Annotated in this window: 57 protein-coding genes and 1 tRNA gene (1 of these 58 only partly in view); 23 read left to right on the forward strand and 35 right to left on the reverse strand. The window is 63.5% G+C overall.

All coding sequences use genetic code 11. The annotated features are described in order from the left end of the window. Positions 1-127 precede the first annotated feature (127 nt). From clpB to HNQ95_RS21070, 6 genes are all read right to left on the reverse strand, one after another. On the reverse strand, positions 128-2,734 hold the full coding sequence (gene clpB / locus HNQ95_RS21045) for an ATP-dependent chaperone ClpB (RefSeq protein WP_067957806.1): 2,607 nt from the start codon (positions 2,732-2,734) through the stop codon (positions 128-130). A 313-nt stretch (positions 2,735-3,047) separates the two neighbouring features. After that, a complete protein-coding gene (locus HNQ95_RS21050; RefSeq protein WP_083948486.1) occupies positions 3,048-3,821 on the reverse strand; it encodes a DUF4167 domain-containing protein in 774 nt (257 codons plus the stop codon). 334 nt (positions 3,822-4,155) lie between these two features. Continuing rightward, positions 4,156-5,010, reverse strand: a complete 855-nt coding sequence (gene prmC, locus HNQ95_RS21055) for a peptide chain release factor N(5)-glutamine methyltransferase (RefSeq protein ID WP_182575200.1) — start codon at positions 5,008-5,010, stop codon at positions 4,156-4,158. Then, the gene (gene prfA, locus HNQ95_RS21060) at positions 5,003-6,082 is read right to left on the reverse strand and encodes a peptide chain release factor 1 (protein WP_154386163.1); all 1,080 of its coding nucleotides are present in this window, start codon (positions 6,080-6,082) and stop codon (positions 5,003-5,005) included. The genes prmC and prfA overlap by 8 nt, the downstream gene beginning before the upstream one ends. Next, complete coding sequence (gene ptsP, locus HNQ95_RS21065; protein ID WP_154386162.1) at positions 6,079-8,355, reverse strand: phosphoenolpyruvate--protein phosphotransferase; 2,277 nt, start codon at positions 8,353-8,355, stop codon at positions 6,079-6,081. Before ptsP ends, prfA begins: the two co-directional genes overlap by 4 nt. A 76-nt stretch (positions 8,356-8,431) precedes the next feature. Then, positions 8,432-9,706 carry an aspartate kinase gene (locus tag HNQ95_RS21070; protein ID WP_067957796.1) on the reverse strand — a complete coding sequence of 425 codons (1,275 nt, stop codon included), beginning with the start codon at positions 9,704-9,706 and terminating at the stop codon, positions 8,432-8,434. A 295-nt stretch (positions 9,707-10,001) separates the two neighbouring features. Between HNQ95_RS21070 and ubiG the strand changes: the two genes are divergently transcribed. Next, a complete protein-coding gene (ubiG, locus tag HNQ95_RS21075; protein ID WP_182575199.1) occupies positions 10,002-10,748 on the forward strand; it encodes a bifunctional 2-polyprenyl-6-hydroxyphenol methylase/3-demethylubiquinol 3-O-methyltransferase UbiG in 747 nt (248 codons plus the stop codon). A gap of 25 nt (positions 10,749-10,773) precedes the next feature. Here the strand turns inward: ubiG and HNQ95_RS21080 are convergent, their stop codons facing one another. Both HNQ95_RS21080 and HNQ95_RS21085 read right to left on the reverse strand, forming a co-directional pair. Next, complete coding sequence (locus HNQ95_RS21080; protein ID WP_182575198.1) at positions 10,774-11,229, reverse strand: flavin reductase family protein; 456 nt, start codon at positions 11,227-11,229, stop codon at positions 10,774-10,776. Between the two features lie 75 nt (positions 11,230-11,304). Continuing rightward, positions 11,305-12,429, reverse strand: a complete 1,125-nt coding sequence (locus HNQ95_RS21085) for an LLM class flavin-dependent oxidoreductase (protein WP_182575197.1) — start codon at positions 12,427-12,429, stop codon at positions 11,305-11,307. A gap of 113 nt (positions 12,430-12,542) precedes the next feature. Between HNQ95_RS21085 and HNQ95_RS21090 the strand changes: the two genes are divergently transcribed. From HNQ95_RS21090 to HNQ95_RS21100, 3 genes are all read left to right on the forward strand, one after another. Next, the gene (locus HNQ95_RS21090) at positions 12,543-13,121 is read left to right on the forward strand and encodes a winged helix DNA-binding protein (RefSeq protein ID WP_154386159.1); all 579 of its coding nucleotides are present in this window, start codon (positions 12,543-12,545) and stop codon (positions 13,119-13,121) included. A gap of 103 nt (positions 13,122-13,224) precedes the next feature. Beyond that, positions 13,225-13,566, forward strand: a complete 342-nt coding sequence (locus tag HNQ95_RS21095) for an MmcQ/YjbR family DNA-binding protein (RefSeq protein ID WP_154386158.1) — start codon at positions 13,225-13,227, stop codon at positions 13,564-13,566. A gap of 129 nt (positions 13,567-13,695) precedes the next feature. Further along, positions 13,696-14,073: a VOC family protein gene (locus HNQ95_RS21100; RefSeq protein ID WP_115730729.1), complete on the forward strand. Its 378-nt coding sequence runs from the start codon at positions 13,696-13,698 to the stop codon at positions 14,071-14,073. 53 nt (positions 14,074-14,126) lie between these two features. On the opposite strand, the gene HNQ95_RS21105 is transcribed toward HNQ95_RS21100, so the two are convergent. From HNQ95_RS21105 to HNQ95_RS21120, 4 genes are read right to left on the reverse strand one after another with little or no spacing between them, the layout of a single operon-like run. Next, positions 14,127-14,552, reverse strand: a complete 426-nt coding sequence (locus HNQ95_RS21105) for a DUF1178 family protein (protein WP_067957782.1) — start codon at positions 14,550-14,552, stop codon at positions 14,127-14,129. Continuing rightward, on the reverse strand, positions 14,549-15,412 hold the full coding sequence (locus tag HNQ95_RS21110) for a carbon-nitrogen hydrolase family protein (RefSeq protein ID WP_154386157.1): 864 nt from the start codon (positions 15,410-15,412) through the stop codon (positions 14,549-14,551). The genes HNQ95_RS21105 and HNQ95_RS21110 overlap by 4 nt, the downstream gene beginning before the upstream one ends. A gap of 15 nt (positions 15,413-15,427) precedes the next feature. Then, positions 15,428-15,691 carry a glutaredoxin 3 gene (gene grxC, locus HNQ95_RS21115; protein WP_067957776.1) on the reverse strand — a complete coding sequence of 88 codons (264 nt, stop codon included), beginning with the start codon at positions 15,689-15,691 and terminating at the stop codon, positions 15,428-15,430. A 26-nt stretch (positions 15,692-15,717) separates the two neighbouring features. After that, a complete protein-coding gene (locus HNQ95_RS21120; RefSeq protein ID WP_182575196.1) occupies positions 15,718-16,503 on the reverse strand; it encodes a ComF family protein in 786 nt (261 codons plus the stop codon). A 56-nt stretch (positions 16,504-16,559) separates the two neighbouring features. Between HNQ95_RS21120 and HNQ95_RS21125 the strand changes: the two genes are divergently transcribed. Next, a complete protein-coding gene (locus HNQ95_RS21125; RefSeq protein WP_182575195.1) occupies positions 16,560-17,432 on the forward strand; it encodes a methyltransferase domain-containing protein in 873 nt (290 codons plus the stop codon). Between the two features lie 101 nt (positions 17,433-17,533). Here the strand turns inward: HNQ95_RS21125 and HNQ95_RS21130 are convergent, their stop codons facing one another. The 6 genes from HNQ95_RS21130 to HNQ95_RS21155 form a co-directional block, all read right to left on the reverse strand. After that, complete coding sequence (locus HNQ95_RS21130; protein ID WP_083948485.1) at positions 17,534-17,695, reverse strand: Flp family type IVb pilin; 162 nt, start codon at positions 17,693-17,695, stop codon at positions 17,534-17,536. 102 nt (positions 17,696-17,797) lie between these two features. Continuing rightward, positions 17,798-18,112, reverse strand: a complete 315-nt coding sequence (locus tag HNQ95_RS21135) for a hypothetical protein (RefSeq protein ID WP_067957770.1) — start codon at positions 18,110-18,112, stop codon at positions 17,798-17,800. A 110-nt stretch (positions 18,113-18,222) separates the two neighbouring features. Then, the gene (locus HNQ95_RS21140) at positions 18,223-18,636 is read right to left on the reverse strand and encodes a (deoxy)nucleoside triphosphate pyrophosphohydrolase (RefSeq protein ID WP_182575194.1); all 414 of its coding nucleotides are present in this window, start codon (positions 18,634-18,636) and stop codon (positions 18,223-18,225) included. A gap of 1 nt (position 18,637) precedes the next feature. Continuing rightward, a complete protein-coding gene (locus HNQ95_RS21145; protein ID WP_067957768.1) occupies positions 18,638-19,444 on the reverse strand; it encodes a GNAT family N-acetyltransferase in 807 nt (268 codons plus the stop codon). Beyond that, positions 19,413-20,654 (reverse strand): bifunctional glutamate N-acetyltransferase/amino-acid acetyltransferase ArgJ, encoded by a 1,242-nt coding sequence (gene argJ / locus HNQ95_RS21150; RefSeq protein ID WP_154386153.1) that lies wholly within the window; start codon positions 20,652-20,654, stop codon positions 19,413-19,415. Before argJ ends, HNQ95_RS21145 begins: the two co-directional genes overlap by 32 nt. Positions 20,655-20,758: 104 nt before the next feature. Continuing rightward, entirely contained in the window at positions 20,759-20,992 is a 234-nt protein-coding gene (locus HNQ95_RS21155; RefSeq protein WP_246340917.1) for a putative antibiotic biosynthesis monooxygenase, read from the reverse strand. Positions 20,993-21,089: 97 nt separating this feature from the next. On the opposite strand from HNQ95_RS21155, the gene HNQ95_RS21160 reads away from it, so the two are divergent. Both HNQ95_RS21160 and HNQ95_RS21165 read left to right on the forward strand, forming a co-directional pair. After that, a complete protein-coding gene (locus HNQ95_RS21160; RefSeq protein ID WP_067957759.1) occupies positions 21,090-21,689 on the forward strand; it encodes a TetR/AcrR family transcriptional regulator in 600 nt (199 codons plus the stop codon). Between the two features lie 6 nt (positions 21,690-21,695). Further along, entirely contained in the window at positions 21,696-22,622 is a 927-nt protein-coding gene (locus tag HNQ95_RS21165; protein WP_182575193.1) for a glycosyltransferase family protein, read from the forward strand. Between the two features lie 86 nt (positions 22,623-22,708). Here HNQ95_RS21165 and HNQ95_RS21170 read toward each other — a convergent pair whose 3' ends face one another. Further along, a complete protein-coding gene (locus HNQ95_RS21170; RefSeq protein ID WP_067957756.1) occupies positions 22,709-23,623 on the reverse strand; it encodes a peptidylprolyl isomerase in 915 nt (304 codons plus the stop codon). Between the two features lie 240 nt (positions 23,624-23,863). Between HNQ95_RS21170 and secA the strand changes: the two genes are divergently transcribed. After that, positions 23,864-26,587, forward strand: a complete 2,724-nt coding sequence (gene secA / locus HNQ95_RS21175; RefSeq protein WP_067957754.1) for a preprotein translocase subunit SecA — start codon at positions 23,864-23,866, stop codon at positions 26,585-26,587. A 59-nt stretch (positions 26,588-26,646) separates the two neighbouring features. On the opposite strand, the gene mgtE is transcribed toward secA, so the two are convergent. Continuing rightward, entirely contained in the window at positions 26,647-28,035 is a 1,389-nt protein-coding gene (gene mgtE / locus HNQ95_RS21180) for a magnesium transporter (RefSeq protein WP_182575192.1), read from the reverse strand. A 229-nt stretch (positions 28,036-28,264) separates the two neighbouring features. Continuing rightward, the gene (locus HNQ95_RS21185) at positions 28,265-28,492 is read right to left on the reverse strand and encodes a helix-hairpin-helix domain-containing protein (protein WP_154386149.1); all 228 of its coding nucleotides are present in this window, start codon (positions 28,490-28,492) and stop codon (positions 28,265-28,267) included. A 288-nt stretch (positions 28,493-28,780) separates the two neighbouring features. Between HNQ95_RS21185 and HNQ95_RS21190 the strand changes: the two genes are divergently transcribed. Together HNQ95_RS21190 and HNQ95_RS21195 are read left to right on the forward strand one after the other, a co-directional pair. After that, positions 28,781-30,001 carry a lipopolysaccharide biosynthesis protein gene (locus tag HNQ95_RS21190; RefSeq protein WP_376769266.1) on the forward strand — a complete coding sequence of 407 codons (1,221 nt, stop codon included), beginning with the start codon at positions 28,781-28,783 and terminating at the stop codon, positions 29,999-30,001. Continuing rightward, positions 30,001-31,284: a GNAT family N-acetyltransferase gene (locus HNQ95_RS21195; protein WP_067957748.1), complete on the forward strand. Its 1,284-nt coding sequence runs from the start codon at positions 30,001-30,003 to the stop codon at positions 31,282-31,284. The genes HNQ95_RS21190 and HNQ95_RS21195 overlap by 1 nt, the downstream gene beginning before the upstream one ends. A gap of 17 nt (positions 31,285-31,301) precedes the next feature. Here the strand turns inward: HNQ95_RS21195 and HNQ95_RS21200 are convergent, their stop codons facing one another. Further along, positions 31,302-32,933, reverse strand: a complete 1,632-nt coding sequence (locus HNQ95_RS21200) for an AMP-binding protein (RefSeq protein WP_154386147.1) — start codon at positions 32,931-32,933, stop codon at positions 31,302-31,304. Positions 32,934-33,128: 195 nt separating this feature from the next. On the opposite strand from HNQ95_RS21200, the gene HNQ95_RS21205 reads away from it, so the two are divergent. After that, a complete protein-coding gene (locus tag HNQ95_RS21205; protein ID WP_182575191.1) occupies positions 33,129-34,214 on the forward strand; it encodes a rhamnan synthesis F family protein in 1,086 nt (361 codons plus the stop codon). Between the two features lie 28 nt (positions 34,215-34,242). Here HNQ95_RS21205 and HNQ95_RS21210 read toward each other — a convergent pair whose 3' ends face one another. The 3 genes from HNQ95_RS21210 to HNQ95_RS21220 form a co-directional block, all read right to left on the reverse strand. Then, a complete protein-coding gene (locus tag HNQ95_RS21210) occupies positions 34,243-35,097 on the reverse strand; it encodes a rhamnan synthesis F family protein (RefSeq protein ID WP_182575190.1) in 855 nt (284 codons plus the stop codon). Positions 35,098-35,315: 218 nt separating this feature from the next. Then, positions 35,316-35,400: transfer RNA gene (locus tag HNQ95_RS21215), tRNA-Leu, on the reverse strand. A gap of 130 nt (positions 35,401-35,530) precedes the next feature. Next, entirely contained in the window at positions 35,531-36,442 is a 912-nt protein-coding gene (locus tag HNQ95_RS21220) for a LysR family transcriptional regulator (RefSeq protein ID WP_182575189.1), read from the reverse strand. A 99-nt stretch (positions 36,443-36,541) separates the two neighbouring features. Here HNQ95_RS21220 and HNQ95_RS21225 point away from each other — a divergent pair, with 99 nt between their 5' ends. From HNQ95_RS21225 to HNQ95_RS21235, 3 genes are all read left to right on the forward strand, one after another. After that, positions 36,542-37,159 carry a DUF6506 family protein gene (locus HNQ95_RS21225; protein WP_182575188.1) on the forward strand — a complete coding sequence of 206 codons (618 nt, stop codon included), beginning with the start codon at positions 36,542-36,544 and terminating at the stop codon, positions 37,157-37,159. 203 nt (positions 37,160-37,362) lie between these two features. Further along, positions 37,363-37,950 (forward strand): YqaA family protein, encoded by a 588-nt coding sequence (locus HNQ95_RS21230; RefSeq protein ID WP_067957734.1) that lies wholly within the window; start codon positions 37,363-37,365, stop codon positions 37,948-37,950. A 37-nt stretch (positions 37,951-37,987) separates the two neighbouring features. Beyond that, entirely contained in the window at positions 37,988-38,503 is a 516-nt protein-coding gene (locus HNQ95_RS21235) for a disulfide bond formation protein B (RefSeq protein ID WP_182575187.1), read from the forward strand. A 75-nt stretch (positions 38,504-38,578) separates the two neighbouring features. Here the strand turns inward: HNQ95_RS21235 and HNQ95_RS21240 are convergent, their stop codons facing one another. After that, the gene (locus HNQ95_RS21240; protein WP_067966138.1) at positions 38,579-39,136 is read right to left on the reverse strand and encodes an HNH endonuclease; all 558 of its coding nucleotides are present in this window, start codon (positions 39,134-39,136) and stop codon (positions 38,579-38,581) included. Positions 39,137-39,254: 118 nt separating this feature from the next. Continuing rightward, positions 39,255-39,908, reverse strand: a complete 654-nt coding sequence (locus HNQ95_RS21245; protein WP_182575186.1) for a DNA-3-methyladenine glycosylase family protein — start codon at positions 39,906-39,908, stop codon at positions 39,255-39,257. A 75-nt stretch (positions 39,909-39,983) separates the two neighbouring features. On the opposite strand from HNQ95_RS21245, the gene gluQRS reads away from it, so the two are divergent. Continuing rightward, a complete protein-coding gene (gene gluQRS, locus HNQ95_RS21250) occupies positions 39,984-40,898 on the forward strand; it encodes a tRNA glutamyl-Q(34) synthetase GluQRS (RefSeq protein WP_182575185.1) in 915 nt (304 codons plus the stop codon). A gap of 66 nt (positions 40,899-40,964) precedes the next feature. Here gluQRS and HNQ95_RS21255 read toward each other — a convergent pair whose 3' ends face one another. Continuing rightward, positions 40,965-41,261 carry a hypothetical protein gene (locus HNQ95_RS21255; protein ID WP_067957722.1) on the reverse strand — a complete coding sequence of 99 codons (297 nt, stop codon included), beginning with the start codon at positions 41,259-41,261 and terminating at the stop codon, positions 40,965-40,967. Positions 41,262-41,459: 198 nt separating this feature from the next. On the opposite strand from HNQ95_RS21255, the gene HNQ95_RS21260 reads away from it, so the two are divergent. Beyond that, positions 41,460-42,353 carry a DMT family transporter gene (locus HNQ95_RS21260; RefSeq protein WP_182575184.1) on the forward strand — a complete coding sequence of 298 codons (894 nt, stop codon included), beginning with the start codon at positions 41,460-41,462 and terminating at the stop codon, positions 42,351-42,353. Here the strand turns inward: HNQ95_RS21260 and HNQ95_RS21265 are convergent. Continuing rightward, positions 42,320-43,171 carry a YihY/virulence factor BrkB family protein gene (locus tag HNQ95_RS21265; protein WP_182575183.1) on the reverse strand — a complete coding sequence of 284 codons (852 nt, stop codon included), beginning with the start codon at positions 43,169-43,171 and terminating at the stop codon, positions 42,320-42,322. The two genes, HNQ95_RS21260 and HNQ95_RS21265, sit on opposite strands and share 34 nt — an antisense overlap. A gap of 148 nt (positions 43,172-43,319) precedes the next feature. Between HNQ95_RS21265 and HNQ95_RS21270 the strand changes: the two genes are divergently transcribed. From HNQ95_RS21270 to HNQ95_RS21300, 7 genes are all read left to right on the forward strand, one after another. Next, positions 43,320-44,162, forward strand: coding sequence for an SDR family oxidoreductase (locus HNQ95_RS21270; protein ID WP_312870958.1), 843 nt, complete (start codon positions 43,320-43,322; stop codon positions 44,160-44,162). 27 nt (positions 44,163-44,189) lie between these two features. Further along, positions 44,190-44,384 carry a twin transmembrane helix small protein gene (locus HNQ95_RS21275; RefSeq protein WP_067957711.1) on the forward strand — a complete coding sequence of 65 codons (195 nt, stop codon included), beginning with the start codon at positions 44,190-44,192 and terminating at the stop codon, positions 44,382-44,384. 12 nt (positions 44,385-44,396) lie between these two features. After that, positions 44,397-44,978 carry a cob(I)yrinic acid a,c-diamide adenosyltransferase gene (locus HNQ95_RS21280; protein ID WP_182575182.1) on the forward strand — a complete coding sequence of 194 codons (582 nt, stop codon included), beginning with the start codon at positions 44,397-44,399 and terminating at the stop codon, positions 44,976-44,978. A 39-nt stretch (positions 44,979-45,017) separates the two neighbouring features. Next, the gene (locus HNQ95_RS21285) at positions 45,018-45,806 is read left to right on the forward strand and encodes a rhomboid family intramembrane serine protease (RefSeq protein ID WP_067957706.1); all 789 of its coding nucleotides are present in this window, start codon (positions 45,018-45,020) and stop codon (positions 45,804-45,806) included. A 221-nt stretch (positions 45,807-46,027) separates the two neighbouring features. Then, positions 46,028-46,777 (forward strand): electron transfer flavoprotein subunit beta/FixA family protein, encoded by a 750-nt coding sequence (locus HNQ95_RS21290; protein ID WP_182575181.1) that lies wholly within the window; start codon positions 46,028-46,030, stop codon positions 46,775-46,777. A 24-nt stretch (positions 46,778-46,801) separates the two neighbouring features. Further along, positions 46,802-47,731, forward strand: coding sequence for an electron transfer flavoprotein subunit alpha/FixB family protein (locus HNQ95_RS21295; RefSeq protein WP_067957700.1), 930 nt, complete (start codon positions 46,802-46,804; stop codon positions 47,729-47,731). A 111-nt stretch (positions 47,732-47,842) separates the two neighbouring features. After that, positions 47,843-48,724, forward strand: coding sequence for a 3-hydroxybutyryl-CoA dehydrogenase (locus tag HNQ95_RS21300; protein ID WP_067966133.1), 882 nt, complete (start codon positions 47,843-47,845; stop codon positions 48,722-48,724). A 43-nt stretch (positions 48,725-48,767) separates the two neighbouring features. Here the strand turns inward: HNQ95_RS21300 and HNQ95_RS21305 are convergent, their stop codons facing one another. The 6 genes from HNQ95_RS21305 to tlpA form a co-directional block, all read right to left on the reverse strand. Further along, positions 48,768-49,508 (reverse strand): GGDEF domain-containing protein, encoded by a 741-nt coding sequence (locus tag HNQ95_RS21305; protein ID WP_182575180.1) that lies wholly within the window; start codon positions 49,506-49,508, stop codon positions 48,768-48,770. 226 nt (positions 49,509-49,734) lie between these two features. After that, positions 49,735-50,781, reverse strand: a complete 1,047-nt coding sequence (ugpC, locus tag HNQ95_RS21310; protein ID WP_182575179.1) for a sn-glycerol-3-phosphate ABC transporter ATP-binding protein UgpC — start codon at positions 50,779-50,781, stop codon at positions 49,735-49,737. Further along, positions 50,781-51,629 (reverse strand): sn-glycerol-3-phosphate ABC transporter permease UgpE, encoded by an 849-nt coding sequence (gene ugpE / locus HNQ95_RS21315; protein ID WP_154386175.1) that lies wholly within the window; start codon positions 51,627-51,629, stop codon positions 50,781-50,783. The genes ugpC and ugpE overlap by 1 nt, the downstream gene beginning before the upstream one ends. Before the next feature lie 40 nt (positions 51,630-51,669). Continuing rightward, positions 51,670-52,554 (reverse strand): sn-glycerol-3-phosphate ABC transporter permease UgpA, encoded by an 885-nt coding sequence (gene ugpA, locus HNQ95_RS21320; RefSeq protein WP_067957693.1) that lies wholly within the window; start codon positions 52,552-52,554, stop codon positions 51,670-51,672. Positions 52,555-52,764: 210 nt separating this feature from the next. Further along, a complete protein-coding gene (gene ugpB, locus HNQ95_RS21325; protein WP_067957691.1) occupies positions 52,765-54,075 on the reverse strand; it encodes a sn-glycerol-3-phosphate ABC transporter substrate-binding protein UgpB in 1,311 nt (436 codons plus the stop codon). 357 nt (positions 54,076-54,432) lie between these two features. Beyond that, positions 54,433-54,678, reverse strand: partial view of a thiol:disulfide interchange protein TlpA gene (gene tlpA / locus HNQ95_RS21330; RefSeq protein ID WP_182575178.1) — the final stretch only. The gene runs 447 nt beyond the window's last position; 246 of the gene's 693 nt are visible here — the last part of the coding sequence; the start codon falls outside the window, past its right edge; it ends in the stop codon at positions 54,433-54,435.

The following is a 54,678-nucleotide window of genomic DNA, read 5'->3' on the forward strand; positions in this document are numbered from 1 at the left end:
CAAGTGCGGTTTGTTCAGGGCCGGCTCGCTTCAACATCACCCACTGAATCACAAACCCCCAACTCTCGCCAGGGGTTTGTCAGCAGTCTGAGCCCTCCCCAGGAAGGGGGAGGGCTTTTGTCGCTGCTCAGGCAGCCGCCTCTTCGCTCACCACCGTTGGCTTGGAGCGGAAGTTGAGCCGGTCCGAGCCCGAGGTGATCTTGACGGTCGAGCCGTCGAGAATGTCGCCCATCAGAATCTTCTCGGCGAGCGGGTCCTGCAGCTCCTTCTGGATGACGCGCTTGAGCGGGCGGGCGCCATAGGCCGGGTCGTACCCCTTGTTGGCGAGCCAGTCGATTGCGTCCTTGTCGAGCGACAGCGTGATCTTGCGATCGGACAGCAGCTTTTCGAGCCGCTTGAGCTGGATCTCGACGATCCGGCCCATGTCCTGGCGACGCAGGCGATGGAACAGGATGACCTCGTCGACACGATTCAGGAACTCCGGCCGGAACGACGCCTTGACCACGCCCATGACCTCGTCACGGACCTTGTCGACATCCTCGTCCTCGCCGAGCGCCACGAGATATTCGGCGCCGAGATTGGACGTCATGATGATCAGCGTGTTGCGGAAGTCGACGGTGCGGCCCTGACCATCGGTCAGGCGGCCATCGTCGAGCACCTGCAGGAGCACGTTGAAGACATCAGGATGCGCCTTTTCGATCTCGTCGAACAGCACGACCTGATAGGGCCTGCGCCGCACGGCCTCGGTCAGCGCCCCGCCCTCCTCGTAGCCGACATAGCCGGGAGGTGCGCCGATCAGCCGGGCAACGGAGTGCTTCTCCATGTACTCGGACATGTCGATACGCACCAGCGCATGCTCGTCGTCGAACAGATAGTCGGCGAGCGCTTTGGTGAGCTCGGTCTTGCCGACACCGGTCGGGCCCAAGAACATGAACGAGCCGATCGGCCGGTTCGGATCCTGCAGGCCGGCACGGGCACGGCGGACGGCCTTGGACACCGCCTGGACGGCTTCGCCCTGGCCGACGACGCGAACACCGATCTCGTCTTCCATCCGCAACAGCTTCTCGCGCTCGCCTTCGAGCATCTTGTCGACCGGGATGCCGGTCCAGCGCGAAACGACATGGCCGACATGGTCGGGCGTGACGGTCTCCTCGACCATCGTGCCGCGGCTTTCCTGCGCCTCGGCCTCGACGAGCTTCTTTTCGAGCTCGGGGATGCGGCCATAGGCAAGCTCGCCCGCCTTCTGGAACTCGCCCTTGCGCTGGGCGATGGCGAGTTCGTTGCGGGCTTCCTCGAGCTGGCCCTTGAGGTCGGCGGCGAGACCGAGTTTTTCCTTCTCGGCCATCCACTGGCTGGTCACCCTGGTCGACTCTTCCTCGAGCCCGGCCAGCTCCTTCTCGAGCCTTTCGAGCCGGTCGCGGGAGGCGTCGTCCTTTTCGAGCTTGAGCGCCTCGCGTTCGATCTTCAGCTGCATGATGCGGCGGTCGATCTCGTCGAGGGCTTCCGGCTTGGAATCGATCTGCATGCGCAGCCGCGAGCCGGCCTCGTCGACGAGGTCGATTGCCTTGTCGGGCAGGAAGCGGTCGGTGATGTAGCGGTTCGACAGCGTGGCAGCCGCGACCAGTGCCGAGTCCGAGATACGCACCTTGTGGTGCTGCTCGTATTTCTCCTTCAGGCCACGCAGGATCGAGATGGTGTCCTCGACCGTCGGCTCGGAAACGAACACGGGCTGGAAGCGACGAGCAAGGGCCGCGTCCTTTTCGACATGCTTGCGGTACTCATCGAGCGTGGTGGCACCAACGCAATGCAGCTCACCGCGCGCCAAGGCCGGTTTCAGCAGGTTGGACGCATCCATCGCGCCATCGGCCTTGCCGGCGCCGACGAGCGTGTGCATCTCGTCGATGAACAGGATGATCCCGCCGGCAGCCGCGGTGACTTCCGACAGAACGGCCTTCAGCCGCTCCTCGAACTCGCCGCGATACTTGGCGCCGGCAATCAGCGCGCCCATGTCGAGCGCCATCAGTTGCTTGTCCTTGAGGCTTTCGGGCACGTCGCCATTGACGATGCGCAGGGCCAATCCTTCGGCGATGGCGGTCTTGCCGACGCCCGGCTCACCGATCAGTACGGGATTGTTCTTGGTGCGCCGTGACAGCACCTGGATGGTGCGGCGGATCTCGTCGTCGCGGCCAATAACCGGATCGAGTTTGCCGGCGCGGGCATCGGCGGTGAGGTCGCGCGCGTATTTCTTCAACGCGTCATAGCCCTGCTCGGCACTAGCCGAGTCGGCGGTGCGGCCCTTGCGGATATCGTTGATCGCAGCATTGAGCGCCTGCGCCGTGACACCTGCCTTGGCGAGGATGTCGGCGGTCTTGGCCGACTTCTCGACGGCAAGCGCAGTCAGCAGACGCTCGACGGTGACGAAGCTGTCGCCGGCCTTCTTGGCCAGGTCTTCTGCGGTCGAAAACACCTTGGCGAGCGGCTGCGCCAGATAGAGCTGGCCGCCGGCGCCCTCGACCTTCGGCATCGCCTTGATGGCGGCCTCGACGCCGAGCCTGACATCCCGGGCGTTACCGCCGGCGCGCTCGATCAGCGACGAGGCAAGGCCTTCGTCATCATCCATCAGCACCTTGAGGATGTGCTCGGGCGTGAACTGCTGGTGATTGTTGGAAAGCGCATAGGTCTGGGCCGACTGGATGAAGCCGCGGACGCGCTCGGAATACTTCTCAAGATTCATTCGGTGTCTCCATTCCGTACCGGCCCGCTTTGCGGCACCGGCCAGGTTCAAGGTGACGGACCCGCCCGACCGGGCCGGATCCAACTGAGGCTGATATGGTGCGTAGGACGATATACCTCAAGGCACACCTGGAGTGCTGGGCGTCATTTTTTGACGCCCAAATGATACGGGGTTTTCCGGAGTCTGCGCGTCGTGCGTTGCGAAAGCAAACCCGATTTGCGGGCCGGCACGCCTGGCCGACGTCAAAGCAAAAACGGCGGGATTTTCATCCCGCCGTTTTCAAATGGCTTGAAGCCCGTGGTTGCGAAGGCGATCAGCCTTCGACGGCGGCAGGCTCGGCTGCCGGCGTATCGCCGGCTTCGCCCTGCACCTCGGTTGCGGCGCGCTCGCCACGGCGCGGACGACGGCCACGACGCGGTGCCGCGACAACTTCGCCCTCGGCAGCCTCAGTGGCAGGGGCAACTTCAGCAACGACGGCCTCGGTGACCACGACGTCAGGCTGCGGCTGTTCGACCACGGCGACGACGTCCGTCGGTGCAGTTTCGGCCTGCTGCTCCTGATGGCGCGGGCGGCGTTCGTTGCGGTTGGGACGACGTTCGCGGCGGCCTTCGCGCGGCTGGCCTTCGGCGGCTTCCGGATTGAGAGCGACCTCGGCCGGCGTGCCTTCGATGTCGGGCTGCGGGCCAGTGCCGTTGACGACCGGCTGAGGCTGAGGCTGCTGGACCTGGACCTCGGCAACGTTGTTACCGATGCTGTCCTCGTCGCGCTCGTCGTCCATGTCGGCGTCGAAGTCGTCGCGGCTCTGCTGCTGCTGCTGGATCGGCATCTGCGCCATGGCGGCGGCAATGATGCGATTATAGTGCTCTGCGTGCTGTAGGTAGTTCTCGGCCATCACGCGGTCGCCTGAGCTTTGCGCATCGCGCGCCAGCGTGGCGTATTTTTCGGCGATCTGCTGCGCGGAGCCGCGGATCTTAACGTCCGGACCGTTGCTCTCGTAGTTACGCGTAAGCGGGTTTGGACCCTTGCGGTTGTTATTGCCGTTGTTGTTATTATTGTTGTTATTATTGTTGTTATTCCGACCGCGCATGCGCCTATTCTGCTGTTGTGGCCTCATCAGATTCTCTTTGTGTTGAAGTATCCGAACGGGGGCACTTAGGCGGCCTGCCGTTTCGTATCTTTCCGCCGGTGATCGCCCGCAGTCTTGCTGCGTCGGCGCCACATGCCATCCTGTTTCGGTTCATGTCACTTGCCGGACGATCCCCGCACGAAGCTAGAGCGTCGTCTACGCAAGAAGGCAGCTAGTTTCGATGGAAACCGAATCTTGTAACAGCACTGCCTGCTTCGTCTCATCCGGTTGCCGGGAACCTAGCGGCATTCACTTTCCTTGCCAAGCGGTTTTTTGCAGTGCCCAAAAGCCTTGCTCAGCAGCTGAATACGAGCACCCGGTCATTGCCACCCAAGTCCTTGTAATGGGCGGATAAATGGTAGCCGACTTGCTCGAATATCACGGTCACGTCGTGGCGCTGGTCGTGCCCGATTTCGAGCCCGATAAGGCCACCTTCTTCAAGGTGGCGCCCGGCACCCGACGCGATCATCCTGTATGGCTCAAGACCGTCCGGGCCACCGTCGAGCGCGCGGCGCGGATCAAAATTGCGAACCTCGTTCTGCAAATCGTCGATCTCTGAAGTGGATATATAGGGAGGATTTGAGACGATTAAATGGTGGCGGCCCTGAATCTCGGCAAACCAGTTGGATTTTTTTGCCGAAAAGCGTGATGACACGCCAAGAGCTTCGGCGTTGGCCGCGGCGGTCGCCAGTGCATCCTCCGAGACGTCGACGCCGATGGCCTCGGCCTTTGGCTCCTGGGTGACCAGCGCCAGTGCAATCGCGCCTGTGCCGGTGCCGAGATCGAGGATGCGGCAGACACTCTCACGCACAGCGGTCGCATGGACGAAAGGCAACACGGCGTCGACGAGTGTTTCAGTATCGGGGCGCGGTTCGAGCGTCTCGGTGGAGAGACTGAGCCGCATGCCATAGAAATCGCGGTAGCCGAGGATGCGATGCACGGGCTCGCCGGCGATACGGCGATCGAGCGCCGCCTCGATCTCGGCCACCTGCGCCACAGGCCTGTCGGGCGAAGCAATTGCGTCGCTGCGCGTGGTGCCTGAAAAGTGCTCGACGAGCAGCCGCGCGTCGAACGCCGCGTCGGCGATGCCCGCACCGGCAAGGCGCTGGCGCGCGTGGCGCAGAAGTTCGCCGAGCGGACGCTCAGCCATCCGAGCCCATGTCGGCCAGCAGCTTCGACTGGTGATCGGAGATCAGCGCGTCGACGACCTCGTCGAGTTCGCCCATCATCACCCGGTCGAGCTTGTAGAGTGTCAGGTTGATGCGGTGGTCGGTCAGGCGCCCCTGCGGAAAATTATAGGTGCGGATGCGCTCGGAGCGATCGCCGGAACCCACCTGTGACTTGCGCGACGACGAGCGTTCCTCATCGGCACGGCTGCGCTCCAGGTCATAGAGCCGGGCACGCAGGATCTGCATCGCACGCGCACGGTTCTGGTGCTGCGATTTTTCCGCCTGCACCACCATGATGCCGGTGGGCAGATGGGTGATGCGCACCGCCGAGTCGGTGGTGTTGACGTGCTGGCCGCCGGAGCCCGAGGCACGCATGGTGTCGATGCGGATGTCTTCGGCGCGGATATCGATGTCGACCTCCTCCGCCTCCGGCAGCACCGCGACTGTGGCGGCGGAGGTGTGGATGCGGCCGCTGGCCTCGGTCGCCGGCACGCGCTGGACGCGGTGCACGCCCGACTCGAACTTCAGATGCGCGAACACGCCCTTGCCCGAGACACCCGCAATGACTTCCTTGAAGCCGCCGGCATCGCCGTCGCTTGCCGACACGACCTCGAACCGCCAGCCCTTGGAGGCAGCATAGCGTTCGTACATGCGGTAGAGGTCGCCGGCAAAAAGCGCTGCCTCGTCGCCGCCGGTACCGGCGCGGATCTCGAGGATGGCGTTCTTGTCGTCCGCAGCATCCTTGGGCAACAGCAGGATCTGGATTTCGCGCTGCAGCGCCTCGATACGCTCCTCGACCTCGGGCTTGTCCATCTCGGCCAGCGCCCGCATCTCGGCGTCGGTACCCTTGTCGGATAGCATCGCATCGAGATCGACGAGCTCCTGCTCGGCGGAGCGCAATTCGCGGATCCTGGCCACGAGGTCCTGGATGTCGGAATATTCGGAGGCGAGCTTGACGTAGACGTCGGGCGCCGGACCGGCGGCCATCTGCGCTTCGAGCATGTCGAAGCGTTTGACGACTTGGTTCATTCTGTCGTGGGGCAGGCTGATCATAATGGTATGGAACGGTCGTCCGCAAAGGCCTGGAGCAGCGCGCGCATCGGCAGGCGGGCGGCAGGACCGGCAAGGTTATCGTCGAGGAAGGCGGTAAGTTCGCCAAGCGGCAGTTCGGTCAGCATCGCCTTGACCGGACCGATGGAAGCAGGCGACATCGAGATAGAGCGGTAGCCGAGGCCAAGCAGCGCCATCGCGGAGATCGGCTTCCCGGCGAGCTCGCCGCACAGGGTCACCGGCGTGTGGTTGCGCAGGCCGGCATCGGCGATCTGCTTCAGCACGCGCAGGAACGGCACCGACAGCGTGTCGAAGCGGTCGGCAAGCTGAGTGTTGCCGCGGTCGGCGGCCATGACGAACTGAAACAGATCGTTTGAGCCGACCGAGACGAAATCGACGGCCTGCATCAGCTCGTCGAGCTGCCACAACAGCGACGGCACCTCGATCATCGCGCCGAGTTTCAGGCTCGTCGGCAAATGGTGCGCGAAGCGGGAGAGGTGGCGGACCTCGCGGTCGATAATCTCGCGCGCCTGGGCGATCTCGCCAAGCTCGGTGACCATCGGCAGCATGACCTTGAGCTCGCGTCCGCCAGCGGCTTTGAGCAGCGCCCGGATCTGGGTACGCAACAAGCCGGGACGGTCGAGCGTGAGGCGGATGGCGCGCCAGCCAAGTGCGGGGTTTTCTTCTTCCTGCGCCGAGCCCTTGAAATAGGGCAGCACCTTGTCGCCGCCAATGTCGATGGTGCGGAAGGTGACGGGACGGCCACGCGCAGTGTCGAGCACGTCGCGGTAGAGCTTCTCCTGCGCTTCGGCGCGCGGGAACGTCGAGGCCACCATGAACTGCAGCTCGGTGCGGAACAGGCCGATGCCGGCAGCCCCCGCCTCGGCGAGCTGCGGCAGGTCGACGGCGAGGCCGGCATTCATCAACAGGTCGACCTTGACGCCGTCCTTTGTTTCGGACGGCTTCTTGCGCAGTTCGCGGTAGAGTTCCTGGCGGCGGGCGCGAAAGCGCACCTTTTCAGCATAGGCTGCTTCGAGATCGGGCTGCGGCCGAAGGTGGACAGCGCCTTCGACACCGTCGACGATGATCGGATCGCCGTTCTCCGACATGGAAACGACGCCCTTCATCTGTCCGGCGACGGGGATGCCCATGGCGCGCGCGACGATGACGACGTGGGACGTCGGCGCACCGTCTTCCAGCACCAGGCCGCGCAAGCGATCCCGCGGATAGTCGAGCAGCTCGGCCGCCCCCATCGAACGCGCAACGATGATGGCGTCCTTGGGCAGGCTCTCGGCGATGGTCTCGGGGCCGCGACCCAGCAGCTGGCGCAAAAGGCGGTTGGCTAGGTCGTCGAAATCGCTCATCCGCTCGCGCAGATAAGGATCGGTCATGTGCATCATGCGCGCGCGCATGTCGCTCTGCACCTTTTCGACCGCAGCTTCCGCCGTCAGGCCGTTGCGGATCGCCTCTTCGAGACGGCGCACCCAGCCACGGTCGTTGGCAAACATCCGGTAGGCTTCGAGAACCTCGCGGTGCTCGCCCTCGAAGGCGACGTCGCGGCGTTCGAGCATGTCGTCGATCGACAAGCGCAGGGAACCGAGCGAATCCTCGAGTCGGCGCAGCTCCTCGTCGCTGTCTTCGTTGAACAGGTTGGTGACGACGATGCGCGGCTCGTGCAGCACGACATGGCCGAGGCCGACACCTTCGTTGAAGGCAATGCCGGTGAAGCTCGCCGGGCGCGACAGATCGAGTTCGAGGCCGGGACGGCTGAGGCGACCAATGTCGCCCGAGGCGATCATCTCGGCAATCACCATGGCGGTGGTTTCGAGCGCCTCGATCTCATCGTCGCGGTAGTGCCGCATGGTCTTGTTCTGGACGACCAGAACGCCGAGCGTGCGCCCTGCCCTGAGCACCGGCACGCCGAGGAACGAATGGTAGATCTCCTCGCCTGTCTCCGGCAGGTAGGCGAAGGCGGGATGTTCCTGGGCGTTGGACAGGTTGAGCGCGCGGGCGCTGGCAGCAATCGTGCCGACCAGACCCTGGCCGAGACGCAACTGCGCCAGGTGGACGGCGTTGGGATTGAGACCGACGGTCGCATAGAGCTCGAGCACCGAGTCGGCGCGGAGCACATAGAGCGAGCAGACTTCGGCCACCATGTTGGCGGCGATATCGCGCACGATCCTGTCGAGCCGTTCCTGTGGCTCGAGGGGCTCCGCCATCAATTCGCGGAGCCGTTTCAGAAGTACGCGCGGCCCGGCGGCCATGTCACGTATCATTCACCGTCTCCATGGTTGGACCCGGCGCGGCACGTGCTTGCCACGCCGGCAACGCGGTGACGCTCGACTCCTAATACTACTGCTTATCCAGACCGTAGACGGAATGCAAAGTCCGAACCGCAAGTTCAGTATAAGGCCCGTCGATAAGGATCGAAATCTTGATCTCGGAGGTGGTGATGGCGCGGATGTTGATGCCCTTCGATGCCAGTGCCTGGAAGGCCGTGGCGGCGACGCCGGCATGGCTGCGCATACCGATGCCGATGACCGACACCTTGGACATGCCCTCGTCGTGCTGGACGGCATCATAGCCGATGTCGGGGCGGATCTTCTCGAGCACGGCAAGCGCCTTGTTGACGTCGCCCGACGGCACGGTGAAGGTCATGTCGGTGAACTTGCCGTCCTCGGAAATGTTCTGGACGATCATGTCGACATTGATGTTGGCCTCGGCCAATGGGCCGAAGATGCCGCCGGCAACGCCCGGCCGGTCCGCGACACGGCGCAGCGAGACCTGGGCTTCGTCCTTGGCATAGGCAATTCCGGTGACGACCTGCTGTTCCACGATTTCATCCTCGTCACAAATGAGAGTACCAGGCGGGTTGAGGAAATCGCCCATGCCGGGCGCATCGGGATCCTCGAAGGAAGAACGCACAAAGGTACGGACCTTGTGCACCATGGCCAGTTCGACCGAGCGGACCTGCAGCACCTTCGCGCCGAGCGAAGCCATTTCGAGCATTTCTTCAAACGAAATGCGCGACAGGCGACGCGCCTTGGGCTCGATGCGCGGGTCGGTCGTATAGACTCCGTCGACATCGGTGTAGATATCGCAGCGATCGGCCTTGACCGCTGCCGCGATTGCGACAGCCGACGTATCGGACCCGCCACGGCCCAGCGTGGCGATGCGGTTGTCCGGGCCGATGCCCTGGAAACCGGCGACGACAGCAACCTGGCCTTCCTGGAAACGCTTGATCAGGAACGAGCCGTCGATGTCGAGGATGCGGGCGGCACCATGGGCGTTGTCGGTCTTGATCGGAATCTGCCAGCCCTGCCAGGAGCGTGCATTTATCCCCATCGCCTGCAGCGCAAGTGCCAGCAATCCCGACGTCACCTGCTCGCCCGAGGCGACCACAGCGTCATATTCGCGGGCGTCGTAAATGTTGAAATTGGCGCCTTCGGCCTTCGAAGCCTCCTGCACCCAGCCGACCAGCTCGTTGGTCTTGCCCGACATCGCCGAGACGACGACAGCGACTTCGTGGCCGGCGTCGACCTCGCGTTTGACATGACGCGCCACGTTGCGGATTCGGGCGATGTCGGCGACGGATGTCCCGCCGAATTTCATCACGATGCGCGCCATAGAAGCGAAATGCCCTTGCCAAATACGCCGGCCCCGACGGGGCCGGAAAATGAATGAAAACACCGATGAATTGCACGGTGTCGAATGCGCGGCCTGCATAGCCAAAACCCACGCATTCCGCAAGGACGCCCGGCCAGACAAATCATCGCGACTTTTTTTGCCGGCACAGCGCCATGGGTACGGCTCGCGGGGCAGTGCATGGGTGCTCGCGGAAATGTCACCTTGACAATCGGGACGCCAGACACGACTTCCTTGCGCTCGCCCAACTTCCTTGCGCCCGACGGAGACCACAGCAATGCCAGATCCCCGCCCATCGACGATCGATGCCGGAGAAGTCGAGCGGTTCTCGGCGCTCGCAGCCGAATGGTGGAACCCCAACGGCAAGTTCCGTCCGCTGCACAAATTCAACCCCGTCCGCCTCGGCTACATCCGCGACCAGGTCGCCCAGCGTTTTGGCCGCGACACTCACGCCGCAAGGCCCTTCGAGGGCCTGCGCATCCTCGACATCGGCTGTGGCGGCGGCCTGCTGTGCGAGCCGATGGCACGCCTGGGCGCCGAAGTGGTCGGCGCCGACGCCTCCGCCACCAATATCGAGGTAGCCAAGATCCATGCCGCCGAAAGCGGCGTAAAGGTGGATTACCGCGCCACCACGGCCGAGGATCTCGCTGACGCCGGCGAGAAGTTCGACATCATCCTCAACATGGAAGTTGTCGAGCACGTCGCCGACGTGGAGCTGTTCGTCAGCAAGTGCGGCGAGATGGTCAAGCCCGGCGGCATCATGTTCGTCGCCACCATCAACCGCACCTTAAAGGCGCTCGGTCTCGCCATCGTCGGCGCCGAATACGTGCTTCGCTGGCTGCCGCGCGGCACTCACCAGTACGGCAAGCTGGTGCGCCCCGACGAGCTGGACAAGGCGCTGACGGGCGCCGGCCTTGCCACCATCGACCGCACCGGCGTGATCTACAATCCGCTGGCCGACCGCTGGCAGAAATCCCGCGACATGGACGTCAACTACATGGTGCTGGCGGAAAAGGCGGCCTGAGGCCGCCTCTCCCGTCGGTCCGACATCAGGCGTCGAGCGGCCGGTAACCGCCGCGCCAGTAGAGCAGCGCCTGACCGGCATCCTGCGTCCTGACCGCCTCGACCGAGCCGATGATGATCGAATGCGTGCCGCGATCAATCATCTCGTCGAGGCTGCAATCGAAAGCGGCGACCGCATCCGACAGCACCGACGCCCCGGTCTTCAGCGTGAGCCAGTCAGCACCTTCGTAGCGTTCATTGCCCTTGATGCCGCCGAAGCCGGAAAAACGCTCGGCGACCTGCTGATGCTGCGGCCCAAGCGAATTGACGGCGAAATGGCCATGCCGCTCGATGACCGACCAGGTCGACGACGACCGGTTGACGCAGGCGATGACCTTGGGTGGCTCGGCCGACAGTGAAACGACCGAAATCACCACCAGTCCTGAGCGGTCATCGCCGACGCCGGCGGTGATGACGCTGACATTGCCGACGATGAGCCGCATGGCGGCGCGGAAATCAGCGCCCCCCCACGGGAACGAGAGGAACAGAAATGGGGATCGTCATGACCTCGTCGCCCTTCACGCCGCCGAACGCTTCGCCAGAGGCGGGATGCGTATGCCTCGCGCCTCCAGGATCGGCAGGACGTTGTCACGGAAATAGGGGAATTCCTCGGCGTAATCGACGAACGACAAGGTGGTTCCGCGGAAGCCTGTTTCATGAAGCGCGGTGATGTTATCCGCCACCTGCTCAGGCGTGCCGACAAGCGGGAAGCCGCCATGACCCGCCGCCATGCGGTCGCGGATGAGTGCGAGCAGATCGTGCGGGAAGGACTGTGCATGGGCGAACTGTAGCCGGACGAGATTGTCGACGGCCTCCCAATCGGCGTTCTCCCGGGCCGAATAGTTGAGGAAGTCGAGTGCCTCCCTTTCAGTCGGACGGCAGACGACATGCGAGAAGGTCAGCACATCGACTGCGCGGCTGGCCTGCTTCGACTGCGCCTTCAGCGCGGCGATCTCGTCCTTCGAGCGGGCCAGGTCGATCGCCGGGGTGAACAGGAAGTCGGCGTTCTGGATCGCGAACTTGCGGCCATGATCGGAGCCGGCAGCGTTGAGGATCGGCAGGCGCGCCGAAGGCCTTGGATCGCCAAGAACCTGCTTGAGCTTGAAATAGGTGCCGTCCCAGTCGAAGGCCTCGGCGCGGCTCCACAATGCCCTGACCACGTCGAACCATTCCTGGGCATAGCCATAGCGGGTGACGTGATCGTCGGGCAGCGTCAGGCCAAGCGCTTCATATTCGGGCTTGTTCCAGCCCGCAACGATGTTGAGGCCGACGCGTCCACCGCTGATCTGGTCGATCGTTGCCAGTTGCTTGGCAACGACAACAGGATGGTTGGCGACAGTGTGGATGGTGGCGAAGACCGTGATGTTGCGGGTGTGGGCTAGAAGCGCCGTCGCCCAGGTCATCGTCTCCAGCACGTTGCCGTGGAAATTGGTCTCGCCGCCATAACCGATCCAGCGGGCGATCGGCAGCATGAAGTCGATGCCGGCGTCGTCGAGAAGCTTGCCGAGGCGCAGATTGTTGCCCCAGGAATTGTCCCAGCGATCCGGTATCTTGGTGACGGTCATGCCGCTGGAACAGTTGGACGCAAAGGTGCCGAGAAAGAAGGGTTGCACTGCGGATGCAGTGGCGCCGAGCATGCTCATGTTTGGGTCTCCCCCCCCATAAAATGAACTTTATAATAGAAAGTCTATCATAAATTCATGTAGACGCAATGTGCCACGGCAAGGCATGGTCCGAAGGTTCAGGAGGGCGAAGAATGAGCAAGGAAAACAAACCTGTACCGGGCTCCGAACTGCTTGATCGCGGCTGGCATCTCGCCCGGACGCCGCTCGAAATCGACGTCACCGAAGTCGAATATGCGTTGATGCGCTCCTACGAAGCGTTCGGACGCTGGCAGGCGGAATGCCTCGCCACGGTGATCGAATTTTCGGCGACGGGTGCAGAGAACGCCTTGCTGCACGTCATCCGAATGAACGATCGGCCCAAGACCATCCATGACCTCGCCCACATGACCAATCGCGAGGATATTCCCAACATCCAGTACAGCCTGCGCAAGCTGATCAAGGGCGGTTTCGTCAAGCGCACCGGCAGCGGCAGGACCGGCGTGACCTATGAGGTGACGCCGCTCGGCCATCGCGTCACAGAGCGCTACGCTGATATCCGCTCGGTGCTGCTCATCGATGCGGTGACCCGCGTGCCCGACCTGGCCGCCAAGCTGGCCGACGCAGCACACACGCTGGAATTGGTGACAGGTATCTACGAACAGGCCGCCCGCGTCGCCGCCACCCACCGCCGCCGCCATCCGCAGCTCGATCCCGAGGCCGAAGGTGACTGAGGACGTCCTCGGCAGCGATTTGGTCGTGAAGCGCCCCTGCGCAACTTGCGCTGTCCGCGGCAACTCTCGATATTAAGGGCAGACAATTACGGGTTCGAATACCATGACACCTGAAGATGTCAGACGCATCGCCCTGGAACTGCCAGGGGCGACCGAGAAATCGCATTTCGGCAAGCCCGACTTCCGTGTCCGCGACCGTGTCTTCGCCACCCTGCCCGAGGACGGCAATGCCGTGATCAAGCTGACGCGCGACCAGCAGGAAGTGATGTGCGGAGCGGAGACCACGGTGTTCCGGCCGGTCGAAGGCGGCTGGGGCAAGCAGGGCTGGACGCGGGTGATGCTGGCGGCAGCGGACGAGCCGACGCTGCGCAGCGCGCTGGTCGCCGCCTGGCGCAACACCGCACCAGTCACCTTGCGCAAGGCCTTCGACCTGGCGGGTGGCTGAGGACGATCGCACCTGAGGTGCGATGGGTCTTCCCTCATGTCCGTTTCCATGCGAGCTTGCCCGCAGGACACCGCTCCTCACCTGGTATGCGCATCGCCGCCCCTGCCTTTTCGCCATCAGGAGCACATTATGAGTCCATCCCCCATTCATTCGATCACCTTCGGCCGGGCGGCCCCAGGCCTTGCCGTCCGTGACATCCAGGCGGCATTCCGCTTCTATTCCGAAATCCTCGGCATGCAGAAAGTGTTCGAGAACGGTAGTCCCGTGGGTTTCATGGTGCTGAAGAAGGACGCCGCCGAGATCCATCTGAGCCAGAGCCGCGACCACGCGCCTTCAACCGTCAACGCGTTCCACATGTTCGTCGACGACATCGACGCGCTCTACGCCATCTGCGAGGCCGCCGGCGTTCGGATCATCAAATCGCTGAAAGACAAGGACTACGGCCAGCGGGCCTTCGTGTTTGCCGACCCCGACGGCAACAGGATCGACGTGGGACAGCGTATCTAGCTTGGCGCCGAGGACGCGGCAGACCTTTTCGGGGAGAAGAGGAACGTCCCGGCTCAGTTCCGGTCTTCGGGGAACACCGGAAGCGGCATGAATTCGATGCCGTCTTCGGCAAGGCCCTTGGCCTCGTCGAGCGTGGCGGCGCCGTAGATGCCGCGGGCTTCGGTCTCGCCAAAATGGATCTTGCGCGCCTCCTCGGCGAACTTGTCGCCGACATTCTCGGCATTCTCGCGAACCTTCTCGGACAGGTCCTTGAGGGCGGCCATCATCTTGCGCTGCTGCTCTCCCATGGCGAGCGCCACCTTTTCCTGCTTGCGCGAGGTCGAGACGGCCGGCGCCATCAGCGCCTTTTCGACCTTTTGCGAGCCGCATTCCGGGCAGGAGACGAAACCGCGCTTGCGCTGGGTCTCGAAGTCGTCGTTGCTGCGGAACCAGCCCTCGAAGTCATGCGCGTGGTCGCAATGCAGCGAAAAGCGGATCAAGATGCGGCTCCCCGGAGCGCTCCCTGGCCCGCGCGAAGCGCGACGCCGAATTCGCGAGCGTTCTTGAGATTGGGGATCTTCTTGCGTGCGTCGGCCGAATGCTGGGTGTCGATCTCGGCGATGATGACGCCCGGCTCGTCATGGTCGGCTTCGGCCAGGATGCGGCCCCACGGATCGATGATCAGCGAATGGCCGAAGGTCTCCCGGCCGTCCTCATGCTTGCCGCCCTGGGCGGAGGCGATGACGAAGGCGCCGTTTTCGATGGCGCGCGCCCGCAGCAGCGGATGCCAATGGGCAAGGCCGGTCTGGCGCGTGAAGGCGGCGGGAACGGTGAGCAGCTCGGCACCAGCCAGCGCCTCGGCGCGGAAAAGTTGCGGGAACCGCAGGTCGTAGCAGATGGCAAAGCCGATCTTTGCCAGCGACGTGTCGGCAACGATGGCTTCGGTGCCCGGCTCATAGGCCGAAGATTCGCGCCAGCTTTCGCCATTGTCGAGGTCGACGTCAAACATGTGGATCTTGTCGTAGGTGGCAAGCGCGCCGCCGTCGGGGCCGAACAGGAAGGCGCGGTTGGCGAGCTTGCCATCGGCGCGCACGATCGCGGTCGAGCCGACATGCAGATGGATGCCAAGCTCGGCTGCAAGTTTGCGGCCCAAGGCGACGATCAGGTCGCGATCCTCGGAGGTGAAGGCCGCGGCGCGCGCATCCTTGTCGCCGACGATGGCGCCGGTCATTTCGGGCGTCTGCACATAAGTGGCGCCGAGACCGGCAGCCTCGCGCACCAGTGCCTCGAAATCGAGTGCATTGCGCTCCGGCTCCTTGCCCGAACGCATCTGCACCGCTGCCGCCTTGAAAATCGCCATTGTCCGTCCTCGGGTCTATGCGCCGGCGGCAAGAAGCTGGTCGAGCCTGCCTTGCGCGTCTAGGTCATGCAGGTCGTCGCAACCGCCGACATGGGTGTTGCCAATGAAAATCTGCGGGAAGGTCGCACGGCCATTGGCGCGGGTGATCATTTCCTGCCGAAGCTCGGGCGAGAAGCTAGCGTCATGCTCGGTGAATGCAACGCCCTTGCGCTCGAGAAGGCGCTTGGCCGCAGTACAGTAGCCACACATCATGCGCGTATAGATAGTCACATCGACCATGACGAAAATCCGTTGTCCTTGGTCGACTATATAGTGTCCGTATCGTCGGGCCGGAAGTCCCCCGGCAAAACCCTGGCGAAAGTCAGCACGTCGACGGCGCCGGCGCCGCCTTTCCTGAGCGCACGTGTCACCGCCGCGACAGTGGCGCCTGTCGTGTAGACGTCGTCGACCACCAGCACCCGTCTGCCTCTGACGTCGATCTCGGCTTCGGGCGGGACCAGGAAGGCCGCACGCACATTGTCCTCTCGCTCGCGCTGGCCAAGGCCGATCTGCTGGCGCGTGCGCTTGGTGCGGCGCACCGCCATCGGCGCAAACGGCAGGCCGGAGAGCGACGCTATGGCACGGGCGAGTTCCGCCGACTGGTTGTACTGGCGCCAGAAGAAACGCCGCCAGTGCAAGGGCACGGGCACGACGACCTCAGCATCGGCAATGAGCTCGGCGCCCGCTCGCAGCATCCAGCGCGCCATCCACGGCGCGAGGTCGGTGCGGTCGTGGAACTTGAGGCCCTGGACCATGCGCCGGGCGATGCCGGTATAGGCGACGGCGGCGCGGGCCCTGCTAAAGGGCGGCGGGTTGGCGATCGCCTCGGCGGACAGGAAGCCGGTGCCGAAATCATGGCTGAACGGCGTGCCCATCACCTCGCACCAGGGCTTTTCGAGGAAGCGCAATTGCGGCCAGCAGGCACCGCACAAGGCACCGGGTTGCGTGACCTGGCGGCGGCAACCGGCGCAGACAGGCGGGAACAGCATCCGCGCCGGCCAAGCGGCAACTGACAATGCGAGGCTCTTGATCTCAGCCATAGGATCGGCCACGACAGGTTCGGGTCGGGCGACCATAGCAGAAACCCGGCAAAAAAGGACATCTCGACGTGCAAGCCATTTTCGACGCCAGCCTCGTGATCGCGCACCGGCGCCGAGCCCTGGCGCAAGCTACACCAGGCGCCGACTTCCTGATGGCTCGCGCGGCTGAAGACCTCGGCGAACGTCTCTCGACGGTCGAGCGCAAGTTCACGCGCGGCGCAGCGATCTTCTCGGTCAGCCCGGCGGCAACCGCGGTTCTGGCTGCCAGCGGCAAGGTCGACGAATTGCTTCGCGTCGAAGCCGACAGGGCCTTTCTCGGCGGCGGACCGGGCGTCGTGTCGGATCCCGAGACGATCGCGCTGGATCCGGCGAGCATCGACATCGCCGTATCGCTTCTGGCGCTGCAGGAAGCCAACGACATCCCCGGCCAGCTGATCCAGATCCGCCGCGCACTGAAGCCGGACGGGCTGTTCCTCGGCGTGCTTGCTGGTGCCGGCACGCTCGTCGAACTGCGCGAAAGCCTGCTCGCCGCCGAGACGGAGCTTTCGGGCGGCGCCAGCCCGCGCGTTATCCCCTTCACCGACGTACGCGATGCCGGCGGGCTGCTGCAGCGGGCAGGCTTTGCCTTGCCGGTCGCCGATGTCGAGACGGTGACGGTGCGCTACGACACGATGTTCGGGCTGATGCAGGACCTGCGCGCGATGGGGGCGACCAGCGCGCTTGCCGACCGGTCACGGAGACCTGCGACACGCCGGCTGTTCCAGCGCGCGGCCGAGATCTACGCCGAGCGCTTCTCCGATCCTGATGGAAGGGTGCGGGCGAGCTTTTCGTTCGTCTGGTTGTCAGGCTGGGCGCCTGATGCCTCGCAGCAGAAGCCGCTCAAGCCGGGTTCGGCGCAGGTGTCGCTGACAAAGGTGCTTGGCGAGGACGGCAAGCAATAGCGGTTACAATTCCATGAAAAATGTACGGCGGCTTTCCGTCCGAAATTGAGTAAAAACAAAGAGATAGAGGGATCTCGCAAATCGAAGAAAAGCGGAAACCTCTAGTGCACGGCGACCTTGGTGCCGATGTTTTCCCAGTAGAGCTGAAGGGCTGTGCCGAACTGGCCCAGGCCGCCGATGATCCCCAGGGCGATGAGCGTCGCGATCAGGCTGTATTCGATCGCCGTAGCGCCTCTTTCGTTCCTGAGAAATCGCCTGATCATCGGTCGCGTCCACCCGTCATTGTTGACCGACCATAACGCCGACGTCTTAAGAAAGGTTAACGGCGCACGCTTAACAGGCGGTGAAGCGATAAGCGGGTATCGTCAGCAGTCGCCGGTATGCTCGCCGTGCGGATGAATGACACACACCGACTGCGGCGTTTCCTGCAGCACCGAACGGCGTAGCGTGTAGGTGTTGGTGCGGCTGACCGATCCTGTGGCGGTGTAGTCGAGCCCGTCAAGGCGCAACTGGCCGAGGATTGGACGCGCCCTGTCTTCCAGGAACGGCGTGGCGAACAGGGTCAGGGCTATCGCGATAAGGCCGAACAGCAGCGAGACGCGCAGGATGCCGGCCCGCGCCCTCGCAGTCGGGGACGATCGCTCTGGGCGGATGAGGTCCCACTCGTTGTCAGCTTGCATTGGCAACGTCCCTCGCGAAAAGCCGTGTCGATGCGCAGCCGAGGCGGGCGGCGGCCATTCAATTTTTCACGATTGGATAAACTTTGGCTTAACGCTGGCAGACATGCCCATCAAAGCAGGTCGATGAGGAACGGAATTAGCGGCTCGTCGGCAGGCGGCATGGGGTAGTCGCGCATCTGCTTGGGCCGCACCCATTTAAGGGTCTGGCCTTCCTTCGGCTCCGGAATGCCCCAGAAGCGGCGGCAGACATAGAGCGGCATCAGCAGATGAAAGTCGTCATAGGTGTGGCTGGCGAAGGTCAGCGGTGCCAAGCACGCCGTCTTGGTCTCGATGCCGATCTCCTCGCGCAGCTCGCGAATGAGGGTTTCTTCCGGCGTTTCGCCCGGCTCGACCTTGCCGCCGGGGAATTCCCACAGGCCGGCAAGCGACTTGCCTTCGGGACGCTGGGCCAGAAGCACGCGACCATCGGCGTCGACGAGCGCGCAGGCGGCCACCAGAAGCAGGCGTTTTCCCTGATGGGTCAAGTCAGGCCTCCGGCGGGCGGCGGTAGTGGTAGCGATAGACTTCCTTGAAGCCCATTTTCTCGTACAGGCGGATGGCGCCCGCATTGTCAGCCTCGACCTGCAGCCACGCCTGGCGCGCGCCACGCAGGCGTGCCCATTTCAGCGCCGACAGGATCAGCCTGCGGCCAAAACCCTTGCCGCGTTCGGCCTCGGTGGTGGCGATCTCGAACAGGCCGGCAAGGTCGGTGTCGTGGACGCAGATCGCCGCCGTCACCGGCTGCTCGTCCTGCTCGAGCACGAACATGCCGGCTTCCGGCTGAATGGCGCCGATGATCTCGGACAGGCCGGGCCTGAGCGATGCGTCTAGCCCGTGCACCACCATGGAAGCGCTGACGAAGCGGCCGATGTCCTTGAGCGGGATCTGGTCCATCGCATGCTCGACGACGCCGTCGTCGAGCGACAGCCGCATCACCATCGATTCCGAAAACGTGCTCCAGCCCTCGCGGTCGAGATGGGCGGCGATCGCCGGCCCCGACAAGGGCGACATGCGAAAGGTGAGCGGCCGGCCATAGGCCTCGAAGCGGCGGCTGGCGCGGGCGATGCGGTCAGGAATGTTGCGGATGTCGGCCGGATCAAGCGGATTGACCGAATTGAGCCGCTTGGCCGGATGGCCCGCCGTCAACCGGACAAGCCAAGTGCCGTCGTAATGAACGGCCGCCGCCGGCCATGCGCGAAAACCCGCCGCCTCGTAGCGGCGGACGATCGCAAGTTCGTGCGACGGGCGGTTCTGGTTCACGTCAGCTCCGGTAGTCGCCGTTGATGGCGACATATTCCTTGGTCAGGTCGCAGGTCCACACCGTTGCCTTGCCACGGCCAAGGCCGATGTCGGCGCGGATGACGATGTTGTCGCCCTTCATATAGGCCGAGGTCGCCGCTTCCGAATAGCCCGGATCGCGCTCGCCATTGTGGGCGAGGCGATTGTCGCCAAACCAGATCGACAGGAGATCGCGGTCGGCGGGCTCGCCGGCCTTGCCGACGGCCATGACGACGCGGCCCCAGTTGGCGTCCTCACCGGCAACCGCGGTCTTGACCAGCGGCGAGTTGGCGATCGACAGCGCGATGCGCTTGGCCGAGCGCGCCGACTTGGCACCGGTGACAGTAACTTCGACCTGCTTGCGCGCGCCTTCACCGTCACGCACGACCTGCAGCGCCAGCGTCTTCAGCATCTTGTTGAGCGCGCGGCGGAAGGCGCCGAGGCGCGCATCCTTGGGGTCGGTGATCTTGGGCGCGCCGCGCTTGGCAGCGGCCCCGGTGGCAAACAGCATCAGCGTGTCGGAGGTCGAGGTGTCGCTGTCGACGGTGACGGCATTGAAGGTCTTGGCGGTGCCGCGCGAAAGCATGTCCTGCAGCACGTCGGCCGCAATGGGTGCATCGGTGGCAACGAAGGACAGCATTGTCGCCATGTCGGGTGCAATCATGCCGGCGCCCTTGGCGATACCATTGATGGTGACGTCGGTGTCGCCGAGCTTGACGGTCGCGGTAACCACCTTGGGATAGGTGTCGGTGGTCATGATCGCCTTGGCGGCTTCGGTCCACTGGTCGGGCCGGGCATCCTTGACCATACCTGACAGCAAGTGGCTAAATTTGCCGGCGTCGAGCGGCTCGCCGATGACGCCGGTGGATGCCAGGAACACTTCGCTCGACTTGCAGTCGGCGGCCTTGGACGCCGCCTCGCCGGTCAACGTCGTGGTCTCGCGGCCCTTCTTGCCGGTGAAGGCATTGGCGTTACCGGAGTTGACGATCAGGACGCGTGCCTTGCCACCGGTGAGGTTCTGGCGACAGAAATCGACCGGGGCCGAGGGGCACTTGGACCGTGTGAACACGCCGGCGGCCGCCGTGCCCTCATCGAACACCATGGCCAGCACGTCGGTGCGACCCTTGTACTTGATCCCGGCTTCGGCTGTGGCGATGCGCACGCCCTCGATGGCAGGCATCTTGGGGTACTTCTTGGGGGCGAGCGGGGAAACGGCAGTCGACATGAAGGAACCTCTGCGGGCTCGGGAAACGGTTGAAGCTGGCACCGTTTGCCCGATAGCGCGAGGCTTCGCAAGGCGTTTTCACCTCACGAAGATGTGGGCCAGCCTCAGCCGACGACCGGATTGAGGAAACCGCGGAAGACGCGCTGAACCGCGGGGATCAAGCCCCAGATCATCACTGATACCATCAGCGGCGCAATCAGCAGCGTGCGCTGCCAGATCGTCCAGCCGTCGGTCAGAGGCATGATGATGTAGAGCAGTGCGGTGATCAGCGGATAGACCCCGAGCAGGACCATCAGGGCGAAACGCGGGCGGGAAAAGCGGGTTTGGGAGGCAGTCATCTTCAACTCCATCGGAACGAAACGTTTCGTTATATAAAACGGGCCGTTTCGTTTCGTCAAGAGGTGGTGTAGAGATAATCCAGCATTGGAGACCGGAATGAGCATTGAAGCCGAAGCCGCGCGCAAATCGATCGGCGCCAAACGCAGCCTGGAAAGTGCGGAAGCCATCCTCGAGGCGGCCGAGGCGGTGCTGATCGAGAACGGCTATTCCGGCTTCTCCATCGAGGCGGTGGCGCGTCGGGCCCGCGCCGGCAAGCCGACGATCTACCGCTGGTGGCCGAGCAAGACCGCGCTTTTGCTCGAGGTCTATCAGCGCCAGAAGCGCGACATCACTTACCCGGACACCGGCGGCATCGAGGAAGACCTGTTCATCTTCGCCAGAAGCCTGTTTGCGCAGTGGCGCGACACGCCGGCCGGCGACATCTTCCGCTCGCTGGTCGCCGAGGCGCAGCAGGACCCAGCCGCCGCCGAGGCGCTGGCCGAATACTCTGCCGGGCGCCGCGCCCATACCGGCAAGCTGATCGAGCGGGCCAAGGCCCGTGGCGAGGTGGCCGCCGATGTCGACCCCAGCCAGGTCGCCGACATGGTTTCGTCCTACGCCTGGGTGCATCTCCTGACCGGACGGCTCGACGAGGACGAGGCTATGCTAAGGCGGGCTATCAGGCATATCGTGCATGGCATCGCCGTCAGGAGGTAAGCGACCATGGACGACATGAAGCCGGCGGTATTGCCGATAAGCCTGATCGTGGTTTCCGACTATCTGTCGGCCGACGGCGATGGCGAGCTGCGCCAGTCGCTCCAGGCCTATCTGTACGACCGAGCGGGGGTGCCGGCTGAAATCATCGTCATGCTGCCTGCGGAAAGCACTTTTTCGTACAGCTCTGGTCCGGGCGAACCATCGGTCGTCCTCGTCACCCACGACAGTGACGAATCCTCCCAGCTCAAGGATGCGGCCCTGCCCTACTGCCACCAGCCGCTGATCGCGGTCGTCGAGGCCGATTGCCTGCCGCAGCCAGGATGGATGGCCACGCTGCACAAGACCCTCGACGACAACCCCACCGTCGCAGCGGTGTCGGGGCGAACCTCCTATGGCGACGGCAGCATGATGAAGCGGGTGATGTCACTGCTCGACCGCGGCTTCATCGAGTGCCGCGACCGCCGTGGCAAGGTGATCCACGTCTCCAGCAACGGTGCGATCTACCGGCACGCACTGCTCGAGCGTTATCGTTTTCGGCCTGGACAAGGACCGTTCGTCAGCGCCCACATCAGGCAAGACGCGATGAACGAGGACAACGTGGAATTTGCGGTCGACCCGCGCGCCGTCTCCATCCACGCCTATGACGGCCTCGGCTTCATCTGGGACGTCCGGCGTAACAAAGGATACCAGTTTGCGTTGATGAAACTGCGCAAACGCCGCGATCGCTCGCGGCTGGGGCTGGCGGTCAGCGCAGTGATGGCATCGTTTCGGGAAAATCACCGGACCATCGATGCGGTGGGCGACCAGTTCTGCCGGCCATCCGACCGGCCGCTGCTGTGGCTGATGATGCTGGCGGTCCGCGTGCCTGAGTTCGTCGGCGCGCTGGCGGCCGCCGACCCGGTCGCATTCAAGGCTTCGACCCGCTATCGCTGACCGCTTCACGGCGGCGAAATGGCGCACGCAAACAAAGAGGGCGGCACCGTAGGTACCGCCCCCCTTTGTTGTCTCTGGTGAGAAAATTACTTCGACGCGTCGATGGCGTCGATGGCCTTCTTAAGCGCCGGATCGGTGATCTCGACCTTGCCGGCGCCGCGAACCTGCTTGACCAACTCGATGTATTTCTCGCGGATCAGCAGCGAGCGGACCTGGTCCTTGACGGTCTCGAATGCCGGCGGCTGCTGGGTGCGCTTGTCCTCGACCTTGATGATGTGCCAGCCGAACTGCGTCTGCACCGGCTCCTTGGAATAGGCGCCAACTTCAAGGGCGAGTGCCGCCTTCTCGAATTCCGGCACCATCTGGCCAGGGCCGAAGAAGCCGAGGTCGCCGCCCGAGGTCTTGCCGGACGGGTCGGTGGTGTTTTCGTTGGCGAGCTTCTGGAAGTCTTCGCCGCCTTCGAGCTTCTTGATGATCGCGTCGGCCTCTTCCTTGGTCTTGACCAGGATATGGCGGGCATGGACCTCGTTGACCGGCTTCTGGGCCGCGATTTCCTTGTCGTAGCGGGCGCGGATCTCGTCGTCGGTGATCTTGCCGGCGACTTCCTTCTCCACCAGTTCGCCATGCAGGGCGCGCTGGTCGAGGAAGGCGACGCGGCGCTGGAAGTCGGCGTCCTTGTCGAGACCCTTTTCGACGGCCTGGGCGGCCATCAGGCGGATTTCGATGATCGACGACAAGGCAGCAGCACGGCGCTGCTCCGGCGGCAGGTTGCCGAACTGCTGGCCAAGGTCCTGCTCGGCCAAGGTGATGTCGGCTTCAGTGACGTTCTCGCCATTGATCGTCGCCACGATCGCGTTCGGATCGACGGCAGCGGCTGCAGGGGCAGCGACCTGGGGTGCAGGCGCTGTTTCCTGTGCAACCAGCGGCAGCGACGACAGCGCCACAAGCCCGGCGGCAAGCCCGACGCGGGCAAGCGAGGCGCTACGGAACGAAAAAGACATCTAAACTCTCCGGTGGGGTGATGACCGCACTTCCAAATCAACCTGAATGTGGCGGAATTTGGCGTCTCCGGCAGGCTCTCTGCAACGTTGACATAAGTTGTGCCCCCTCTTATCTGTCCATCGTCTTCGCGTCCAGAAGGGTTTTTCCGGGCGCTTTTCGTGTTGAGTCTGCCAGCCTATGTTCCTCGGCAGGCTTGGCCGGCGGACAGTCGGCTTCATTCGAATTGAAAGGACCACTTGATGGTCAGTCTCGGCGGTCTCGCCCGTAAGATTTTCGGTTCCTCCAACGACCGCCGAGTCAAGTCGACCCGGCCCCGGGTGGAAGCGATCGCTGCAATGGAAAATGAACTGCAGGCGCTGACCGACGACCAGCTTCGGGCGCGGACCGAGCAGTTCCGCAAGGACATCGCCAACGGCGCCTCGCTTGACGACCTCCTCGTCCCGGCCTTCGCCACGGTGCGCGAAGGCGCCAAGCGCGCGCTCGGCATGCGTCCCTTCGACGTCCAGATGATCGGCGGCATGGTTCTGCACGGCCGCGGCATAGCCGAGATGCGCACCGGCGAAGGCAAGACGCTGGTCGCCACCCTGCCCGTCTACCTCAATGCCCTGACCGGCAAGGGCGTGCATGTCGTTACCGTCAACGACTACCTGGCCCGCCGCGACGCCGAATGGATGGGCCGTCTCTACAAGTTCCTCGGCCTGTCGGTCGGCATCATCGTGCACGGCCTGTCCGACGAAGAGCGCCGCGCGGCCTATGCCTGCGACATCACCTACGCCACCAACAACGAACTCGGCTTCGACTATCTGCGCGACAACATGAAGTATGAGCGCGCCCAGATGGTGCAGCGCGGTCACTTCTTCGCGATTGTCGACGAAGTCGACTCGATCCTGGTCGACGAGGCCCGCACGCCGCTGATCATTTCCGGTCCGCTCGAGGACCGTTCGGAAATGTACAACACCGTCGATGCCTTCATGCAGCAGATGGTTCCGTCCGACTATGAAGTCGACGAGAAGCAGAAGACCGCCATCTTCACTGAAGAAGGCACCGAGAAGATGGAGAACCTGCTGCGCGAGGCAGGCCTGCTCAAGGGTGAGTCGCTCTACGACGTCGAAAACGTGGCCATGGTCCACCACGTCAACAATGCGCTCAAGGCGCATCGCCTTTTCCAGAAGGACAAGGACTACATCGTCAAGGACAATGAAATCGTCATCATCGACGAGTTCACCGGCCGCATGATGCCCGGCCGCCGCTTCTCGGAAGGCCTGCACCAGGCGCTGGAAGCCAAGGAACACGTGGCGATCCAGCCGGAAAACCAGACGCTGGCCTCGGTTACCTTCCAGAACTACTTCCGCATGTACGAAAAGCTCGCCGGCATGACCGGTACGGCGCTGACGGAAGCCGAAGAGTTCGGCAACATCTACAATCTCGACGTCACCGAGGTTCCAACCAACCTGCCCGTCAGCCGTATCGATGAGGACGACGAGGTCTACCGGACGGTCGAGGAGAAGTACAAGGCGATTGTCCGCGAGATCAAGGAAGCCAACGCCAAGGGCCAGCCGACGCTGGTCGGCACGACCTCGATCGAGAAATCCGAGCAGCTGGCCGAGCGCCTGCGCAAGGACGGCTTCAAGGACTTCGAGGTCCTGAACGCCCGTCACCACGAGCGCGAGGCCTCGATCGTCGCCCAGGCCGGCAAGCCGGGTTCGATCACCATTGCCACCAACATGGCCGGCCGCGGCACCGACATCCAGCTCGGCGGCAACGCCGACATGCGCATTGCCGAGGAACTGGCCGACATGCCGGCCGGCCCTGAGCGCGACGCCAGGGAAAAGGCGATCCGCGAGGACGTCGCCCGTCTCAAGGAAAAGGCGCTGGCTGCCGGTGGCCTCTACGTGCTGGCCACCGAACGCCATGAAAGCCGCCGTATCGACAACCAGCTGCGTGGCCGCTCCGGCCGCCAGGGCGATCCGGGCCGCTCGAAGTTCTTCCTGTCGCTGCAGGACGACCTGATGCGCATCTTCGGTTCCGAGCGCATGGACGGCATGCTGACCAAGCTCGGCCTCAAGGAAGACGAGGCCATCGTCCACCCCTGGATCAACAAGGCGCTGGAAAAGGCGCAGAAGAAAGTCGAGGCGCGCAACTTCGACATCCGCAAGAACCTGCTCAAATATGACGACGTGTCGAACGACCAGCGCAAGGTGGTGTTCGAGCAGCGCATCGAGCTGATGGATGCGACCAGCCTGACCGATACTGTCGCCGAGATGCGCCATGACGTAATCGAGGATCTCGTCGCCAAGCACATTCCGGAAAACGCCTATGCCGAACAGTGGGATGTCGCAGGCCTCAAGGAAGGCGTGATCCAGTATCTCAACCTCGACCTGCCGATCGAAGAGTGGGCCAAGGAAGAAGGCATTGCCGAAGAGGAAGTGCGCGACCGCATCACCGCCGAAGCCGACAAGGCAGCGGCCGACCGCGCCGAACGCTTCGGTCCCGAAGTGATGACCTATGTCGAGCGCTCCGTGGTGCTGCAGACCATCGACCATCTCTGGCGCGAGCATCTGGTCAATCTCGACCACCTGCGTTCGGTCGTCGGCTTCCGCGGCTACGCCCAGCGCGACCCGCTGAACGAGTACAAGGGCGAGGCCTTCGAACTGTTCCAGGCGATGCTCGGTAATTTGCGCCAGGCCGTGACCGCGCAGCTGATGCGCGTCGAGTTGGTGCGCCAGGCAGCGGATGCGCCGCCACCGGAAGCGCCCGAAATGCACGGCCACCACATCGACGGCACCACCGGCGAGGACGATTTCGGCGAGGGCTCGGTTGCCGTGCTCGAGGACAGCCGCGTTGTCGCCGCCGAAGACCGCAACCCCAACGACCAGTCGACCTGGGGTCGCGTCGGCCGCAACGAAGCCTGCCCTTGCGGCTCGGGCAAGAAGTACAAGCACTGCCACGGCAGCTTCGCCTGAGTTGATCGGAAAACGAAAACGGCGGCCCAGCGGGCCGCCGTTTTCGTTTGTGCTTTGGCTTACAGCAGCGTGCCGTGGAGGATCACCAGCGCGATGCTGAAATAGATCACCAATCCGGTGACATCGACCAGCGTCGCGACGAACGGCGCCGAGGCAGTCGCCGGGTCGAAACCAAGTCGCTTCAGCACAAACGGCAGCATCGAGCCGGTCATCGAGCCGAAGGTCACGATGCCGACAAGCGTGGCGCCGATGGTCAGGGAGACCAGCTGCCAGTGCGGACCGTAGTCGTAGAAGCCGAGCATCTGCCAGGTGACGATGCGCACCATGCCGATGACGCCAAGGATCGAGCCCAGCGTGAGGCCGGCCGGCAACTCGCGCAACGCCACCTTCCACCAATCGCCCAGGCGCACTTCGTGCAGCGCCAGTGCCCGGATCAGCAGCGAGCTTGCCTGGCTGCCGGAATTGCCGCCCGAGCTCATGATCAGCGGAATGAACAGCGTGAGCACGATGGCCTTTTCGAGCTCGCCCTCGAAACTCTGCATGGCAGAAGCCGTCAGCATTTCGGACAGGAACAGCACGCTCAGCCAGCCGGCCCGCTTTCGGATCATCCTGAGGAAGCCGATGTCCATATAGTGCTCGTCCAGCGCCTCCATGCCGCCCATGCGATGAACCTGCTCAGTGTCGCGCTTGACCATGGTGTCGATGACGTCGTCGACGGTGACGATGCCGATGAGGTGGTTCCTGCTGTCGACAACCGGTACCGCCAGCAGGTCGTATTTGGCAATAAGGCGCACGGCCTCCTCACGCGGCGCCAGCGCGGACGTCTTGATCAGCCGGCGCTTCGGAACGGCTGACAGGATAGAAGCTCTCGGATCAGCCGAAATGACGCGCCGCAGCGGCATCGCATGGACAAGGGTTTGCCGCAACGGATCGACAACGAACACGGAATAGACGGTTTCGCGCGTGCTCTCGACCGCCCGCACGTGGCGAAGTACCTCGGCCACCGTCCAATTGGACGGCACCGAGACGAACTCCGTGGTCATCATGGCGCCGACGCAGCCTTCCGGATAGGCCAAAAGCCGTTCCAGCGCCGCGCGCGTTTCGCCGTCGAGGCCGGTCAGCAATTCGGCCCGTACGCCGGGATCGAACGCGCGTAGCGCATCGGCGGCACGGTCGGCCGACATGCCCGCAAGCAGGCGCGCGGCCGTATGCCCCGGCAGAATCGAAAGCAGTTCGGCCGCGTGGTCGAATGCCGGCTGGTCGAGCACTTCGACAGCCCGCTCCACCGGCATCAACTCAAGCAGTTGGGCGGTTTGCCCAATATCGCAGGTGTTGAGCACCTCGACGACGTCGGGTGCGGTTTCCTCCGCAAGACGCGAAGCGATGGCCGCGTTGTCGCGGATGACTGCGTCGTCGTGCAGCTCTTCGATGATGGTGGTGTAGCTCATTTCTCACCCCTTCAGTCGCGCCGAAAGCCATCGGCGGCGACCCGGGGGAGCGATCAACCGCGATCAGTCCCTTCGGTCGGCGTCGACGGCTTGGTCGATCGACTATGACTGTCGCTGTTCATGGTTGTTTCCTTGGGTTCATGCGGCGCAGTCCGTTGGGTAAACTGCCCACGCGGCCTAGATGGCTCCGACAAGCGAGCCAGTCAACCCCACGCGCCCGGCTTCCCGATCAAGCCTTGGTGTTCGCCAGTTCGATGAGGTTGCGCAGCGCCGCCACGCCCAGGCTGTTCATGTGCTTGCGCCCGACTGATATGTCGATGCGCATCACGATCTCAAGCGGATCGGCGCCCTTGAGATCATCGAGACGCGTGATGCCGATGTCCTGGAGATAGCTGATCATCTTCGGGCCGATCGAATGCGCCCGCAGCATCGATTTGCGTTCGTCGTCTGAGATCATGCCGCCCCTCTCCCCCGGTTGTCTGGTCCACCCAACCGTTTCTTAATCGCTATCGGCTACATGCTGTGAGCGAAATCGCGGAAGATGGAGTGTATCGAGTTGCGTTTTTCCGCAGCGATGACGGCCGAACGGTGGCTGCCGGGGCAGATCGCCTCGCGCATCATGCCGCTGTTGCGCCGCGTCGACGCAGTCCTGTTCAGCAGCGACGAGCGCGGCGAGGCCGGCCGCATGTCGCTGTTTGCGTTCGCCGTGCGCATCGTCAGTGCTGCCATCGCCTTCGTCAGCCAGGTGCTGCTGGCGCGCTGGATGGGCAGCTTCGAATACGGCATCTTCGTCCTGGTGTGGGTGACGATGATCATCGTCGGCTCGCTGTCCTGCTTCGGCTTCCACACCTCGATCATCCGCTTCATGTCCGAATACCGTGAGAAGGGCCTGCTGGACGATCTGCGCGGCGTGCTGGTGGCGAGCCGCCTGTTGGTGATCATCGCCTCGACAATCATCGCAGCACTTGGCATGGCCGGCGTCTGGGCATTTTCCGGCCGGATCGAGAGCTACTATATCGTGCCGTTCTTCCTCGGGATGATCTGCCTGCCAATGCTGGCCTTGTCAGACGTGCTGCAAGGCGTCGCCCGGGCCAATTCCTGGGCCTTCGCCGCGCTTGTGCCGACCTACATCACACGGCCGGTGCTGATCCTGGTGTTCATGGCCGGAGCCGTCGCCACAGGCTTTGCGCCGACGGCCGAGACCGCGGTCATGGCCTCCATCCTCGCCACCTATGTGACGACGCTCAGCCAGCTCGTCCGCATCACCTCACGCGCCGACAGGCGCATCCCCGCTGGCCCGCGCAACTACCGGCTCGGCTACTGGCTGAAGATCTCGCTGCCGATCTTCCTGGTCGAGAGCTTCTTCTTCCTGCTCACCAACGCCGACGTGCTGATGGTCGGCGCCTACATGGAGCCGGACAAGGTGGCGGTCTATTTCGCCACCGTGAAGACGTTGGCGCTGGTGCATTTCGTCTATTTCGCGGTCAAGGCGGGCGTCGCCCAGCGCTATGCGCGGATCGCCCATGGCGACACCGAAAAGCTCGACGGCTTTGCCCGCGAGACGGTGTCGTGGACGTTCTGGCCGTCACTGGCGATGGGCATCGTGGTGCTGCTGCTCGGCGAGCCGCTGCTCGCCATGTTCGGCCCCGGCTTCAGCGATGGTTACCCGCTGCTGTTCCTGCTGGTTTCAGCCGTCGTCGCGCGTTCGGCGGTAGGCCCGTGCGAGAGCCTTTTGACGATGAGTGGTCACCAGAATGTCTGTGCCATGGTTTATGCCGCGACGCTCGCACTCAACATCGGCCTCAACGTGCTGCTGATCCCGACGCTCGGACTGTGGGGCGCGGCGATCGCCACCTCGGCGGCGATGATCTTCGAGGCCACCGCCCTGTCTTTCACCGTCTGGCGCAAACTCGGTATCGTCATGGTCCTGTTCATTCCCACGAAACGCACGGTAGAGAACGCCTGATGGCAGCCATACCGCTTCTCGAGGAAACAAGTGGCGGCCCGGCGGGCTCGCTGATCGCCGGCATTGCCGGCGTGCCGACCGACGCCGCCGAAGCAGCCCATCTCGAACTGACATCGGCCGAAAGACCGCTGCGCAGGCTGGCGATCTATCCGGCCTCGGCCGGCTTCGACCTCGTCGAGGAGCTCGACCATCTCTGCGCCCGCACAATCGAGCCCAACGTCTTTTTCAACCCGCGTTTCCTGGCGCCCGCCATGCCGCGGCTCGAGGACCGCGAGGTGCGCCTCGCTGTGATCCGCGACGGTACCGAGTATCGCAGCCGGCTGCGGCTGCTGGTGCCCTATTCGGTGGAGAGGCCGGCGGTGCCGCTGGGCATACCTGTCATGCGGACATGGTCGAGCCCGTTTGGCCCGCTTGGCACGCCGCTGCTCGACCGCGACGATCCTGAAGGGGTGATCGCCGACTTCTTCGCCATGCTGGCACGGCCACATCTCAAGCTGCCGAAAGTGTTCGTCATGCCCGACATGCGCCTCGACGGCGCCGTGGCGCGGATGCTGAGCGCAACGGCCGAATCGCGTAACCTGCCGCTGGTGGTGACCGGTCAGTTCGAACGGCCCTTCCTCGAAAGCGACGCCGAGGGCGAAGACTATCTAAAGGAGGCGCTCGGCAGCCGCCACTACAAGGAATTCCGCCGGCTGGGCCGCCGACTCGCTGATCAGGGCGTCGTCGAGCACAAGGTTGCCCGCACCCAGGACGACGTGCGCCACGCCATCGAACAGTTCCTGACGCTGGAAGCTTCCGGCTGGAAGGGACGCCAGCGCACCGCCATGGCGATCGACCGCTACCGCGCCGCCTTCGCCCGCGAGGCGGTGCACCGCATGTCGGAACAGGACATGTGCCGCATCCATTCACTGACGCTCGACGGCCGCACCATCGCCAGCCTTGTCGTCTTCGTCGAGGCCGGCGTCGCCTACACCTGGAAGACCGCCTATGACGAGACGCTGTCGGCTTGTTCACCGGGCGCGTTGCTGATGATGGCGGTGACCGGACATCACCTCGACGACCCCAACATCATGATGACCGACAGCTGCGCTGTGCCCGACCATCCGCTGGTCGGCAAGATGTGGAGCGAGCGCAAACCGATGGGCACCTTCGTCGTCGGGCTGACGCCGGACGCCGACCGCGTTACACGGCAGGCGGCCTCGCAGTTGCACCTGTACCGCGAGACACGCAAGCTCGCCGTCAGGCTGCGCGACCGCGTGCGCAGCCTGCTCAAGAAGCGCTAGAAGGCTCCGGATCAAGCTCAGCTTGTCTTCGTTTCGCGCTTTGCCCGGTCGCGGAAGATGCGGCGAATGACCTTGCCGGTGGTGGTCAGCGGCATGGAATCGACGAACTCGACCTCGCGCGGATATTCATGTGCCGACAGGCGCTCGCGCACCCAGAGCTTGATCTCGTCGGCGAGTGCCGCGTCGCCCACAAGCCCATCCTTGAGCACGACATAGGCTTTGACGATCTCGGTGCGCAGCGCGTCGGGCTTGCCGACGGCGGCTGCAAGCGCCACCGCCGGGTGGCCTGTCAGGCAGTCCTCTATCTCGCCGGGGCCGATGCGGAAGCCGGCCGAGGTGATGACGTCGTCATCGCGACCGAAGAAGGAGACGTAGCCGTCCTCGTCCTCGATGCCCTGATCGCCCGTCGTCATCCACTCGCCGATGAACTTCTTCTGGGTCGCCTCGGGGCTCTGCCAATATTCGAGGAACATGACAGGGTTCGGCCGGGCAATGGCAATCTGGCCCGACACGCCCGGCGGCACGCGGCGGCCGTCGCCGTCGATGATGGCGACGCGATGGCCTGGTACCGCCTTGCCGATGGCCCCACCCTTGCTGATGCCGAGGCCGGCGCAGGAGGCGAGCACCGCATTGCATTCGGTCTGGCCGTAGAACTCGTTGACGACAAGCCCGAGCTCGGCTGTGGCCCAATCGTAGGTTTCGCGCCCAAGCGACTCGCCGGCGGAGCCGACACTGCGCAGGCTGAGCCGGAAGCGCTTGCCGATGTCGGGCACGACCTTGAGCATGCGCAGCGCCGTCGGCGGGATGAAGGCGTTGCGCACCGCCATCTTTTCCATCAGCAACAGTGCGGCCTCGGGTGCGAACTTGTCGAAGCGGGCAGCGACCACCGGCAGGCCGAAATAGAGCCCGGGCAGCAGCAGGTTGAGCAGGCCGCCGGCCCAGGCCCAGTCGGCCGGGGTCCACAACAGGTCGCCCGACTGCGGCATGAACTCCTGCGCAATCTGGATACCGGGGAGATGGCCGAGCAGGACTCGGTGGCCGTGCAGCGCGCCCTTCGGCGGGCCCGTCGTGCCGGAAGTGAAGATCATCATCGCCGGATCGTCTGGGCCAGTGTCCTCGGCTGTAAAGTCAGGCGAATGCGCGGCGAGCAGGCGATGGAAATCGTCGACATCGCCGCCGCTGACAACGACGATCGCTTCGAGCTCGGGCAGCCGGCCGCTGACCTGGCTGACCTTTGCGAAACCTGCCTCGTTGGTGACGATCGCCCTGACGCCAGCTGTCTGCAGCCGGTATTCGAGCGCCTCGACGCCGAACAGCAAGGCCAGCGGCACGACGATCGCGCCGAGCTTGTAGATCGCGACATGGGCGATCGCCGTCTCGAAGCTTTGCGGCAACAGCAGCGCCACCCGGTCGCCGCGGCGTACGCCCCTGGCCCGCAAGGAATTGGCGAATGCGTTGGAGCGGCGCGAAAGCTCGCCGAAAGAAAGCTCTTCGGCTGCACCGTCGATGCGGTAGTCGAGCAGCGCCGTTCGGTCAGGGTCGACGGCTGCCCAGCGGTCTGAAACAGCGGTGCCGATGTTGAACCTTTGCGGAATCTGCCAGCGGAAATCGCGATAGAGGGCGTCGTAAGTGTCGCGCCGTTCGAGCATGGACGGTCGTCTCCGCTCCTCCGCGAGGGATTTCATTGTGGCTGGATCGGAGTTGACCTACCAACCAACAGAAAGCCTGCCTAATATCGGAAGCGCTCGGCGTCAAGAAAACGGTCCAGAGCGCCGCGCCTCGGCAGGCATTCCATTGCGTCTGCCGGTGTCCGGCCGCCAAAGCAACACCAGATCGGGATCGGAATGCCGAAATTGCGACTTCTGCGGTCCCTCAAGAAGCGTGTTGCCAAGATCCGCTACCACGAATTCGAGGTCATCAAGTCCAGGTTCAATCGAAGCCTCGGCAGGGACGAGCCATATCAGGTTCATCAGGGCAGGCGGCATCACCCGGGCAGCGTGTACGCCATCTTCCTGGTCTGGCAGCCCAACAAGACGCCATGGTATGTCGACAATGCACTGGCATCGTTGGACGAGGCCCAGGCGAACGTCGTCCTGGTGGTCAATCACGGCCTGGACGCCGAGCGACTGGCCGATCTCAAGCAACGCTGTTCGAAGCTCATCGTTCGCGACAATGCTGGCCTCGACTTTGGCGGTTTTCGGGATGCGACACTTCACCTGCTCGAAAATACCGAGGCAACGCGCCTGCTCTACCTGAATGACAGCGTGTACTTCTTCAGCAACGGACTCACTCCGCTGTTCAGGGAGTTGGCAGGCGCGGAAGCCGACATCGTCGGTTCGTTCGAAAACCGGGAACATGGCTACCACATGCAGTCCTTTTGCTTCTCCGTGGGGCATAGGATCGTTGCAAGTTCCGAATTCGCGCGCTTTTGGAAGCAATACCTGCCGGTGAATTCGCGGCTATGGGCGATCCGCAAAGGGGAAATCGGTTTCTCCGCGGCAATCCTGCCGATCGCAAGATCCGTTACCACCGTCTACACGCCGGACAAGCTCAGGCTGCGGCTGACCGAAATTGACGGCGGGGATGTTGGGGCGATGAATGGCCAGATCTGTCGGGATCTCAGGCTTCCGGCGGCGAGCTTGGGCAGCGAAAGCTGGGCCGCAATCATCGCGAAGATATGCGAACGCATCGCCATGCGTTCTCAGATTCACACGGCCGGGTTCCTTTACAAGAAACATCTCAACTGCCCGCTGATGAAGCGCGACCTTGTCTACCGCCTGCAGTTCGACATCGGCGAGATCGAACAAAACCTTATCGCGGTCGGACACGAGGGACACCTGGCCGACATCCTTTCGGACATGACGAGGAAAGGTTCGGGGGACCAGTTGCGTTCAACGAGAAGGCAGCTCTTCGACCAGGGCATCATATAGGGCAACGTGCGCTGCGGCGGATGCTCGTTCAACCGGGCCGAACGAGCATCCGCCGCAGCGCATTTCCGAATTTGCCTTGGGCGGCCTTGAAGCCCGATTTCAGGCGTGCCGACGCGGATGGGCGGCGTGGCTGTCTTGTAAAGGCGTAGCTGTCGTTGAAGCCGGCATGTCCAAACGGATCGGCGCTCGAGGCGATGCGGCGGCCAAGGGCGACGCCCCCCAGACCCAGACAGCGTTCGAACGCATGCGCCATCGTCCCGTCAACCTGGTTGGCCTCCGCCTCGAAGGCCTTGGCCGTGAAGCCGAGATCGGCCAGTGGCGCGATGACGTCTGTACGCGCCATGAACATCGTTCCAGCGCAATAGCCGGCATCAAGCAGCTGCGCCCGACCCAGGCCAAGGCGCTGGGCGATGGCAAGGACACGCGCTTCGTTGCCGCCCATGTAGCGGTCGAGCGAGAGGAAATGACCTTCGGGACAGACAATGCCCAGCGAAGCGTCGGCCTGAAATGCCGAAGTCAATTGCTGCAGCGCCTGGGGCTGCAGCAATGCAGCGACCAACATACGGCGCCAGCCGTCACCATCCTTCAGATGCGGCGATTTCTTGGTGTGAACCTTGATGACGACGTCAAAGCCCTCGGCGCGAACAGCTGGAAACATGCGAAGGAAAGGCAGGATGTCGCGGCCCCGATTTTCGAAGACGCCAAAGCTGTAGTCTCGCTCCGCGGCATCGAGCCGCGAGCGCACCAGCGCCTCGTGAACCGGAACGGTCGTTACGAAGAGCTTGTGTTGTGCCGGGAGAGCTTGGGCGAGGTCGAGGATTTCATCGAATGCATCCATGTAGAATGCATGGATGACAATCGCGACCCGAAGCTCTCCGCGCATGTGCAAAGCCTGTTAATAGACGATAAACGCTTCAATGGCCGATTTTGTACACAGTGACAAACGCGCAAACGATCTATTTTTGGTAGTATTTGAAAGGCGCCTACGACCTTGCCTGCCGGATTTTTGCCCGAAGGCTCACCTCACCGCGACGGCACAATGCAAGGCATGATCGAGCAATCAAAGCCGCCTTCCGCGCCGCAGTGCTGCGTAAAGGTCAATGGTGCCCCTAGCCGGGATCGAACCAGCACTCCTTGCGGAACTCGATTTTGAGTCGAGCGCGTCTACCAATTCCGCCATAGGGGCCTGCCCTAAACGGACAGAATGGTCGCGGACTATACGGTCGGGCGGCCCTTCGTCAACTGGGGAGCGTCGCCTTTGCGCAACTTCATGCCGGTACGGCGTTCGCCGGCGCAGCGAAAGCGGTCGCGCGCAACTACCTGCCTCCGTCAAAATGTGCCAGCAGCCGTTCGCGCAGGTGGCGCGCGGCGGGGCCTGGGGGCTGGTCGATGCGCCAGAGCACATAGGCGGACAGCGCTGTCTCGGACTGTGAGCCCAGGGCGGTGGCAGTGACGCGCACAAGGGCGCCATGGGCGAGGTCGACGTCGACCATCCAGCTGGGAAGATTGCCCCAGCCGATGCCGGCCCGGATCAGTGCCAGCTTGGTCGCGAGATCGCTGACACGCCAGGTGCCGGGTGACAGCACGCCGAAATCCAGCCCTTCGCTCACCGGCGAGGGATCGCTGACGACGATCTGTAGGTGGTCGGACAGGTCGACCGCCGACCAACCGGCTGCGGGCGGCGCCGCGAGCGGGTGATGGGCAGAACACACGGCGACGAAGGGCTGCGCCGGGCCAAGGCACTCGGCTTCGACGAGGCTGTCGCGCTGGGTATCGGTGGTGATGGCGAGCGTGCAGTGCCGGTTGATGAGCGCATGCAATGCCGCGCGCATCGGCAACGTCTTCAGTGCGACGCCGACCGAAGGGTGCTCGGCCCTGAGGTCGCGAAGCGCGCCGGCCAGGATGCCGGCAGGGATGACCGGATCGACGGCTATTGCGAGCGAAAGCTCCAGCCCCTTCCCCAGCCCGCGCGCCCGGGCGCGCATGGCGTCGACCTTGATCAGGATCGCCCTGGCATCAGTGAGCAGCGCCTGCCCTTCGGCGGTCAATTCGGGCTTCCGGCCGGTGCGGGTGAACAGCGCCACGTTGAGCTCGGCTTCAAGGTTGCCGATGGCATGGCTGATCGCCGATTGCACCCGCGACAGCCGCCCAGCACCGGCGCGAAAGCTGCCACCTTCGACGACGGCAACGAACGTTCGCATCTGGTCCAGCGTCAGATTGTCAAGCACAGTTCGATTTCTTCGATCAGTGGCTGCAGAACTATGGCAATTACCAAGATCAGTGTTCTGTCGCAACTTGTCGCTATCGAAGACAAACGAGGACACAACATGCATATCGACAAGGCCCTGATCTATGAAGCTCCCGGCGCCGACCCGACCATCGACCGAAGCGTGCTGGAGACGCCGGACGGCAGGATCACCATCATTGCCCTGGGCGATCCGATACAGGCACCGGCGGTGGCGCATGAGCTCGCCGCGCAGGGAGCCAAGCTGATCGAGCTGTGCGGCGGCATCTCGCCGGCGTGGCGCCCCAAGGTCTCGGCCGTCGTCGGACACGACGTCAAGGTGAGCTCGGTGACCTTTGGCATCGAATCCCTGCAGCCGGCGGCTGCCTACAATCAGGCCTTCATCGATGGCAAGCCGCCGCTGGCGGCCTTCATCATCCTGAAGCGGGATGCCGAACCGGAGCGTGACAGGTTCGTGACCAGTTTTCCGCCGCTCGACACGCATTTCATTGCCGTTCCGGATGGGGCAACGGCCGCCGAGATTGCAGCACGGCTCGCCCGGGAAGGATTTGGCCTGATCGAGCTCTATGGCGGGTTTTCGACCGAGGACGTGGCCGAGATCATCCAGGCGGTGGGCGGGTTGGCCCCGGTAGGCGTGGGCAGTTTCGCGCTCGATGCGCTGCAGCCCGGGCAGCATGTGGCGGCCGGGCGCGCCGCATAGCACCACACCATGATCGGCGGCCACGGCCGCCGATTGCGTGCCATCACGCTTCATCTGCAGCGATGGCCCGGGCAAGTATGTCTCAAGCGTGATCACGCGACAGAATGTAACGTTGCCCCGGCTTTCACATTCGTGAAGACCCCAAGCATTGTGCGCCACAGCAATTCTTCCTAAACAGGCAGCGCATATCTCAAGGGGGCCAGATGCTTCGCCGACTCTACGACTGGACCTTGTCGCTCGCGGCAAGGAAATCCGCCGAATGGTGGCTGGCCTTCATCGCCTTCGTCGAAAGCTCGGTCTTCCTGGTACCGGCCGACGTGCTCTACTTGCCGATGGCGCTGTCGCGACCGGACAAGGCCTATCGTTACGCAATCATCGCCACCGTGGCCTCAGTGCTCGGCGGCATCGCCGGTTGGTATATCGGCCACTACGCCTTCGAGGCGGTGGCAAAGCCGGTGCTCGAATTCTACGGCAAGTATGACGAGTTCGAAGCGCTCAAGGTCTCGTCGGGCGCCGGCATCATCCTGTTGATGCTGGTCACCTCAGGGCTGTCGCACCTGCCGCCGATCAAGGTGGTGACCATTCTCGCCGGCGTCGTCAGCTTCCCGCTTGGCTGGTTCATCGTCTCGGCGATCGTCGCCCGCGGCGCCCGCTTCCTGTTCCTGGCTTGGCTGCTGCGCACCTATGGCGAGCCGATCCGCGAATTCATCGAAAAGCGCCTCGGGCTGCTCGCCGGCCTCGCCGCCGCTGCCCTTATTTTGCTCTATCTTCTCGTCAGATACCTCCACTGAACGGCGAATGCCGGTAACAACAGTTGGGCACCCAAGAATGACCTCCCTCGCCTCTCCGACCGGCCGCAGCCAGACGCTGACCGCAATCTTCCTCACCGTCGCCATGGCAGCCGTCGTCGGCACAGCGCTCGGCTTCCAGCACATCGGCGGCTACCTGCCCTGCAAGCTCTGCCTCGAGCAGCGCACGCCCTATTATGTCGGAGTGCCGCTGATGGCGCTGGCGGCGCTGTCGTCGGCGCTGCACTGGCCGGCATGGATGACCCGCGCGCTCCTGGCCGTCGGTGGATTGCTGATGCTCTACGGGCTCTATCTCGGCGCCTACCATGCCGGCGTCGAATGGCGCTGGTGGGCCGGCCCGACCGATTGCGCGGCCGTCAGCGGCACGATCGACACCGGCGGCAAGGGCCTGCTCGACGTGCTCAACAACGTCGTGCCGCCACGTTGCGAGGATGCCGCCTTGCGCGTGCTCGGCCTGTCCTTCGCCGGCTGGAACGTTCTCGCCAGCGCTTTCCTGGCGGCGGTGGCGTTGCGTGGGGCTTTCAGGAAGGGGTAGCGCCTCGGGGGTCGCGATCCTTCGCCCCCTCTGTCCTGCCGGACATCTCCCCCAAAAAGGGGAGATCGGCCTTCATCAAGGCTCGAGCTCAACATCCCAGTAGAGATAGTCCATCCAGCTTTCGTGCAGATGGTTGGGCGGAAACAGCCGGCCATTGTTGTGCAGGTCGTGCACCGTCGGCTGGAACGGCTTCTGCAGCGGCCACATCTTGGCCTGCGACGGCATCATGCCGCCCTTCCTGAGATTGCAGGGCGAGCAGGCCGCGACGACATTTTCCCACGTGGTCGCCCCGCCGCTGTGGCGCGGGATGACGTGGTCAAAGGTCAGATCCTCCGGGGTGCCGCAATATTGGCACTGGAAGCGGTCGCGCAGGAAGACGTTGAAACGGGTGAAGGCGGGATAGCGCGACGGCTTCACATAATGCTTCAGGCTGACGACGCTGGGCAGCTTCATCGAGAAGGTCGGCGATGAGACGGCGTGCTCGTATTCGGCGACGATGTTGACGCGGTCGAGGAACACCGCCTTGATCGCGTCCTGCCAGGACCACAACGACAAGGGGTAGTAGCTGAGCGGACGATAATCCGCATTCAGCACTAGTGCTGGGAGCCCATCCGGAGACACGGCAACCGTCACTTCCTGCACCTCCTTGGTCCTCGAACCTAACGGCACGAATACTGTAAGCCCGAGGTGACAGGAATGTGAAGCGTCTGGCCGGTCACATAACCCGTCAAAAAACCGCGATTTTGCGGATTTACGCAGGATTTCCAGCCGGCGGCGCGCCATCGCGACCACGGGTCTCGCGATAATACGCCCAGAACAGCCTCGATGCGACCCCTCGCCACGGCGCCCATGATTCGGCAAGCCGAATCAGTGCCTTCTCACCGGGGCGCGGATCGATGCCCAGCGCATGGCCTACGGCCGATTGCAAGGCGACATCGCGGGCCGGAAAAATATCGGGATGGCCGGCGGCGAACAGCAGATACACCTCCGCCGTCCACGGGCCGATACCGGGAATTGCGATCATCGCCGCCATCGCTTCTTGGGCGTCGAGCCGGCAGAGGCCGTCGAGGTCGAGGCCGTCGGTCGCTGCCTTCGCCACCGCCAGAAGCGTGCGCTGCTTTGGCCGTGACAGGCCGGCCTCGCGGAACATGCCCTCACCTGCGGCAAGCAGGCCTTGCGGCGTCAGTGGATCGACCAGAGCTGTCAGGCGGCCGAAGATCGCCTTGGCACTTGCCGTCGACACCTGCTGCGAAACGATGATCGAGGCGAGGCTGGCAAAGCCCGGTTCGGTCAGCCTGAGCGGCACCTCGCCGGCCATGCCGCGAACCGCCTGCAGGCGCGGATCGATCGCGCATAACGCGTCGAGGCCGAAATTGACGTCGTCGAGATTGGAGATGCGGCGCATGCGTCACTTGTTAGGTTGCGGCAGGCAACGTAGCAATCGGCAAGGCACACCTTCAATCCGGCACCAGCAACGCTCATGACGGCTCCTGTCTTTCGCTTCGCGCCCAGTCCCAACGGCGAATTGCACCTCGGCCACGCGCTATCGGCGTTGACCAATAAAAGGATGGCGGCCAGTGCCGCCGGCCGGCTGCTGCTGCGCATCGAGGACATCGACGTAACTCGCTGCAATCCGGAGTTCGAGGCCGGCATCTTCCGCGACCTCGCCTGGCTGGGTGTCGCCTACGAGCGGCCGGTACGGCGCCAGTCGGACCATTTCGCCGAATACGAGGCAGCGCTCGAACGGTTGAAGAAGGACGAACTCGTCTATCCTGCCTTCATGAGCCGGGGCGAGATACGCGGCGCGATCATGGACCATGAGGCGTCGGGAGAAAGCTGGCCGCGCGATCCAGACGGCGCGCCGGTCTATCCCGGCGCAGACAAGCAGATGTCGCAGCGGGAGCGCCGGCGCCGTATCAATGCGGGCGCGCCTTTTGCCTGGCGGCTCGATACCGCCGCAGCACTGGCGCGGCTGGACGGCCATTTGAGCTGGCGCGAATGGGCCGACGAGGCGATGGATGGCGTGGCGGAAATTGCCGCCGACCCGCTGCAATGGGGCGACGTGATCATCGCCCGACGGGAGATCCCGACGAGCTATCACCTGTCGGTGGTGCTCGACGACGCACTGCAGGGCGTGAGCCATGTCGTGCGCGGCAAGGACCTCTATTTCGCGACCTCGGTACAGCGCCTGCTGCAGCAGGTGCTCGGCCTGCCGCAGCCGGGCTATTTCCACCACCGGCTGATAACAGGTCCTGATGGAAGAAAGCTGTCGAAAAGCCAACGCGACACCGGCCTCGCCGCATTGCGGGAGGCCGGTGAGACGCCAGAATCGGTCAAGGCGATGCTGGAGCGCCGTGCGTCCGATTGGCCGCACAAAGGACGCTCGAGTCCCTAAGAATCTGCGCCTCGTGCGTTCCGAAGATCGATGCCGATTTTCGAGCCGATGCACCAGGCCAATGCACTAAGGTTGTAGCATCCGGGCGATCGCCGCCTTGATCAGCGCAAGCACGCTGATGAAGATGAAGGCGCCGCCAAGCCCCCAGGCGGTCGCCAGTTGCAGGTCGCGCAGCGTGATGCCGTAGCTGTTGGCGACGAGCACCGCGCCGAAGAAGCCAGTGGTGAACAGCAGCATGTTGCCGGTCGGGCCGAAGCCGTCGTCCTTCATGATGGCGTCGAGTGCAGCACCAAAGAAGAAGGCCATGACGGCGACGAAGGCGACCGCCATCATCAACCAGCCCGGATCGAGATTCCACAGCATGCGCGGTCCTTTCAGAGGCCGACTGTGCAGTTCTCCCAGGCCCCCTCCCGGGCAAGCTTCTCCCAGATCAGGTCGTCAGATCAGGTCCGGTGAATCTATGGATCAATCGTTTCATTTTGATTGTCCTAATGTTCGGCATTAGAGCGATCCCGGTAAGATTCCTTCCGGAAGCGGCGTCCGGCGGCGCCAGGGGTATCCATGACATCTTCTCCAAAGCGGCTGATTCCGGCCACCTTCGTGCTGCTCTGGGCGACGGGCTTCATCGGCGCCCGCTACGCCATGCCTTGGGCGGAGCCGTTCACCTTCCTGGCCGTGCGCTTCGTCCTCGCCTTCCTGCTGCTCGGCGCAGTGATGCTGGCGCTCGGCTCCACTAGGCTCACGCGGCGGGCCGCCCTGCACTCCGTACTCATCGGCATGCTGCTGCATGGGGTCTATCTCGGCGGCGTGTTCTGGGCGATCCACCAGGGCTTGCCGGCGGGCCTGTCGGCGCTGATCGCCGGGCTGCAGCCGCTGGTCACCGCCGTACTTGCAGGAAAGCTGCTCGGCGAGGAGATCAAGCCCAAGCACTGGGTCGGGCTTGCCATTGGCTTCGTCGGCGTGGTGATCGTGCTTTCCCCCAAGCTCGGCGCGATCGGCGGCGGCGTGACCTGGCAGACGCTGACTGCGTCAGTGATCGCCATGGCCGGCATCAGTGCCGGCACCATCTGGCAGAAGCGCATCGGCGCGGCCAGCGACCTGGTATCAGGTACATTCTGGCAATATGTCGGCGCAGCGATCCTGATGACCATCGCCTCCTTCGCCTTCGAACACCAGCAGGTGACGATCAATGGCGAGCTGATCTTCGCCATGGCCTGGCTGGTGTTCGTGCTGTCGATCGGCGCGATCTTCCTGTTGATGGTGATGATCCGCGACGGCGCCATGTCGAAGGTGGCATCGCTTTTCTACCTCGTGCCGGCGGTGACCGCTGTCCTTGCCTGGCTGCTGTTCGGCGAAGAACTGTCGGCGATCCAACTGGCTGGCATGGCGATCGCCACGCTCGGCGTCGGCCTGGCGACGGCTCAACCCGGCACGCGGGCGCGGGCTTCGAGATAGCGGCTGATCGCGGCATTGAGCTCGCCGCCGAGGATGAAGATCGCCGAGACGATGTAGAGGAAGACCACCGCGATCATGATCGAGGCGAGGCCGGCATAGGTGGTGACGTAGGACGAGAAGGTATCGAGATAGGCGGCGAAGATCGTCGAGCCGACAACCCAGGCGATGAGCGTGAAGACGATGCCGGGGATGATGCTGAGGAAGCGACGGCGGCCGGCCGGCAGCCACATGTGCACGGCAAACAGGCCGAAGACGATGACCGCCGAAGCGATGGTGAAGCGCCAGACGGTAATGGTGCCCATATAGGGCTGGATCCATTCGAACTTGGCTTCGAGGATGCGCGCGATGATCGGCGCGAACACCAGAAGCACCGAGATGGCGACAAAGCTGATCGTGGCGATGAGCACGAAGAAGATGCTCTGGATACGCCGGAACCAGAAGGTGCGGGTCTCGGTGATGCGGTAGGCACGGTTGAGCGAGGTACGCAGCGCCTCGACGCCGTTTGAGGCAAAGTAGGCGGCAAGCACGACGCCGTAGGTCAGAAGATCGGTGCGCGGCACGGTGAGAACATTGACCACCTCGCGGGCGATGGGGGCCGCGATCTGGTCGGGCCAGGTGTCGAAGACGAGATGCACGGCCGTTTCGGCGAACGCATCGGCGCCCAGAAAGCTGGCGAGCGTGGTGGCGAAGATCAGGAACGGGAACAGCGCCATCAGCGCCGAAATGGCGAGATGACTGGCCATCGCCCAACCGTCGTCATCATGGAAATGGCCGGCTGCGTCGAAGAGCACGCGCCTCGTGGCGACGATCTTGCGCATCAGCTCCAGTTTTCCGCTCCGTCCGTTGGGTCCTGGCCAACTACCTAGCGGCCGACAGTGACACGGCCAATCATGAATTGGCCAATTGTTTCGTGGCGGCGAATATGGGAAGGCTTTGCCCTCATTTGCAAGGCCGGGCAAAAACGAAGTGAACCCGATCAACGAGTTACGCACGATAATCGTGACCGGCGCGTCGTCGGGCATCGGCGCCCATTGCGCCCGCGCACTGAAGGCCGAGGGCTGGCGCGTGTTCGCCACGGCGCGCAAGACCGAGGATCTGGTGGCACTCGAGACCGACGGTCTCGAGGCGCTGTTCCTCGACTACGCCAAGCCGGAATCGATCGAGGCGTTGGTCGAAACCGTGCTTGAACGTACCGGCGGCAGGCTCGACGCGCTGTTCAACAATGGTGCGCACGCCCAGCCGGGCGCGGTCGAGGATCTGCCGATGGCGGCACTGCGGGACCAATTCGAGGCCAACTTCTTCGGCTGGCACGACCTGACACGGCGCGTCGTTCCGGTGATGCGTGCGCAGAACCACGGCCGCATCGTCAACTGCTCGTCGATCCTCGGCCTGACGCCGGTGCCGTTCCGCGGCGCCTACTCCGCCTCCAAGCATGCGCTGGAGGGGCTTATGCTTTGCATGCGTCAGGAACTCGCCGGCAGCGGCGTCCATGTCGCGATGATCGAGCCCGGCCCGATACGCTCGAAGATCGCCACCAACGGGCTCGACTGGTTCCTGCGCTACATCGACCACGAAAACTCGCCCCACCACGTGGCCTATCGCGCCCAACTCGACAGGCTGTCCAGCGGCGGCTCGAAATCGCGGCTCAAGCTGGGACCGGAAGCGGTTCATGCGGTATTGCGACACGCCCTGCTGTCGCCCCGGCCGCGCCCGCATTATGTTGTCACGACGCCCGCGAGAATCGGCGTCGTGCTGAAGCGCCTGCTGCCTGCTTCGCTGCTTTACAGAATTCTGGCCCGCCAAGCCTGACCGGCCTACGACTGAACTGGAACCAATATGGCTACCGTCTTCAACATCCTCGCCGTCGTCTTCATGTTCGCCGTGGTGGTGGTCCTGATCCGCGGCCTGATCCACATGCTGCGCGGCGGCTCCGGCAACACCTCGAACAAGCTGATGCAGGCACGCGTGCTGCTGCAGGCAGTGGCGCTGGTGTTCATCCTGCTCACCCTTTATTTCACCCGTGGCGGCTGAGCGGAGCGCGGAATGGTCAAGCTCAACAAGATCTACACCCGCACCGGCGACGATGGCACCACCGGCCTGGGCTCGGGCGAAAGGCGGCTGAAATCAGACCTGCGCGTCGAAGCGTATGGCGCCGTCGATGAGGCCAATGCCTGCATCGGCATGGCGCGGGTGCATACCGCGACGGAGAACCCCGACATCGACGCCATGCTTTACCGCATCCAGAACGACATGTTCGATCTCGGCGCGGACCTGTCGACCCCCGACACCGGCAAGGACCTTGGCTACGAGCCGCTGCGCATCATCGCCAGCCAGACCGCGCGCATCGAGGCCGACATCGACCTGCTGAACGCCGGTCTCGAGCCGCTGCGCTCGTTTGTGCTGAATGGCGGATCGGCGGCGGCAGCAGCGCTGCATCTGGCCCGCACGGTTGCCCGCCGCGCCGAGCGTGTGATGGTGGCCTTGGCGCAGGACCCCGGCGAACACGTCAACCGTGAGGGCATCCGCTACATCAACCGGGTTTCCGACCTGCTGTTCGTTGCCGCGCGCGTGGTCAATGACAACGGAAAAGCCGATGTGCTATGGGTTCCCGGCAAGAACCGCTGATTTGCTGATAAGGTTGCCGGGAGGGCGGAAGCGAGCCGCATGTTCATTCCGCTCTATGATTCCAATCACCTGCGCCACATCAGGCTGCAATATGTCACGCTCAGCCTGATCGCGATCAACGTCATCGTGTATCTCCTGACCACGGTCGGCGGCGAGGACTTTGCCACCGCTGCCGTGCTCGGGCTCGGCTACATCCCCTCCGTCGTGCACGATCTGGCGGAGCTGTCGCCGGATCTGATCATCATTCCGGAAAACCTGAGCTACGTCACCTATTCCTTCCTGCATGGCGACATCTTCCATCTCGGCGGCAACATGCTGTTCCTCTGGGTGTTCGGCGACAATGTCGAAGATGCGCTCGGGCATTTCCGCTTCCTGGTGTTCTACTTGCTCTGCGCGGTCGCCGGCGCTTTCCTGCACGGGCTGATCCTGCCGGATTCGCAGACGCCACTGATCGGCGCCTCGGGCGCCATCGCCGGCATCGTCGCCGCCTACCTGATCCTCTACCCCCGGGTGAAGGTGTGGGTGCTGGCCTTCGCCCGTATCCCGCTGCGCATTCCGGCCTGGATCCCACTGATCCTGTGGGTCGCCTTCCAGTTCCTGATGATCGCCATCGGCGGCGACGACGAGGTCAGTTGGGCGGCGCATGTCGGCGGCATCGTCGCCGGTGCCGTGATGGTGCTCGTCCTGCGCCGCCGCGAGGTGCCGCTGTTTGCCGATGCCGAAGAGGCGGTGCCGAGCCCTGACAAGGCCGAGGCGCCGGCCATGCCGGAGCCCGCTACGCCCGAGCCGCCGACAGCCCAGCCGACCACGCGCTGGGGCCGGCAATAGCGGTCACTGGCACAGCTTTTTTCAAACGATTTGAGCTTCAAGCAGATATTGACGCTAAGGTTAGCCGCAACTACGGTCCCGCCGCTTGCGGCAGCCCTCCCGCCACCAAAAGCGCGAGATCAAGTCTGTTTTTCCGCCCAATATGTCGGCAATCGACAATTGCGTGGGGCCAAGCGCTGCTATAGCGCGCACAATATCGCTGTTCAGAGAGGTACCAGCCCATGAAAGTTCTCGTCCCGGTCAAGCGGGTTGTCGATGCGAACGTGAAGGTGCGCGTGAAATCGGACGGCTCGGGCGTTGATCTCGCCAACGTCAAGATGGCGATGAACCCGTTCGATGAGATCGCGGTCGAAGAGGCCATCCGCCTCAAGGAAGCCGGCAAGGTCGAAGAGATCGTCGTGGTTTCGATCGGACCTGCGCAGGCCCAGGAAACGCTGCGCACCGCTCTCGCCATGGGCGCCGATCGCGCCATCCTGGTGAAGACCGACGAAGCCGTCGAGCCGCTCGGCGTCGCCAAGGTGCTGAAGGGCGTGGTCGAGGCTGAGACGCCGGGCCTGGTGCTGCTCGGCAAGCAGGCGATCGACGACGATTCGAACCAGACCGGCCAGATGCTGGCGGCCCTGCTGGGCTGGGCCCAGGGCACCTTCGCCTCGAAGATCGAGCTCGCCGGTGATCATGCCAACGTGACGCGCGAAGTCGACGGCGGCCTGCAGACGGTGTCGCTCAAGATGCCGGCGATCGTCACAGTCGACCTGCGCCTCAACCAGCCGCGCTATGCCTCGCTGCCCAACATCATGAAGGCCAAGAAGAAGCCGCTCGACGAGAAGTCAGCCGCCGACTTCGGTGCCGACATCACGCCGCGCCTCAAGGTGCTGAAGACCGAGGAGCCGGGTGGCCGCAAGGCAGGCATCAAGGTCAAGACCGCGGCTGAGCTCGTCGACAAGCTGCGCAACGAAGCCGGCGTGCTCTAAGCGAAGCGGAAAGGGATCAAAAACATGGCAATTCTCCTCATCGCCGAACACGACAACGCTTCGCTCTCCGACCAGACCGCCAAGGCGCTGTCGGCGGCCCTGAAGATCGGTTCCGACATCGACGTACTGGTCGCCGGCAAGGGCGCCAAGGCAGCGGCCGATGCAGCCGCCAAGCTGAAGGGCGTGCGCAAGGTTCTGCTCGCTGAAAGCGAAGAACTGGCCGAACGCCTGGCCGAACCGACTGCGGCACTCGTCGTCGGCCTCGCCGGCAACTACGACACCATCGTCGCCGCTGCCACCTCGACCGGCAAGAACGTTGCTCCGCGCGTCGCTGCCCTGCTCGACGTCGCCCAGGTCTCGGAAATCATCGAGGTCGTCTCGGCCGACACCTTCAAGCGTCCGATCTATGCCGGCAACGCCATCCAGACGGTGCAGGCACCCGGGGCCAAGAAGGTGATCACCGTGCGCACTGCCTCGTTCCAGGCAGCCCCCGAGGGCGGTTCAGCCGCCGTCGAGGCGGTTGCTGCAGCCGCAAATCCCGGCCTGTCCTCCTTCGTCGAGAACAAGCTGTCGGAGAGCGATCGTCCGGAGCTGACCTCGGCCAAGATCATCATCTCGGGTGGCCGCGCGCTCGGTTCGTCGGAGAAGTTCCAGGAAGTCATCCTGCCCGTCGCCGACAAGCTCGGCGCCGCCGTCGGCGCCAGCCGTGCTGCGGTCGACGCCGGCTACGCTCCCAACGACTGGCAGGTCGGCCAGACCGGCAAGGTGGTCGCCCCCGATCTCTACATCGCCTGCGGCATCTCGGGTGCGATCCAGCACCTCGCCGGCATGAAGGACTCGAAGGTCATCGTCGCCATCAACAAGGACGAAGAGGCCCCGATCTTCCAGGTGGCCGACTATGGCATCGTCGGCGACCTGTTCACTGTCCTGCCCGAGCTCGAAAAGGCGCTTTGACGCCCGATCAGCTCAGGGATTAAAATGTGATGGCCGGGGTAGACGAGTGCTACCCCGGCCATTTAGTTTGCATTGCACAAAACTAAAAGAGCCTGCGACGGGATAGGTGTGATGACGGGTAAGATCGAGACGATCGGCATTGTCGGCGCTGGCCAGATGGGCGGCGGTATCGCACATGTTTCGGCACTCGCCGGCTACAGTGTGCTGCTCTACGACTTGTCGCCGGAGCGCATCGAAAAAGGCATCGCCACCATCAATGGCAATCTGGCGCGCCAGGTCGCTTCGGGCAAGCTCGAGGACCAGGCCCGCAAGGATGCGATGAACCGCATCTCGTCCGCACCCGCCATGGCCGACCTCGCCAGCGCCGATCTCGTCATCGAGGCGGCGACCGAAGACGAGACGATCAAGCGCAAGATCTATGCGCAGCTGTGTCCGCAGCTGAACCCGGAGGCGATCCTCGCCACCAACACCTCGTCGATCTCGATCACGCGGCTGGCCGCCCAGACCGATCGTCCCGAGCGCTTCATCGGTATCCACTTCATGAATCCGGTGCCGGTGATGAAGCTGGTCGAGCTGGTGCGCGGTATCGCCACCGAAGACAAGACTTTCGAATCCGCCAAGGCCTATGTCGCCAACCTCGACAAGACGGTGACGGTCTCGGAGGATTTCCCGGCTTTCATCGTCAACCGCATCCTTTTGCCGATGATCAACGAGGCGATCTACACGCTATATGAAGGCGTCGGCACCGTCGAAGCCATCGACACGGCAATGAAGCTCGGCGCCAATCACCCGATGGGGCCGCTGCAGCTCGCCGACTTCATCGGCCTCGACACCTGCCTGTCGATCATGCAGGTGCTCCACGACGGCTTGTCGGACTCGAAGTATCGCCCCTGCCCGCTGCTGGTGAAATATGTCGAAGCCGGCTGGCTCGGCCGCAAGACCGGACGCGGCTTCTACGACTATCGCGGCGAGCACCCGGTCCCGACACGCTGAGCGGCGTTCCGGCGGGCGCCTCGCCTGCCATGAACCTGCTGCCTCAGTTCGGACGTCCCTGATAATACCAGCTCGGCGTCCGTTCCGGCGGCATCGGCGCCAGTTCGACGCGGTTGCGGCCTGCGCCCTTGGCTTCGTAGAGATGCAGGTCGGCGACGCGGAACAGCTCCTCGAACAACACCGGCCGGTCGAACAGGGCGCCACCGACGCTGACCGTCAGCGTGTGGCGGTTGCCTCCGGGCCGGAAGGGTGCGTCGGCCACCGAACGGCGGATACGCTCGGCGATATCTGCGGCACTGAGCGGCGACGCGCCGGGCAGGAAGACGGCAAACTCCTCGCCGCCGAGACGGCCGAGCATGTCGTCTCCCCTCAGGCAGGGCTGGATCGCCGCGACGATGACGCGCAGTGCCTCATCGCCTTCGGCATGGCCGAAACGGTCGTTGACCATCTTGAAGTGATCGGCGTCGATGACAAGCAACGCGCCCATGGCGCGCTGGCGGCGCGCGATCTCGCGGGTAAGCACATTCTCGACGCGGGATGAGAACGCCCCCCTGTTGAGGCAGGCGGTCAGTGCGTCGGTCGAGGCGGCGACAACGAGCTTGTGGTTGACGACGGCCAGTTCGCGCAGCTTGAGCGTCAGGTAGAAAAACAGCGGTGCTGCCAAAAGTATCGGCACGAGCGTCGCTTCGATCAAGGCGAGACCGAGCATTTCCGAGCCGGCATTGCGAAACAGGGCAATCGTGACCACGAGCGAGACGGCGACACAACCGAGCGTTCCGAACACTGTCCAGCCCGCGAGTTGCAACCATGCCCTTGAAGACAGTTTCGTCAACGATGCCGGCAAATCTGACACCTCCTGGATCGTGAGCCGATTTTCGATCAGGCTGCATGAACAAGAGGTTAGCACAGGTCGTCAAATTCAAGCGATCGCTCACGATTGCTGTCGGACAGCCATGCGCACGTCGAAAGCTCAGCAAGACACAACAGCAGCAAGGTTCGTCGCCCTCCCTCTAGACGCGCTTGCCGTCGCTGCCGAAGAAATGCAGCTTTTCGCGCCGTGCAAAGATCGGCAGCTGGTCGCCGACCAGCACCTCGGTGCGGCCAGCGACGCGCACCACGATCTTGCCGCCGCCAGCCGCGCAATAGAGGAAACTCTCGGCGCCCACCGGCTCGACGCCCTCGACCCTGGCCATCAGCCTAAGGCCATCGCCAGACACTGCCCCATCGGCGCCGACCTCGCAGTCCTCGGGGCGGAAGCCGATGGTTGCGGCGTTGCCTGCTATTTCGGGCAAAGTCACCGCATCTACGAGCTGGCCGCCGCGCAGCGGCAGAAGGTTCATCGGCGGCGCGCCGATGAAGGAAGCGACGAAGGTCGATGCCGGCTTTTCATAGATGTCGAGCGGCGCGCCGAGCTGTTCGACCAGCCCGCCATTCATCACCACCAGAACGTCGGCCAGCGTCATCGCCTCGAGCTGGTCATGGGTGACATAGACCGAGGTGACGCCGAGCTGGCGCTGCAGGCTCTTGATCTCGACGCGCATCTGGCCGCGCAGCTTGGCGTCGAGGTTGCTGAGAGGCTCGTCGAACAGGAACACCTTGGGGTTGCGCACGATGGCGCGGCCCATGGCGACGCGCTGGCGCTGGCCGCCCGAGAGCTCACGCGGGCGACGTTCAAGCAGGTGCTCGAGTTCCAGCGTCTTGGCAGTGGTCCGCACGCGCTTGTCGACCTCGTCCTTCGGCATGCCGCGGTTGCGCAGGCCGTAGGCCATGTTGTCGTAGACCTTCATATGCGGGTAGAGCGCATAGTTCTGAAACACCATGGCGATGTCGCGCTCGGTCGGGCCGACGGCGTTGACCACCTTGCCGTCGATCGAGCAGGTGCCGGCCGAAATAGTTTCCAGCCCTGCAATCATGCGCAAAAGCGTGGACTTGCCGCAGCCCGAGGGGCCGACGAGCACGCACAAAGCCTTGTCGGGAATGGCGATGGAGACGCCCTTCACCGCTTCGACCCCGCCGGCATAGACCTTGCGTACGTCCTTGAGATCGACGGTTGCCATTATTTCTCCGTATCGACGAGGCCGCGGACGAACCAGCGCTGCATCAGCACAACGACCAGGATGGGCGGCACGATGGCCAGCATGGATGTGACCATCACCAGATGCCATTCGGTATCGGCATCGGCAAAGGAGATCATCTTTTTCAGTGCAATGACGATGGTGTTCATGTCGTTACGGTTGGTGACGAGCAGCGGCCAGAGATATTGCGTCCAGCCATAGATGAACAGGATGACGAACAACGCCGCGATATTGGTGCGCGACAGGGGCAGCAAGATATCCTTGAAGAAGCGCCAGGGGCCGGCGCCGTCGACGCGCGCGGCCTCGACCAGCTCACCCGGGATGGTGAGGAAGAACTGGCGGAACAGAAGCGTCGCGGTGGCGGACGCGATCAGTGGCAAAATCAGCCCAGTGTAGGTGTCGATCAGGCCGAGATCGACCATCACCTTGTAGGTCGGCAGGATCCGCACCTCGACCGGCAGCATAAGCGTGATGAAGATCAGCCAGAAAAACACCATGCGGAACGGAAAGCGGAAGAAGACGATGGCATAGGCCGACAGGATCGAGATGACGATCTTGCCGATGGCGATGCCGAGCGCAACGATGGTGGTGTTGACCAAAAGGGTTGCGACGCTGACCCCGCCGATGCGCCCGACGCCGCCGAACAGCGCCTCGTAATAATTCTCGACAAAACGGTCGCCGGGCAAAAGCGGTAGCGGCGGACGCAGGATCGTCTGCAGCGAATGGGTCGAGGCAACGAAGGTGTAGTAGATCGGGAACGCGACGATGACGATGCCGAGGATCAGGATGGCATGCGCGACATAAATGCCGGCGATCGACTGGCCGATCATCAGCTTGTCGTGACCGCTCGCAGGCACAAGGGCTTTCGGCTCAGCCATAATGCACCTTCCTCTCGACATAGCGGAACTGGATGGCGGTGAGCGCGATCACGATGACCATCAGGATCACCGACTGTGCCGCCGAATCGCCGAGGATCAGATTGACGAAGCCGTCATTGTAGACCTTGTAGACCATCGTCTCGGTCGCCTTGCCCGGCCCGCCGCCCGTCACGGCATGGATGATGCCGAAAGTGTCGAAGAAGGCGTAGACGGTGTTCACCACCAGCAGGAAGAAGGTCGTCGGCGCCAGCAGCGGAAAGACGATGGTCCAGAAGCGCTTGTTTTCGCCGGCGCCGTCGATGGCCGCCGCCTCGATCAAAGTCTTGGGGATCGCCTGTAGGCCGGCGACGAAAAACAGGAAATTATAGCTGATCTGCTTCCACGACGCGGCAGCCACCACGAGCACCATCGCCTGCTCGCCATCGAGCAGCGGGTCCCAGTTGATGCCGAGCCAGCGCAGGCCATAGGCAAGCGAGCCGATCGAGGGGTTGAACAGGAACAGCCACAGCATGCCGGCAATGGCGGGTGCGACCGCATATGGCCAGATCATCAGCGTGCGGTAGAGCCCGCGGCTGCGCACCACCTTCTCGGCCATGACGGCGAGCAGCAATGCCGTCGCCATCGCCACCGCCGCGACCGAGATCGAGAAGATCGCAGTCACCTGGATCGAGTTGAGGTAGTTGGGGTCCGACAGGACCTTCTTGAAATTGTCGAACCAGACGAATTTCGACGACAGCCCGAACGGGTCCTCGCGCAGCATCGACTGGCGCAACGCCTGGCTGGCCGGCCAATAGAAGAAGATCAAGGTGATCGCCAGCTGCGGCGCCACCAGCAGGTAAGGCAGGATCTTGTTGGGAAAGACGACGCGTGGGGACAATGAGGGCCTCTGGTTACGCGTTTGTCAGAAATGGCCTGGCGCCGCATTCTTCGGCCCAGCGTTTGCGCTGCCCCTCACCCTTACCCTCTCCCCGTGAAGAACGGAAAGAGGGAGCGGGCCACCTTGCCGCTTGTCCCTTCTCCCCGTCATAAGGGGAGAAGGTGCCGGCGGGCGGATGAGCGGCAGCGCTACGATGGCATCAAGCGGGCGTCAGTTGCCGATCGCTTCCTGGATCGCCTTGTTGCCGCGCGTGACAGCGTTGTCGAGCGCCTGCTGGGCGGTCTGCTGGCCGGCGAGCATCTTTTCGAACTCTTCGTTCTCGATGTCGCGGACCTGCGGCAAGTTGATGAGGCGCACGCCCTTCGAGTTTTCGGTCGGGGCCTTGCCCATCATCTGGGTGATCGGAATCTCTCGGCCCGGGTTCTTGTCATAGAAGCCGGACTTCTTGGTTTCTTCATAGGCAGCAATGGTGACCGGCAGGTAGCCGGACACCTGGTGCAGGCGGGCCTGAATCGGCGTCTGCGACAGGAAGGTGAAGAAGGCTGCGACGCCCTTGTACTCTTCGTCCGATTTGTCGCCAAAGACCCAGAGGCTGGCGCCTCCCGGGATGGTGTTCTGCGGTGTGCCTTCGAGATCAGGATAGTAGGGCAACTGGCCGAGGCCATAGTTCATGCCCGACTTGATGACGTCGCCCAAGCCGCCCGAGGACTCGGTGAAAAGGCCGCATTCGCCGGCGAGGAAAAGCTGTTTGGCCTCGGAAGTGCGACCGCCATACTTGAAGGTGCCGTCCTTGGCGAGGTCGGCGATTGCCTGGAAGTGCTTGACGAAGGGCTCCGAATTGAACTTCAGCTCGACGTCTGTCCCGGCAAGGCCGTTTTCGTTGGTGCCGTACTGGAGGTTGTTCCAGGCGGCGAAATTCTCCAGGCCGATCCAGGTCAGCCAGGTCGAGGTGTAGCCGCAATTCGCAGCGCCGCTGGTCTTGATCTTCTTGGCGGCTTCGAAGACTTCCGGCCAAGTCTTGGGCGGATTGTCGGCATCGAGACCGGCCTTCTGGAAGATGTCCTTGTTGTAGTAGAGGATCGGCGAGGACGAATTGTAGGGGAACGACAGCATCGTGCCATCCGGCTTCGAATAATAGGCGACAATACCGGGCAGGTACTGGCTCTTGTCGAAGGCCGCGCCACCCATGGAAAGGATATCGGCGACCGGCTTGACCGCGCCTTCGGCTCCCATCATGACGCCGGTGCCGACGTCGAAAACCTGGATGATGTGCGGCGACTGCTTGGCGCGGAAGGCGGCGATGCCGGCATTCAACGTTTCGGGATAGGTGCCTTTGAAAACCGGAACGATCTTGTAGTCGCTCTGGCTCTCGTTGAATTCCTTGGAAAGCTGCTCGACGACCTCGTTGTTCGCGCCGGTCATGGCATGCCACCATGAGATCTCGGTGACGGCGAAGGCGGAGGTGCTGGACAACAGCGTCATGGTGGCGGCAACTCCGGCCGCGAAGCCTAGGGTCTTCATTGTCTCGCTCCCGTTCTGGTTGGCGAAATGTTTAGTTCCGCTGGGACCAGTATTGTCGGATTATGACAGCGCCACAACAGTTTTGTAGCGATCATATGAAGGTCGCATTTGGCGCGCTTCGATTTCGCTTTTTCCACAACCACATGACATGCTTTCGTTTTTCTAGAAAACGAAAACAAATTGCCGAGAATTGGACACGCCCCACCTGCCGACAACGCCGGCTAATGAACGGCTGGAAATGGAATGGACATGCCGCGCGGCTTCCTTCGCGGATGAAAACCGCGAAGATGACGGCCTCGACAGTGCAATCTCAAATTGCAGCGGCGCAAAAGCAAACGTGTGTGGACACGCAAGGCCCTAATTGGCGAGCGCCGCCTCGACCAGCTTTTTGGCGTCGGGGCTGGCCCATTCGGCGGGGCCGTTCATGTTGGCAAGCAGGCAGCCTTCGCCGTCGATCAAAAGCGTGACCGGCAGGCCGAGCGCCAGCCCTCGCTTCTTCAGATCGTTGAACACGGCGAGCGTGTTGTCGCGGTAATGGCCAAGCGAGGAGATGCCGATCTCTTCGAGGAACTTCTTCGGCTTGGTGTCGTCGCCGGTGTCGAC

Source organism: Aminobacter ciceronei, from assembly GCF_014138625.1.
In the GTDB taxonomy this organism is placed as follows: Bacteria; Pseudomonadota; Alphaproteobacteria; order Rhizobiales; family Rhizobiaceae; genus Aminobacter; species Aminobacter ciceronei.

Bases quoted from the DNA above. Each gene is read 5' to 3' on its own strand.
- HNQ95_RS21100 (WP_115730729.1), top strand. From the start codon at position 13,696: ATGAGTCCATCCCCCATTCATTCGATCACCTTCGGCCGGGCGGCCCCA.
- HNQ95_RS21260 (WP_182575184.1), top strand. From the start codon at position 41,460: ATGACATCTTCTCCAAAGCGGCTGATTCCGGCCACCTTCGTGCTGCTC.
- prfA (WP_154386163.1), bottom strand. From the start codon at position 6,082: ATGATCAGCCTGCCCCACGACAGAATGAACCAAGTCGTCAAACGCTTC.
- HNQ95_RS21300 (WP_067966133.1), top strand. From the start codon at position 47,843: ATGACGGGTAAGATCGAGACGATCGGCATTGTCGGCGCTGGCCAGATG.
- HNQ95_RS21165 (WP_182575193.1), top strand. From the start codon at position 21,696: ATGGACGACATGAAGCCGGCGGTATTGCCGATAAGCCTGATCGTGGTT.
- HNQ95_RS21295 (WP_067957700.1), top strand. From the start codon at position 46,802: ATGGCAATTCTCCTCATCGCCGAACACGACAACGCTTCGCTCTCCGAC.
- HNQ95_RS21210 (WP_182575190.1), bottom strand. From the start codon at position 35,097: ATGCGCGGAGAGCTTCGGGTCGCGATTGTCATCCATGCATTCTACATG.
- clpB (WP_067957806.1), bottom strand. From the start codon at position 2,734: ATGAATCTTGAGAAGTATTCCGAGCGCGTCCGCGGCTTCATCCAGTCG.
- HNQ95_RS21230 (WP_067957734.1), top strand. From the start codon at position 37,363: ATGCTTCGCCGACTCTACGACTGGACCTTGTCGCTCGCGGCAAGGAAA.
- HNQ95_RS21085 (WP_182575197.1), bottom strand. From the start codon at position 12,429: ATGAGCATGCTCGGCGCCACTGCATCCGCAGTGCAACCCTTCTTTCTC.
- HNQ95_RS21255 (WP_067957722.1), bottom strand. From the start codon at position 41,261: ATGCTGTGGAATCTCGATCCGGGCTGGTTGATGATGGCGGTCGCCTTC.
- HNQ95_RS21170 (WP_067957756.1), bottom strand. From the start codon at position 23,623: ATGTCTTTTTCGTTCCGTAGCGCCTCGCTTGCCCGCGTCGGGCTTGCC.
- HNQ95_RS21225 (WP_182575188.1), top strand. From the start codon at position 36,542: ATGCATATCGACAAGGCCCTGATCTATGAAGCTCCCGGCGCCGACCCG.
- mgtE (WP_182575192.1), bottom strand. From the start codon at position 28,035: ATGAGCTACACCACCATCATCGAAGAGCTGCACGACGACGCAGTCATC.
- HNQ95_RS21070 (WP_067957796.1), bottom strand. From the start codon at position 9,706: ATGGCGCGCATCGTGATGAAATTCGGCGGGACATCCGTCGCCGACATC.
- ugpB (WP_067957691.1), bottom strand. From the start codon at position 54,075: ATGAAGACCCTAGGCTTCGCGGCCGGAGTTGCCGCCACCATGACGCTG.
- argJ (WP_154386153.1), bottom strand. From the start codon at position 20,654: ATGTCGACTGCCGTTTCCCCGCTCGCCCCCAAGAAGTACCCCAAGATG.
- ugpE (WP_154386175.1), bottom strand. From the start codon at position 51,629: ATGATCGGCCAGTCGATCGCCGGCATTTATGTCGCGCATGCCATCCTG.
- HNQ95_RS21130 (WP_083948485.1), bottom strand. From the start codon at position 17,695: ATGATCAGGCGATTTCTCAGGAACGAAAGAGGCGCTACGGCGATCGAA.
- secA (WP_067957754.1), top strand. From the start codon at position 23,864: ATGGTCAGTCTCGGCGGTCTCGCCCGTAAGATTTTCGGTTCCTCCAAC.
- HNQ95_RS21280 (WP_182575182.1), top strand. From the start codon at position 44,397: ATGGTCAAGCTCAACAAGATCTACACCCGCACCGGCGACGATGGCACC.
- gluQRS (WP_182575185.1), top strand. From the start codon at position 39,984: ATGACGGCTCCTGTCTTTCGCTTCGCGCCCAGTCCCAACGGCGAATTG.
- HNQ95_RS21080 (WP_182575198.1), bottom strand. From the start codon at position 11,229: ATGCGGCTCATCGTCGGCAATGTCAGCGTCATCACCGCCGGCGTCGGC.
- HNQ95_RS21195 (WP_067957748.1), top strand. From the start codon at position 30,001: ATGGCAGCCATACCGCTTCTCGAGGAAACAAGTGGCGGCCCGGCGGGC.
- HNQ95_RS21285 (WP_067957706.1), top strand. From the start codon at position 45,018: ATGTTCATTCCGCTCTATGATTCCAATCACCTGCGCCACATCAGGCTG.
- HNQ95_RS21145 (WP_067957768.1), bottom strand. From the start codon at position 19,444: ATGTCGCCATCAACGGCGACTACCGGAGCTGACGTGAACCAGAACCGC.
- HNQ95_RS21290 (WP_182575181.1), top strand. From the start codon at position 46,028: ATGAAAGTTCTCGTCCCGGTCAAGCGGGTTGTCGATGCGAACGTGAAG.
- HNQ95_RS21265 (WP_182575183.1), bottom strand. From the start codon at position 43,171: ATGCGCAAGATCGTCGCCACGAGGCGCGTGCTCTTCGACGCAGCCGGC.
- HNQ95_RS21050 (WP_083948486.1), bottom strand. From the start codon at position 3,821: ATGCGCGGTCGGAATAACAACAATAATAACAACAATAATAACAACAAC.
- HNQ95_RS21185 (WP_154386149.1), bottom strand. From the start codon at position 28,492: ATGATCTCAGACGACGAACGCAAATCGATGCTGCGGGCGCATTCGATC.
- HNQ95_RS21245 (WP_182575186.1), bottom strand. From the start codon at position 39,908: ATGCGCCGCATCTCCAATCTCGACGACGTCAATTTCGGCCTCGACGCG.
- HNQ95_RS21155 (WP_246340917.1), bottom strand. From the start codon at position 20,992: ATGACTGCCTCCCAAACCCGCTTTTCCCGCCCGCGTTTCGCCCTGATG.
- HNQ95_RS21095 (WP_154386158.1), top strand. From the start codon at position 13,225: ATGACACCTGAAGATGTCAGACGCATCGCCCTGGAACTGCCAGGGGCG.
- HNQ95_RS21205 (WP_182575191.1), top strand. From the start codon at position 33,129: ATGCCGAAATTGCGACTTCTGCGGTCCCTCAAGAAGCGTGTTGCCAAG.
- prmC (WP_182575200.1), bottom strand. From the start codon at position 5,010: ATGGCTGAGCGTCCGCTCGGCGAACTTCTGCGCCACGCGCGCCAGCGC.
- ubiG (WP_182575199.1), top strand. From the start codon at position 10,002: ATGCCAGATCCCCGCCCATCGACGATCGATGCCGGAGAAGTCGAGCGG.
- ptsP (WP_154386162.1), bottom strand. From the start codon at position 8,355: ATGATACGTGACATGGCCGCCGGGCCGCGCGTACTTCTGAAACGGCTC.
- HNQ95_RS21090 (WP_154386159.1), top strand. From the start codon at position 12,543: ATGAGCAAGGAAAACAAACCTGTACCGGGCTCCGAACTGCTTGATCGC.
- ugpC (WP_182575179.1), bottom strand. From the start codon at position 50,781: ATGGCAACCGTCGATCTCAAGGACGTACGCAAGGTCTATGCCGGCGGG.
- HNQ95_RS21235 (WP_182575187.1), top strand. From the start codon at position 37,988: ATGACCTCCCTCGCCTCTCCGACCGGCCGCAGCCAGACGCTGACCGCA.
- HNQ95_RS21135 (WP_067957770.1), bottom strand. From the start codon at position 18,112: ATGCAAGCTGACAACGAGTGGGACCTCATCCGCCCAGAGCGATCGTCC.
- grxC (WP_067957776.1), bottom strand. From the start codon at position 15,691: ATGGTCGATGTGACTATCTATACGCGCATGATGTGTGGCTACTGTACT.
- HNQ95_RS21275 (WP_067957711.1), top strand. From the start codon at position 44,190: ATGGCTACCGTCTTCAACATCCTCGCCGTCGTCTTCATGTTCGCCGTG.
- HNQ95_RS21160 (WP_067957759.1), top strand. From the start codon at position 21,090: ATGAGCATTGAAGCCGAAGCCGCGCGCAAATCGATCGGCGCCAAACGC.
- HNQ95_RS21200 (WP_154386147.1), bottom strand. From the start codon at position 32,933: ATGCTCGAACGGCGCGACACTTACGACGCCCTCTATCGCGATTTCCGC.
- HNQ95_RS21110 (WP_154386157.1), bottom strand. From the start codon at position 15,412: ATGGCGATTTTCAAGGCGGCAGCGGTGCAGATGCGTTCGGGCAAGGAG.